Source organism: Mycobacterium sp. NAZ190054, assembly GCF_001545925.1.
Taxonomy (GTDB): Bacteria; Actinomycetota; Actinomycetes; order Mycobacteriales; family Mycobacteriaceae; genus Mycobacterium.
Window position 1 is genome coordinate 1 of the sequence record NZ_LMVQ01000002.1, and the last position, 46,197, is coordinate 46,197.

Consider the following 46,197-nt stretch of genomic DNA (forward strand, 5'->3'; position numbering starts at 1 on the left):
AACCCGCGGCGCCGGCTGCCGACGTCGATCCGCAGGCCGGCGACAGCGAGGACCTCACCGACGGGCCCGATCCCACCGAGGACCCCCAGGCGGCTGGTGCGGCGGCTCGTGCTGGGCGCTGCGGCCCGCGACGACGAGTGGATCACCGATGACGTGTGGCGGTTGCGCACCGCCGGCAACTGGTCGTTCCTGGGCCGTCCGCACCCGCGGCGCCGCGAACGCCTGTTCGCCCAGCTGTACCGGTACGCCGAGGACCCCGATCCCGACAGCCTGCTGGGTGCGCTGGCCGAGGTGCCGGCAGCGGGCGCGGTGGATCCGGTCGGCCAGGTGCCGCACTGGCTCTTCGCGTTCGACGCCGCAGGCATGGCCGCGCTGCGCGCCGCGGCGTTGCTGAGCACGCATCCCGACACGCTCGCCCAGTGCGAGACCGAGGACAGCGACCGGGTCCGGGTGCGTCCGTACCTGCGGGCCGCCGTGCTGGAGTCGGTACGGCTGTGGCCGACCACACCGGCCATCCTGCGGGAGGTCGCCGCCCGGACCATCTGGCACGAAGGCACCCCCGACGAGGTGACGGTGTCGCCGCCGGCCACGGTGCTCATCCCGGTCCCGGCGTTCCACCGCGACCCCGAACTGGTCCCGTTCGCCGACGCGTTCAGCCCCGACATCTGGCTCGACGGCCGCGCCGCGCAGTACCCGCAGCTGGTGCCGTTCAGCGCCGGCCCCGCCGACTGTCCGGGACGCGACCTCGTGCTGTTCGTGACCAGCGCGCTGCTGGCCTCGCTGCTGTCCCGGATCCACCTCACGTTGACCGCGGGCGGCCCGCTCGACCCCGGCCGTCCGCTGCCCGCTACGCTCAACCAGTTCGGACTGGCGTTCCGCGCCACCGCCGCAACGGTTCCCGCGGAGCCGGCCGCACCGTCCTGATCGGGCGGTAAGCCCGCCCGTCCACCGGTGTCATATCGTGGCGGTCATGGACTTCGCGATGTCTGCCAAGGCGGCCGATTACCACGAGCGGTTGACCGACTTCATGACCGAGTTCGTGTTCCCGGCCGAGGAGTCCTACCACCGCTACCGCGTCGAGGCCGGCCCGGACGATCACACCGTTCCGCCGGTGGTCGAGGAGCTCAAGAAACTCGCCAGGGAGCGCGGGCTGTGGAACCTGTTCCTGCCGTCGGTGTCGGGGCTGTCGAACCTGGAGTACGCGCCGCTGGCGGAGCTGACCGGCTGGAGCATGGAGATCGCGCCGGAGGTCACCAACTGCGCGGCCCCGGACACGGGCAACATGGAGACCCTGCACCTGTTCGCGACCGAGGAGCAGCGCAAGCAGTGGCTCGAACCGCTGCTGGCCGGTGAGATCCGCAGCGCGTTCGCGATGACCGAGCCCGCGGTGGCCTCCAGCGACGCCCGCAACATCGAGACCACGATGCTGCGCGACGGTGACGACTACGTCATCAACGGCCGCAAATGGTGGATCACCGGCGCCGCCGATCCGCGCTGCAAGATCCTGATCGTGATGGGGCGCACCAATCCCGACGGCCCCAGCCACCGGCAGCAGTCGATGATCCTGGTGCCGGTCGACACCCCCGGGGTCTCGATCGAGCGGTCGCTGCCGGTGTTCGGCTGGCAGGACCAGCACGGTCACTGCGAGATCGTCTTCGACAACGTGCGGGTGCCGTCGTCGAATCTGCTCGACGAGGAAGGGTCCGGCTTCGCGATCGCGCAGGCGCGGCTGGGTCCGGGCCGCATCCACCACTGCATGCGCGCGATCGGCGCGGCCGAGCGGGCGCTGGCGCTGATGGTCGACCGGGTGCAGAAGCGCGTCGCGTTCGGCAAGCCGCTGGCCGAGCAGGGCGTGGTCCGCGAGGCGATCGCCAAGTCGCGCAACGAGATCGAGCAGACCCGGCTGCTGTGCCACAAGGCGGCCTGGACCATCGACCAGCACGGCAACAAGAGCAAGGACGCCCAGCTGCTGGTCGCGCAGGTCAAGGCCGTCGCCCCGCAGATGGCCTGCGACGTGATCGACCGCGCCATCCAGGTGCACGGCGGGGCCGGGGTCTCCGACGATGTGCCGCTGGCGCGGCTGTACAGCTGGCACCGCGCGATGCGGCTCTTCGACGGGCCCGACGAGGTGCACATGCGCACCATCGCCCGCGCCGAACTCGGCAAGGAGAAGTCCGCGCTGGCAGCGGCCGCGTGCGGCCAGTCGGTCGAGGCGGTGACGCGCTGATGCCTTCGACCGGCGGAGAACTGTCGGGCGCCTGGAACTTCCGCGACGTCTCCGATCAGACGGGCATCGCACCGGGGCGCTTCTTCCGCGCCAGTGAGCTTTCCAAGCTCGACGACAGGGGCCGCGCCGCACTGGCGGGCTACGGCGTCACCGACGTCGCCGATCTGCGCACGTCGCGCGAACTGGAGCGGCACGGCCCCGGACTGGTGCCCGCCGGTGTCGAGATCCATCACCTGCCGTTCGTCGAGACCATGGCCGCCGACGGCGAATCCCCGCACGAGCACGCGTTCCAGCGGATGATGACCGACAAGCGCGCGGATGAGCCCGTCGTCGACGCCGCGGCCCGCTACATGACCGAGGAGTACGGACGTATCGCGTCGGCGCCACTGGCCCGCCGCGCCGTGCACCGGGTGGTGACCCTGCTCGGTTCGGAACACGCTGTGCTCGCGCACTGCTTCGCCGGCAAGGACCGCACCGGCTTCACCATCGCGGTGGTGCTCGAGGCCGCCGGCGTCGACCGCGACGCGATCATGGCGGACTACCTGCGCAGCAATGTCGCGGTGCCGCAGTTGCGGGAGAGCATCCTGGAGTCGGTGCGGGTGCGGGCGGCCGAGGCTCCCGAGATCATGGAGCTGGCCGAGGCGCGGCTGACCGACGCGGTGCTCGGGGTGCGCGAGCAGTACCTCGATACCGCGCGCCGCACGATCGACGACGAGTACGGTTCCCTGACAAGCTATCTGGCGGCCGCCGGGGTGACCGAGGAGGACGTCCGCCGGCTCCGAAAGGCCCTCCACGGCTGAGCCCGCGGCGGATGCGGGGCGGTTTGCGTAACGTCACGGCGTTTTCGCGACCGAATTTCGCCACCCCGTTACGCAACTCGTTCTGTCGGTGCCCTCGACCACACTGCCGCCATGGACAGTCCCTTCCTCGGCAGCGCAGCACTCGCTGCCGGCACGGTGACCCGCCATCAGTTGCGCACCAGGTTCGTCGCGGTGCACAACGACGTGTACGTACTGAAGGGCACCAAACCGACCGCGCTGCTCCGCGCGAAGGCGTGCTGGCTGCGCTCGCGCGGTCACGGTGTGCTGGCGGGCTATTCGGCTGCCGCCGTACACGGCACCAGATGGATCGACCCCAAACTGCCCGCGACGATCATCGACACCAACCGCAGGCGGACGCCCGGCGTGGTCACGTGGGCGACTGCACTCGCCGTAGACGAGATCTGCACCGTGGACGGCATGCCGCGTGACGATACCCGCGCGCACCGCGATCGATCTTGCTCGGCGGTATCCGCTCGACACGGCGATCGCCGCCGTCGATGCGCTCGCGCGGGCGACGCGGCTGGCTGTGGGCGCCATCGAAGCCGCTGTCGACCGGTATCCCGGGCGCCATGGCAAAAGCCGGGTACGGAACGTCCTCGATTTCGTCGACCCCGGTGCGGAGTCACCGCAGGAGACGTGGTTGCGGCTCATCGTCGTCCGCGCGGGATATCCCCGGCCCCGCGCCCAGTTGCCCGTACTCAACGAATACGGCGTTCACATCGGCACCGTCGACCTCGGGTGGGCCGAGCACAAGATCGCGTTGGAGTACGAGGGCAAGCAGCATCGGCTGAGCGCTGAACAGTTCGACAAAGACATCCGCCGCTATGACGAGATGATCGAGTTGGGGTGGACCGTGATCCGCCTGACCGCCAGGGACACCGAAGGCACCGTGCTCATCAGGCTCGCCGATGCGTGGAACCGCCGGATGCCCGCCGCCGGTTAGAGCGTCAGGACCACCCCGACCACCCACGCCACCGTCGCCAGCAGCGCGCCGGTGAGCTCCACGCCGACCGACAGCGCCACCCCTTTCACCGCGTGCCAGGTCGACGCCCACGCCCGCGTGACGTCCCGCCGGATTCCCATCTCCGCGGCGAAAACCCCGAGCACGAAGCCGATCAGCAGCCCGATCACCGGAATGACGAAGAACCCGACCACCCCCGCGATGCCGCCGAGGACGAGCACCGACGTGCGCACGTCGGCCTGCCGCATCCGTTTGACGGGCCAGGTGTATTTGATGATCTGGGATGCGACGAACACCGCCGCCGCGACACCGAACACCACCCACGACACCGCGGTGTTCACGACGAACGCCCACACCGCGATCGCGCCGATCACCAGGATCCCGCCGGGCAGGATCGGCACCACGATGCCGGCCAGGCCGATTGCGATCGCCAACGCGACGAGGACGAGGCCGCCGGTGCTCATGCCGGCGAGCCTACGGGTTCACGGCTTGCGGCCGCGTACCCACTGCACGGTGCCGACGGTCTTGGTGCGCACGCCGACCAGGCCGAGGCCTTCGAGGCTGTCGCCGAGTTCGTCGTCGCCGAAGACGTGGACGCCCGCGTTCGGCAGGTAGCGCAGCAGCGCCCTTCGCGGCAATCGACCGGCCGCAAGCCGGACAATGGGAGGGAGACCTCGTCGGCAACAACCACCTCTCTGCGATCGGGACCCGGCGGTGATGCGATCGATTACCTGGGATCCGGGTACCGAGATGGCTCGCCAACGCAGAGAAGCTTGGCGCGCTCGTCTAATTCTGCGACTCCAGCCCTCCATGGCAACGCGGCACCAACGGACTGTTGCGCGACTACTTCCCCCAAGGGCGTCACGCTCATCAACCATCCACCGGAGCTTTTGCCAACCGTTGAGGACGGACTCGACGACCGCCCTCGAATGGTCCTCAAGATCGTTGCCCGGCCGATCTATTCGCTGCGCTGCTAACTCATCGGGTCCGTCGGTGTTGCGACGTTGACTGGAACCCACCTCGGAACTGATAGCCAGCGGTACTTCCGACAGGAGATAGGCCGATCGCATGAATTAGTGAACGACAACCGCCAAGGCGGCGTCCGGGTCGAAATCGATCATCCTCGGCGGCCACCACACCGGTTTCGAACTCCCACTCAGCCGCACATTCCTGCTCGTACTCCAGCAGAACCCGTTGTGCGGCGTTGTCGGCGCGCGAACAACCGTGTCCTCCAACTCCGGGCTTCGGGCCAGACCGGGCAAACTCCCGGATCGACCCAGTAGTCCAAGCCGCTGCCCTGGTAGATGGGGCTTGCCGCCAAGGGAAAGGAACTCGGCGGAGCGACTCTCGACGCGGGGCCAACTACTCCCAATGCGTCCGTAGTTCAGCTGTTACGCGTCTGCGCGCCTTCGCCTATCCAGTGGCGAAGACGGGCAACTGCCGCCGAGGCGGTTACTTGTGCAGCAGCGCGGCGATGTCGGCGACGTTATCAACGGACTCCAGGTTGTCGACCATGGTCACCAGGCGGTCGATCTGAGCGTCGTCGATGGCGGCGGACGCCAGGCTGCGGAACTTGGCCACCAGCTCCTCGTGGGTCATCGGGTTCTGCGGTGCACCCTTGCGGTACATCTCCTCGCGAAGGAAGGTACGACCGTCCTTGAGGGTGATCTGCGTACGCGAACCCCAGTAGAGATCCCAGTCGACGATCTCTGTGGCACGGCCGTACTTCAGGTCGCCATGCACGTGAAGTTTGTCCCCCACGGCCAGCACTTTCGGATCCTTGAGAACCTCGGGATCGACGTAGTACTTGAGCTCATTGCCACCCTTGACCATCGCCAATCCGAGGCTGTACGCCAAGCTGAACTGCGCGCCGATGGTGTCCTGCGGCTTGGTGATCGCCGCGCCGTGGTTGAGCGCGTGTGGGTTGATCCAGACGTCGATGCGCTCGAGGTCGTCGAAGGTGACGTCGTTCTCACGGATCAGATGAGTGAACGCTTGGATTGCGGTCGGAATGGTGCCGACGGTCGGGTAGGCCTTGACGATGCGCTTCTCCAGCACGAACCAGTCCGGTGAGTCCTCCTCGAGAATGCCGGACACATCGTCGAGGCGGGCGTGCAGCCGGCCGAGCCCACGCTTGCCCTCGAAGATCTCTGGTGGGCCGGTCAAACCGTTCTGTGCCAGCAATGTCGCAACCATGCCCGCGCGGGCGGCCATTCCCGAGTGGTAGCGCTTGACCTCACCGCCACCCTGGTCGTACTCCATCGTGCCCGACGAGTGGCTGCCCGTGATCGACAGCGCGTTGACGATCGTGTCCACGCCGAGATCGAGCAGCTTCGCCGTGACCGTGGCAGAGCCGAACGGCCCGACCAGCGCCTGCGCGTGAAAGCCCAGTTCTGAGATGGGGCGCGTCAACACCCGGCCGATCTTGTAGAGCACCTGACAGCCGAGCACGACTGCCAGGAGGAAATCGCGACCCGACAGTCGATGAGCCTCGGCGAGCGCGAGAGCGGAGGCGACGGTGATGCTGCTGGCATGGGTGCCGCCGGAGTACCCGGTGTCATCGAACTCGCAAGAATGCGCGAAGTTCGAATTGACCATGGCGGCATCGGGCGAGCAAACCTTGTCACCGTGGCCGGCGATGGTGCTCTGGGGCTTGCTCCCCAACTCCAGTGCCAACTCATAGCTCGGCCGGGTCCATGGCAGCGTCGAGCCCATCAGGATGATCCCGAACTGATCGAGGATGGCTTCCTTGGCGGCGGTGATCGTATTGGGCGGGAGGTCTTCGTACTTCAGTGAGGCGATGTATTCGGCGAGCCCCCGCGCAATCGGGTCGGCTGTCGTCATTGGAGGTCCTTCGGGGTCGGGGGAGAGATCAGGCGAGCAAGGATCGACGTTCGGGTGCCGTGCGGCGGTGCTCGACCCAGTCCACCGTCCGCCATCAGAAAATCGCTCCGCCCCACAGTCGTAGGCTCAGCAAGCCCCACAGGATGTAGTAGAGGAACGCCCACACCACCAGCCCCCAGATCGCCGCCGTCCACCATTTGGTCTTGGCGACCATGTACAGGTATGCCGCGGCGAAGATCGGCGCGAAGATAAGGAAGCCGAAGGCCCAGAGTCCGAATATGAAAGCCAGGAACTGCGCCACCACGAGCACCAACTGACGCGGACCGGCCTCGACGATCTCCGCTTCCTCGGCCTCGGCCGTCTTCTCGCGAAGCGCCACGATCGTGGAACCGCTTGCGCCTATATCGTCGCCCGCCATGGCGGAGGTGCTCGCGCCCGCCGGGTCCGGCACATCCGTCGCCCTCCGTTTACGCACCAGGACGGCCACACCGCTGACCGCGATACCCACCGACAGCGTCGCGAGGATGAACGAGATGGATTGCGGAACCGTCGCCGCGCTGGTGGGCAGATCCGCCGCGCGTACATCCCAGAACGCGACTGCGCCGAGCACCGCGAAGAACGTGGCCAGGAAGATGTCGCCGCGAGAGAACGGCCGTGCCTTCGCCGTCGCATCCACCCGGGCTCGACGCCGATTCCTGTAGTAACGGATCAGCGGGGATGTCAGGCTGATCGCCGCGATGACCGCCAGTATGACCACAATCGGCCGGGTCAGCCACGCCGACGGTTCACCGTAGATGTTGTTGGCCAAGAAGAAGTTCGCCTCGGCCAACTTGCCGAGCACCAGTCCGATCAGCATGGGCGCGACGGGCCAGCCCAGCCGCTCCGCCCAGAACGCCAGCAGCCCGACGAGGACCATCAGCAGAATGTCCTCGAAGCGGAATGATTCGGTGAAGCTGCCCACGGTGATGAAGACCAGCAACAGCGGCACCAGCAGCGTCTGGCGCATGTCGGCGAGACCCGCGATGCGCTTGGCCAGGAGCAGGCACAGTCCGACACAGAGCAGGTTGGCGATCACGATCGTCCAGACCATGCCGAAGGTGACGTCGACATCGGTGGTCAGCAAGTCGGGACCGGGTTGCACGCCGGTGATGATCAGTGCGCTGACCAGGATCGCCATGGCGCCGCTGCCCGGTATGCCGAACGCCACGGTGGGGAGCAGGCTGCCACCCTCCTTGGAGTTGTTGACCGAACCGGCGGCCAGCAGACCCTCGATCGACCCCGTACCGAACTTCTCCGGCGTCTTGGACGATTGCAGCGCGTGACCGTAGGCGATGAACTGTGCCGAAGTGCCCCCCACGCCGGGGATCAGCCCCACATACGCGCCGATGAGACTGGTGCGCAGCACCAGCCCCTTGTGCCGCCAGGTGTCCTTGGCGCCCTCGAGCCACGAATTGATCCGTACCGGCTGATCGCCGATCTCCGACCGTGCCTGCAGCATCGACGCGAGAATGGCCGGGACGGCGAACATTCCGACGACGACGGGGACCACCGGGATTCCGTCGAGCAGGTACAGCGAGTCGAAGGTGAGTCTGGTCTGCGCCGTTGCGATGTCCTCGCCGACCGTGGCGAGCAGGACCCCGAGCGAAGCCATTGCCAGACCCTTGGCCATGTTCTTGCCGGACAGTGCCGCCACCGTCGTCAAAGCCACCACCGCCAACATGAACACCTCGGGCGGGCCGAAACTGAGGACGAGCGGGCGGACCAAGGGTACGGCCAGGGCCAGGCAGAACGCACCGAACCACGCACCGACCAACGAGCTCGTCAGCACGGCACCGATGGCGCGTCCCGCCTGGCCCATCCGAGTCATCGGATAACCGTCGAACACCGTCGCCGCCGACGAGGCCTCCCCCGGTATCCCGAACAGAACCGAGGTGACGTCGCCGGCGGTAGCACAGGTGGCATGCATCGCCAACAGGAAAGCAACGGCCGCAAGAGGTTCCATCGAGAACGTCAGCGGCAGCATCAGTGCCATGGTGGCCGCACCGCCCAGGCCGGGCAGCATGCCCACCGCGAAACCGAGCAACGTGCCGATCAACATGTAACCCACGGTGGGCCACACGAACAGCGCACCCGCGCTGCTCAGGAACGTGCCCAGGCCGTGCAAACCGTCAGCGATCATGAACGATCAAGGCTTCTTACTGTGAGTCGGATTCGATTTGAGTCAGCACCGGGGCGACCACCGACGGGTCCGCCGTGACATACTTCGTGATTCGCTCCGCGACTGTCGCACCGTCGCTGGGCACCACCGCGTACAGGGGTTCGGCTTCCTTGACGTAGTCTTCGTCGGCGTTCATCTCGTCGAAAGCGGTGCGGTAAATCTGAACTGCTTCCTCGGACAGTCCGGGAGGACCACCGAAGGAACGCGCGAAGCCGTACCGGGTGAGGATCACTTCGAGAAGATCCTGCGATTCGGGTGAGGCGTTCTTGAACAGATCGGAGGCCTTGGGCACACCGATGAGTTCAGGAGCCGACAGCGCGGGCGCGTCCGAGAGACCGACCGTGACAACGGGCAGCAGTACACCCTCGTCGATGAGGTCACGTTCCTCGTCTTCCAGGCTTTCCCACGTCGTGACGATCGCGTCGACCTCTCCGCGTTCAATGGCCAGCCGACGCTCACCCTCGTATCCGAACACCGTGTCGAACTTCCATCCCAGGCCGCTGGCCAGAGTGGCCTGAACCAGGTGTGGTCCGTCTCCGGGTGAGCGCTGCGCGATGCGCACCCCGGGACCCTCGGTGAGCGGGGCGAGGTTGTCCTTGGTGATACCTGTCCGTGTGTGTACGAGAAGCACGTTGGTTGTCACGGTGGGGCTTCCGAACCACTTGAACTTCGACGCGTCGTACCGAACCCCTTCGGCTTCGCCTTCGCCGATCAGGTTGTAATGGGGTACGGCGACCGAGAACACACCAACTGAGGTGCCGTCGGCGGGCGCTTGGGTGTACGCGTAGTTGGCCATCACCTTGTCGCCGCCTCCAGGCATGTTCCTGACGATCACCTCCGGCTGTCCCGGGAGGTATTTCCCGATGTGGCGAGCGATCACGCGTGCGGTGGTGTCGTGCCCGCCGCCCGCCTCCTGTCCGACGAGGATCTCGACGGTCTTGCCCTCCAGGGTGAAAGCCCCGTCGGAGGACTCGGTCTCAGAGGGTTTGTTTATGCACCCCGAAAGCGCGGTGGCGACCACTACGGCCAAGCCGCCTACGAACATTCGGCGTGAGGGGTTGCGACTCATCACAAGACTCCATCGACTTGTCGGAGCGAATCCGGCCCCGAATGGGGTATTCAGGCGGATTAGGATACTTTTTGGAGTCTAGGGTCTTGCGGCTGAGAGTCAATAGTTGACGGCAAATTGCCGGAAGTTGACCTCAGAGAAAGGAGCCGGAGATATAGCCGGAAATCAGCGCGACGGCCAACCCGCCCAGATAGCCGCCCCGTGGGCCGCCGTGCACACCGACGACGTCACCGGCCGCCAGTAGCCCGGGCAACGGTTGTCCGCCGCGGCCCAGCACTCGGCACCGAGCGTCCACCCGCACACCGCGCATCGTCGCGGTGATGCCTGGAAGCACCCGCATGGCATACCAACTAGACGAATTCGATGCCCCGCCCGCCCAGGCTTCAACGGACCATTTCAATTGCGCTCGCGGAATCCGTAGCTGCACAGCGATATCGGTGATCGAAGCCGGACCAATGACCTCGGCGCCCCGTTCGATCAACTCCGTCACGTCTCGCAGATGCCCGTCGGTCTGAGTCGCCCGCGGCGAGCCGTCACTGTCCCGCTCGGCGGACGCCTCCGCGTGCGTGCGGCTGTCGAACACCACCGCGAAGCCAGAAGGGTCACCGGTCCTCACCATCGCGTTGACCAGAGCGATGCCATTGTCGGCGTTCGGGGTGAAAGCATGCCCGTCCCGGTCGACCAGCAGACCGCGCCTGGCCACCGCGTCGACAGTCGGCTGGGGCCATAGTCGAGGCTCCCGGGCCGCGGTGGCCGACAGTAGATGACCGTAGACCGCCGAAGACGGTTCGGTCAGGGCGGCACCCGCGCTGATCAGCAGACGCAGACCTTCCCCGGCTGCCGATCGTGTGGACCGCAAGAAGACGTCGTCAGCGTGCGGGCCCACGAGGGAACGCATCATCTTCGAGTTGGCCTGGAAGCCGCCCGTAGCGACGGTGACAGAACGACCGATCAACTCCTCCCGGCCGGCAACGCCCACGTGCCATCCGTCGCGACGCTGCCACAGCGCGTTGGCCGACCCGGCAGTGAGTTGGACTCCGGCGGCGCGCGCCCGGTCTCGCAGGGTGGCCAACGCGATCTCTGCGCCGCGGTCGGGCTGGGCAGTCTCCCCGCGCGCCTCCAGCCAGGGTTGGCAGGTGAATCGGTCATGGGGCCGAGGACCCTTGGGAGCCAGGTCGACGCCATGCCCGGCAAGCCATCGAATCGCCGGCCCACAGGACTTCGCCAGTCCGCGCGCCAGGTCAGGGTCGACCTCGCCGTCGGTCTGGTCGACCATTCGACGCACCAGTTCCTCGGGCGGCTCGTCCATGGCGCCCCACGCCAGATGGAAGACTCCACCCGAGATGCGGCTGTTGGCGCCGGAACCCTGGTCGGGGTCGGGATCGATCACCGCGACCGACCGGCCCGCTTCCCTGGCGCGCAGGGCAGCTGTCAGCCCGGCCAGGCCGCCGCCGAGGACGACCGCATCAAACACGAACGTAGACTTCGCCGGCCATCAGGCGGCGGGCGGTGCGGACCACGGCGACGGATTCGACCGACCCGTCCGCGCAGTGGCGCACTTCGGCCGCCGCCACACCCTTTGGGTGTCCCACTCGAACCCATGAGTCAGAACGCTCCCCGCGCATCCGGTTCGGCACCGTACCCGCTGTCACGCCGGCGACTGCCGTGCATATCAGCCCGGTCAGGGGATGGGCGTGATGCATCCGTTGCAGCGAGAACACCCGAGCGACGAAATCGATCTCGCCGTCCGAGACCGCGGTGCCCTGCGTTGTCCGGTAGTCGGCGGCCCGCGAGATCACCGAGACCAGCGGCAGGATCGGAGACGCCATCGCCGCGACGGCGCCCGGCTCGATCAGGCCGAGGTGCAGCGCTCCCGCCGAACGCACCGCTTCGATCTTGCCCAGCAGCACATCGTCCGAGTTCACCTGCGCGGGAAGAACTGCGCCGTCCATCTCGAGGTAGGCGGCGTCGACGAACATCACCAGGTTGGCGGCATCGACGAAGGTCGCCTCCACGGCCCCGAACGGCGTCTCGACCACATCCACCGGATTCCCGGTGGGCAGCACGCCCTTGTCGCGGAACTTGCCCACCGGATCCAGGTACTCGTTGACGATCCTGGCACCCGGCCGTGGCACTCCGGCCACTTCCACGTCACCCTGTACGGCGGCGCGTCCGCCCACCACCGGCACCGTCGCTCGGATGTTGGTGCGAGTGTTCTCGTTGTAGAGCACGAAGGTCGTCTCCGGCTCCGTGGCAGGCACCAGGCCCTCGTCGACCACATAGGCGCAGACCGCCGACGTCAGGTTGCCGCTGTTGGGCTTCCAGTCCACCAGCGGATCCCGCACGGCCACCTGACCGAAGAGGAAATCCACGTCGACACCCGGTCGCTCGCTGCGCTTGACGGTGATGATCTTGCTCGTCGATGAGCTGCCACCACCCATGCCGTCGATCTGCCCGACGTCGGGGCTGCCCATGATCTCCAGCACGACGGCGTCGCGCTCGTCCCCCGGCGGCGGCAGGTCCTCATCGCGGACCATCAAGCCCTTGCTCGTCCCACCGCGCATCCACACGGCCGGTATACCTCGTTGCGGCATGCTATTTCACCTTGACAATCGCTTCACGTAATTCGTTCTTCTGGACTTTTCCGGTGGCGGTCCGCGGTAGCGCCTTCACCAGCCGCACCGACTCCGGCCAGTACTGACGCGCCATCCCGAGCGTGTCGAGGTGGCGGCGTAACGCCTCGATGCCGAACTCACGACCCGTTGCGGGCACCACCACCGCGCACGCACGCTCACCCAGTCGTTCGTCGGGAATGCCCACCACCGCGACATCGGCCACCGCGGGATGGGCGGATAACGCGTTCTCCACTTCCAGTACCGGGATGTTCTCACCGCCGCGGATGATCATGTCCTTCACCCGCCCGGCGATCCGCAGGTTCCCGTCCGCGCGGAGCTCGGCGAGATCGCCGGTGTCGAACCATCCTTCGGCGTCGAGTGCGGCCTCGTAGAGATCGTGTCGGGGGAAGTAGTCGACGCACTGCGACGCACTGCGTACCCACAACTTGCCGACCGTGCCGGCCGGTTGCGGCCGGCACTGGGTATCGGTGACCTTGAGTTCCACCCAGGGCAGCGCCGAACCATCGGCCTGGTCGTTCCCGCCGCCGGGGCGGGTCATCGTGCAGACGCCGTTCTCGGTCATGCCCCACGCCATGGACACTTCCGCACCGAGTTCGGCCCGGACCCGGGTGCGCACCGTGTCCGGGACCGCTGCTCCCCCACTCTTGAACGCACGCAGCGAACTCACGTCCAGGTGCAACCGCTGCTGTGCATTGCAGAGGTCGATCATGAACGGGGTGGCACCGGAGGCGAAGGTGACACCGTGCTCGCCGATGAGGCGCAACGCAGAATCCGGGTCCCACTTGTCGAGATACACTGCCGTCATCCCCTCGGCCAGCGGCATCACACACCCGCCGAGGAACGCCGTCTGGTGCGCCATCGTCGACGGAGTGAGAACCACGTCGCCAGAGTCGAGTTCGGCCGCGATGGCTGTCGCCCGATATGCGGCGAACAGCGTGTTGAAGGTGTGCACCACCCCCTTGGGCTCGCCGGTCGTTCCCGAGGTGAACTGCACCTGCGCGACGGAGGCCGGAGAGACGTAGTGATCTCCCGCGATAACGTCGGACATCAGCTCGGGCTCGAATTCACACGGATCACCCTCGCGACCGACGCTGATCACCGGAATATTCAGCCCCATAGCGTCGTACATGGCCCGCAGCTCGAACCCGCCGATACGCGACGCCACCACACACAGGCTGCTGTCCACGGCGTGGATGGCGTGGGTGACCTCGCGCTCGCGGTGAATCGGCAGGATCGGATGCACCACGGCGCCCAGCCGGGCACACGCGAAGACCAGCACCGCAAACTGCCAGCAGTTGGGCAGCTGAAACGACACCACCGAACCGGCCGTGACGCCGCGCGCCCGCAATCCGGCAACGCACCGGCTGACCCGCTCGGCGAGCTCACCGTAGCTGACGGCCACTGTCTGACCGGTGTCCACCTCGTGCGCCACCACCGCGATATGACCCGGCCGACGGGCAGCCCAGTCCCTGAAGTCGTCGCCATAGGTCCGATCGGCGCGCCACCACCCACGCTCCAGGTAGGTGGCGCACCGCTCCTGGTCGCCGACGGTGCGGACTTCGATGGCCACCTAGTCGACCATCGTCAGGCCGCCGCTGACGCTGAGCACCTGACCGGTGATGTAGGACGCGGCGTCGGACGCCAGATAGGCGACGGCAGCGGCGATTTCGGACGGGTCGGCCAACCGGCGAAACGGGATGGCCCTGATCAGCGCTTCCTGGATCTTCTCCGGTTGGTCATGGAACAGCGGGGTGTCGGTCGGTCCCGGGGACACGCAGTTGACGTTGATCTTGTGGCGCGCCATCTCGCGGGCGAACGCCTTGGAGAACGCGATCACTCCGCCCTTGGCGCCCGCGTAGACCGCCTCTCCCATGCTGCCGACGCGGCCCGCGTCACTGGCGACGTTGACGACGTGTCCCGGGGTTCCTGCATCGACGAGGTCGGGGACGAAAGTGCGGCACATGGCCAGCACACCGCCGTAGTTGATGTCGATGACCCGCTGCCAGAAGTCGGGCTCTGTGCCCAGGAACGGCTGTCCGATGTTCCAGCCAGCGTTGTTGACGATGACCGTCGGCACACCGTAGGCGGCGTGGATGTCGGTGCGCATGGCCCGCACCGATTCGATGTCCGCGACGTCGGAGCGGAACGCGCCAGCGGTGCCGCCCTCCGCCTCGATCGTCGCGACGGTCTCCTTGGCGCGGCCTTCGTCGAGGTCGGCCACCGCAACGGTGGCGCCACCCGCGGCGAGTCGCCTGGCGATCGCCCGCCCGATGCCGGATCCGGCGCCCGTGACCACCGCGATTGTGCCGTCGAGTTCTGTCATGCCAATTCCTTTCGGGCCGAACTGCTCTTCTTTCTACTGCTGAGGAATTCGGTGAGGATGCCTGCCGTCTCCTGGTCGCCGTACAGCTCACGACTCGCAGCCAGTTCCTTGGCGTAGCCATCCGGGCTGGGCGCGTCGAGTAGACACTCCTTGGCCAGCGCCGTCGCTCGGGCGGGGCGGTGGGCGAGATCTCGGGCGAGATCACCCGCGGCGGCGGGTGCGCCGTCCACGCAGAAGTCCGCCAAACCAATTCGGTCCGCCTCCGTCGCGTCGATCATGCGGCCGGTGAGGATGAGCTGCCGAGCCCTCGCTCGGCCGACCACGGCCGCCAGCCGCTGGGTGCCTCCTGCGCCCGGTACCAAACCCAGCATGGTCTCCGTGAGCCCCATCTTGGCCTCTGGGCCGGCAAGGCGGAAGTCACAGGCCAGGGCCAGTTCGAGGCCACCGCCTAGGGCGAGGCCCTCGATCACGGCGATCGTGCCGAACGGCGCTCGCTCCAACTTGTCGAGGATGCGCTGGAAGCGACCGGCGAAAGCGACCATCTCGTCGACGCCGCCGTCGCGTTCGGTGGCGGCCTGGAGCATCGCGATGTCGGCGCCTGCCGAGAAGAACCTCGGATTGTCGGAACGAATCAGCAGGCAACGGGCACCGGAAGTCTGGCTGCACTCGATCGCCGACTCGAGCAGGTCGAGCATGTGGAGATCGAACGCATTCACGGGTGGACGCCGCAGTCGGACGGTCGCCACCGCTTGCTCGCGGACTAGTTCAATCACAACCGGCTCCATCTCTTTCCTGATAAAAAGTATCCTACATATACCTATTGTTGTAGCGGAAGGGCATGCCATGCCGCAAGGTCACCGATGAGCAGCCGACCCTCCCCGATCGTCGCCATGGTCGCCCTCACCATCGCCGCCTCGGCGGTGGGCGCACTGCCCCTCAATCTCGTCGGTGCCCTCGGCTTCCGTATCGAGGAAGACCTTGCGCTGTCTGCGGCGGGCATCGGGGTTGCGGTCGCGACGTTCCGTCTGGTGCAGGGTGTTTCGGCATATCGGCTGGGCGGTACCGTCGATGTTCTGGGAGCGCGGCGCGCGCTGTGTGTTGCCACCGCGCTCACCGTCGTCTGTTCACTGGTGATCACGTTCGGCGCCCGGTCCCTTGCGGTATTGATGCTCGCCATGGCCGTCGGCGGCATTGGCAAGTCGCTGATGCAGCCGGCGAGCAACCGCATGGTGGTCACCGAGGCTCGCGACGACCAATACGGCATTGTGATCGGCTTCAAACAGGCCGCCGCTCCTCTGTCGACGTTGCTCGCGGGACTGGCCGTGCCACTGATCGCGATGACGTTCGGCTGGCGATGGGCATTCGCCGTCACCGCCGTACTGGCCACGTTGTGCTGCGTGCTGGTCCTGCGCTTCATGACCGAGGAGCGATCGGGGAAGGCGAAAGCGGCCAAGAAGGAGCGGCCACCCCGTGACGAGTTGAAACTGCTGGCGCTCATCGGAATCGCGATGGCGTTCGCCAACGCCACCAACTCGATCATTCCCGCCTTCTGGGTGTTGGGCGAAACCCGGGCGGGCGCCGACCCCGCCCAGGCGGGAGTGGTGCTGGCAGCGGCCAGCGCCCTTGCCATCGTGGTGCGCGTCGTCAGTGGCATCGCCTGCGATCGGCTGCCGGGAGATCCGATGTTCTTATGCGCGGCGATGCTCTTCATCGGTGCGATCGGTATCAGCACGTTGGCATTCGTCGATTTGAACACCGTCCGTAGCGTCGGGTTGGTCGTTGGTTACGCCGGGGTGTGGGGCTATCCGGCAGTGCTGTGGTATGCCCTGCTCCGTCGGTTCCATCGCACGCCTGGATACGTCACCGGACAGGTCACCATCTATTCCTTGGTGGGCGGTTCGTTCGGGCCGGTCGCCTTCGGCGTGGTGGCCGACGCCACCTCCTACGGAGTGGGATGGATTCTCACTGCGTCCCTGGCTGTCGCCGCAGCGACGATCATGGCCCTGTCTGCTTCTCGGATGCGCAGCTCCAGCTGATCAACGAAGACGCCTCCGGGGTGCTCCGGCCTCACCAGGGAGGCTTCGTTGCCCCCTAGTCCACGATCTCGTAGACCGCGGCCAGACCTTGACCGCCACCGATGCACATCGTCTGCAAGCCGTACCGCGAGCGGCGACGCCGCATTTCGCGGGCAAGCGTGGCGAGCATGCGTCCGCCCGTGGCGCCGATCGGGTGACCGAGTGAAATCCCGGATCCGTGGACGTTGGTGCGCTCGCGGTCTGCGGATGTGAACCCCCACTCGCGCATGACCGCCAGGGCCTGCGCGGCGAACGCCTCGTTGAGCTCGATCAGATCCATGTCGGCGAGCGTGAGACCCGCCTTGCCCAGGGCGGCCGCGGAGGCCGGCACCGGACCGATGCCCAGCGTTTCCGGTGGCACACCGGCGACTGCCCAGGACACGAGCCGCACCAGCGGCGCCAACCCGAGCCGCGCCGCCTTCTCCGGAGTCGTCACAATGCACATCGACGCGGCGTCGTTCTGGCCACTCGAGTTTCCCGCGGTCACCGTCGCGTCCGGATCTTCGCTCCACATAATCGGTTTCAGACGGGCGAGTGATTCCATCGTGGTGTCGGGACGCGGATGTTCGTCGGTGTCGATCACGTCATCGCCGCTGCGCGAACGGACGACGACGGGAACGATCTCCTCGGCCAGGACGCCGTTCTTCTGCGCCGCGAGAGCACGCCGATGTGATTCGACGGCCAGCTCGTCCTGTTCGGTGCGGGTGATCCCGTATCGGCGCCGCAGGTTCTCCGCGGTCTCCAGCATTCCGCCGGGTACCGGATGGTGCCGACCACCTGCAGTGACGCGGCCGCGGGTCAGTCCGTCGTGCACGGTGATCCCAATTTGTGCGCCGCCCCACCGCATATCGGTGGAGTAGAAGGCGACGTTGCTCATACTCTCCACCCCACCGGCGATCACCAGATCGTCACCACCGCTGCCCACCTGCAGTGCTGCCTGAATGATGGCCTGCAAACCGGAGCCGCAGCGGCGGTCGACCTGCATACCCGGGACAGTCACCGGAAGACCCGCGTCGAGGGCCACGACTCGACCGATCGCGGGCGCCTCGCCGCTCGGGTAGCTGTGCCCGAGCACGACATCGTCGATGGCATCGGGCGCGACACCGGTGCGCTCCAGCATGCCGCGTAGCACCGTGACGCCTAACTCCACGGCCGATATCGACTTGAACATGCCGCCGTACCGACCGATGGGCGTCCGGACCGGCTCGGCGATCACCACCTCACGCAAGACCTTCGCCTCCTGTGTGAACAAGCATTGCTGCAGCTGTGTGATCTTCGCCATTGTCGCAGCTCACGTGATGGATCTAACGTCCTCGGCAGGTGCTTTTGCGTTGCCGGACTTGTTTAATTGAATGCATAGACAAACAACGTAAAGAGGAGCAGCAGTGACGTTCACCGAACGGTTGGAGCAGGCCCGCACCAACATCGCCGAGATCTTCGAGGTCGCGCGAATCGGCGTCGCGCTGCAGAACCGTGAGATCTCCGCCGAGCAGGCCTCTGACGCCATCGCTCGACTGGGAGCCAAGCCGGTGAGCCGCGACGAACTCGAACTCGCCGCTCGCTGACCACTCATCCGAACACCGGAATCTTCGCCAGGCCTCGCGGCCACTGCAGGTCGGCAAAGGTCCCGAAGAGGTAGAACGCCAGCAGCACCGATGCCACCGAGATGGCCGTGAACCTCGGGGTCGCCTTGGCATCGAAATGCAGCAGGAGTGTCAGCACCACCGCCGACGCGATCACCATGCCGATCACGTAGGTGGCAGCGACATACGCGACCATCACCGCGAGGTAGAGAACGCTGATGCCGAGGACCCGTACGGTCAACGCATCGGACGTCGCCTCCGCGGTGGTGGCGTAACTGCGCGTGTCGCCGCGACCGGTACGGATGAGCCGCACCACCTCCCGGGCCAGTAGCATCGACATCAGCACCGTCGCGACGGCGCCGGCGGACAGTGGTGCATACATCGCGAGCGAATGGAAGCTCAGTGCCTCGTAGGCGTAGAACACGCTGACGGCCAACAGAAGCGCGCAGAGTGCGACCCGGAACGGGCCCTGGATCACTCGATCATTCATCGCCCGGCCTCACTGTCGAGATTCGCCGTCACCGCTTCTGGCCTCCGCATCCGTTGGAACATCGGCACCGCCACCACGACCGCCACGACGATGAGGCCGATGGTGATGACGCCGGGTCGATACATCCAGTCCGCGCCGTAACGACTGATCGACAGGTGCAGGTACCGCTCGATGCTGGGCGCCAGCACGAAGCCCACCACCGCCGGGGCCCGTGGGATGTTTGCGATCTTCATCGCATATCCGAGTACTCCGAGGCCCAGCACGGCCAGCAGGTCACCGAAGTTCAGCGACGCCTGGTACGACGCGGCGAAGAACAGGATCAGAAGGAACGGCGCGAGCAGTTGCCCGGGCACCAGGGTCACCCGAGCGATGTAGCGCGACAGCGAGAAGCAGGTGATGGTGGCCAGTACGTTGGCCAGTACCAGCGCCCACACGACGAGCATCAGGATGTCGAGGTCCTGCTCGAGCATGGCCGGTCCGGGAGTGAGCCCCAACAGCACTATCCCGCCGAGCATCACGGCCGTCGACCCGCTCGACGGGATGCCCAAGGTGAATGTCGGAACCATCGATCCGCCGTCGACGGAGTTGTTCGCCGCCTCTGGGGCGATCACACCGCGAATGTCGCCGCGGCCGAATCTGCTCTTGTCCCTTGCCGTTTGACGGGCCATGGCGTACGCCATCCAGTTCGCCGCGGTTCCGCCGATTCCGGGGATGACCCCGAGAGTCGTCCCCAGTAGCGAACTCCGGATGACCAGACCCTTGTGTTTACGCACCTCACTGAAGCCGTCGAAGATGCTGCCTACGATCTTCTCGGTCTTGGCGATCGCGGCGCGATTGACCAACAGTGAGATCACCTCGGGCACGGCGAACAGCCCCATGGTGACGATGACGATCGATACCCCGGAGTACAGGTACAGGGAATCGAAGGTGTAGCGGTACTCGGGATAGGCCGGCGCCCCTCCGATCAGACCGATCATGACGCCGAGCACCGCGGCGGCGAATCCGAACAGTGGATCGCCTTTGACCAGCGCGCCGACGGTGGCCAGCCCGAGCAGGGCAAACATGAGTAGCTCCGGCGTGCCGATGCCGCCGATCAGCGGCCGCGCCGCGGTAATGACGAACAGGAAGGACACGGCGCCGATCAGCCCACCGATCAGCGACGAGGAGAAGGACGCGCCCAGCACCCGGGCGGCCTGTCCCTGTCTGGCCAGGGCATGACCGTCGAGAATCAATGCCTGCGAGCCGCCCGAACCCGGCACGCCGATGAGCACCGACGAAAAGGTGTCACTCGTACCACCCACGGCCGCCATGCCCACCAGCATCGCGATACCGGCCTCGGGCTCCATGCCGAACAGGAACGGTAGCAGCAGCGCCATTCCGGAGCTGCCGCCGAGGCCGGGCAACACGCCGATGACCAGCCCTACGGCGACGCCCACCAACAGATAGCCGAGGACCTCGATGGTGAACAGGTTCGCCATCGCAGTGGTGGCGGCGTCAAGCATGATGCACCCGGACCAAACGATTCATTGAGAACGTCCCATCAAGTATCCTGATTATCCCACTTGTAAGGAGTGCACCATTAGTTGGTCCAGCCGTCAAGGAATCACGGCCGAGACCTCGCCCGAAGGAGGACAGTGAACACCGAAGCCACGGAGACGCGGAGCGATCAGCGCCTGCTGATCGAGATCCTGGACATCGACGGACCCCTGCGCGCGGAGGTGATCGCATGGGTGCGCGGCGAAGTCGAACGCCGTTCGTCGAATCCCGACCTCGGCGTCGTCGAACACTGGCTCGCCGTCTCGGACGATTCCGGGACACTGGGCGAGGAACGGTCGCGCGTCCTGCTGATGCACCACCCCGTCGCCCCGGTCGGGCGGATCCCTCTGGCCGACACCCCGCCGGATTGGTTGACCATGCGCCACACCTACGACGCCGCAGCGGTCAGCCGGCTGCGCGCCGACGGCCGACCGGAACCCGACACTGCCAACGGCCTGCGCTTCGTCGCGATGAACTGCGCCGAAGGGGCAGAGGACGAGTTTCACGCCTGGTACGAGGAAGACCACCTGCCGAAGTTCAGCCACGTGACCGGCGTCCTCGAAGGCCGTCGGCTGTACTCGCCCGACTCATCGCGCAAACATCTAGCTCTCTACTGGCTGGAAGACATCGACATAGTCGGCATCCCTGAATGGAAGGCCGCCGCAGGTACCGAATGGACCGCCGAGATGCGCAAGAAGACCTTCGACCGCGACCGGATCAACTTCGTACCGTTCCCCAGCGGTCAGGCATGAGCGAGCGAATCCCATCGCGGCCGGCCCCGATCACCGTCGCCGGCGACGGGCGCCTCCACGTTCCGGAGACACCGATCGTGCCGTTCATTCGCGGAGACGGGATCGGCGTGGACATCTGGCCCGCAACACGGGCGGTACTCGACGCGGCGCTGGCCAGAACGGGACGTGCCATCGCGTGGAGAGAAGTACTCGCCGGCCAGCGCGCCTTCGACGAGACCGGTGAGTGGCTGCCCCAGGAGACCCTCGACGCCTTCCGTACGCATTTCATCGGAATCAAGGGCCCGCTGACCACACCTGTCGGCGGCGGCATCCGATCTCTCAACGTCGCCTTGCGCCAGCTGCTCGATCTCTACGCCTGCGTCCGGCCCGTGCGCTACTTCCCCGGCGTGCCGTCTCCGGTCAAGCGTCCCGAGCTGGTCGACATGGTGATCTTCCGCGAGAATTCCGAGGACATCTACGCCGGTCTCGAATTCGAGGCGGGCTCACCGGAGGCCGATCGGATACGACAGATGCTCGCCGAATTCGGCGGCCCCCGGGCCGGACTGCAGCCGGGCACCGGCATCGGGATCAAGCCCATCTCCGAGAACGGATCCAAGCGGCTGGTACGGGCCGCCATGGATTTCGCGGTGAGCCATGGGCGCAAGCGGGTCACCCTGGTGCACAAGGGCAATATCATGAAGTTCACCGAGGGGGCTTTCAAGACTTGGGGCTACGAAGTCGTCGCCGAGGAATACCGCGATGTCGCGGTCACCTGGTCGGAGTGCGACGGCGAAGCCGGCGACAAGATCCTGGTGCTGGATTCGATCGCCGACATCGCGTTCCAGCAGGTGCTCACCCGGCCGTCGGAATGGGACGTCATCGCCACCATGAATCTCAACGGCGACTACCTGTCCGATGCGCTCGCCGCGCAGGTGGGCGGCATCGGCATCGCCCCTGGCGCGAACATTAACTACCGCACCGGCCATGCGATTTTCGAGGCGACCCACGGCACCGCCCCGAAGTACGCCGGACAGGACAAGGTGAATCCCGGTTCGCTCCTGCTGTCGGGAGTGATGATGCTCCAGCACCTCGGTTGGCAGGAGCCCGCCGACGGCGTGGTACACGCGATGGAGGAGACGATCGCCTCCGGCGTCGTCACCTACGATTTCGCCCGGTTACGCCCCGACGCAACGGAAGTCACCACCTCACAGTTCGCAGAGGCGATCATCGCGCGGCTGTGAGCGGGCACCCGAAGCCGCGCGCACCCGCCCGTGCGCGCGGCTTCTGTCATTCCGCCGCGCACGTTCGGCTGAGGTGGTATCAGTAGATTTCTGATACTAATTGTACGAATACAGTACCGAGATCACGAGGAGCGCGATGCCCACGAACCGAACTCTGCTCGCCGCGGCCGCGGTGGCGATGCTGACACTGTCCGCGTGTAGCGACGGGAGCAGTGGCGGCGCTGCCGATGAAGCCTTCTACGCCGGCGAGACCATCGAGCTAATCGCACCGGTGTCCCCCGGCGGATCCGTCGACGGCGTGGCCCGCCTGTTCGCCAAGAAGCTGTCCGAACACCTCGAAGGCAACCCGACGGTCCAGGTGGTCAACATCGACGGCGGCGGTGGAATTCTGGCCGGCAACGAGTTCGCCAACAAGTACCGGCCCGACGGCAAGACGCTGATGCTGATGACGCAGGTCTCCGTCCTGCCGGAAATCCTCGGCATGGACGCGGTCCAGTACGATCTGGCCAACATGACGGCGGTGTGGGCGGCAAACCGCGGTCAAGCGGTCATGATGGCCAACACCAGCACCGGAATCACCGATGTCAAGCAATTGGCCGATGCGCCAGGCAAACTCACCATGGGCACCATCTCCCCGGCCGGCGCGGACCTCCCGTCGGTGGTCAGTCTGGAAGTGCTCGGGCTGCTCAACAACAAGGTCGAGGTCATCAGCGGATACGAGAACGGCGACGCGGTGCGCAATGCATTCATGGCCGGGGAGCTCGATATCCACTTCGACCGATCGTCCGGCTATGTCAAAGAATTTCAAGGCACCTATCCGGCCATCTTCACCTACGGCGAGACCGACGGGCAGGGCAACGTCACTCGCGACCAGGTGGTACCGGACGCTCCCGACGTCGGCGAGGCGTACCGCACCCTCTTCGGAAAGGAACCGTCCGGCGAAGCGTGGGACGCCTACGTCATGCTGCTGAACATCCTGGGCCGCGGCGGCTACTCGCTACAGACCCACAAGGAGGCCCCTCAGGAAGCCGTTCAGGCGCTTGATGCCGGGATCGCCGGCGTCGTCGCCGACGCGGAATTCACCGAGGCACTCAAGGGTTTCATGGGACCGTTCCCGAACGAGATCACCGGCGACGAAGCCAAGCAATGGGGGGAAAGCGCCTCCGACGTCGACCCCGAGTCGTTGCAGTGGGTGCAGAACTTCCTGTCCACCAACTTCGACATGAAGTTCAACTGAGAGGACGTGGTCTCATGACACCCACACCGGTGGCGGTGGTGACCGGGGCCGCGCGCGGAATCGGCGCGGCGATCGCGTTGCGGCTCGCCCAGGACGGCCACGCCGTCGCTCTTCTGGACCGCGACGCCGGGTCGTGTGACGATGTCGCCGACAAGGTGCGTGCCACGGGCGTCGCAGCAGTCGCTGTGGCAGCAGATGTGTCCGACGAGGTTTCGGTCTCGGCGGCGGTGGACGCCATCGCCGAAGAACTCGGTTCGCCGACCGTACTGGTGAACAATGCCGGCATCCTGCGAGACAACCTTCTGTTCCGGATGTCCTCCGACGACTGGGACGCGGTGTCCGGGGTACATCTGCGGGGTTCCTTCCTGATGACCAGGGCCGTCCAGCCATACATGCGCGAAGCGGGCTTCGGCCGGATCGTCTGCCTGTCGTCGACGTCGGCGCTCGGCAACCGCGGCCAGGCCAACTACGCGGCGGCCAAGGCAGGCTTACAAGGCTTCGTGAAGACCCTGGCGCTCGAGTTGGGGCCTTCGGGTGTCACCGCAAACGCGGTGGCGCCCGGGTTCATCGTCACCGACATGACGCGGGCTACAGCCGAGCGCCTCGGCCAGCCGTTCGAAGAGTTCGAACGGGCGAAGACGGCCGCCATACCGGTGCGCCGGGGGGGCACGCCGGAGGACGTCGCACACACGGTCAGTTTCCTGGTCGACCAGCGGTCGGGCTTCGTCAACGGTCAGGTGATCTACGTGGCCGGCGGACCGCGTTGTTGAACCATTGAACACAATCAGCCCCGGGCGTGCGCCCCGGGGCTGATCTGTTGTTGCCTGTTGCCGGTCAGCGGAATGCCCCGATACCGGTCACCGCCTGCCCGATGCTCAGCGCGTGCATCTCCTCGGTGCCTTCATACGTCGCCACGGTTTCGAGATTCGCCATGTGCCGCATGGTCTGGTGGTCAAGGGTGATGCCCGCAGCGCCCAACATTCCACGCGCCGTGCGAGCCACGGTCAGCGCGGCGTTGACGTTCGCGAACTTGCCGTAGCTGATGTGTGCCGGCTCGGCGCGGTGCTCATCCTTGAGTCGAGCGATCCGCAGGGCCGCGAGCGCCGCGTTGTTGACGGCCACGACCATGTCGGCGAGCTTTCGTTGAGTCAGCTGAAACGACGCGAGCGATTTGCCGAACTGTCGACGCACGGTGGTGTAGTCCAGAGCCTCCTCGTAGCACGACCGTGCCGCACCCACGACGCCGCACAGGATGCCGAAGCGTGCCTCGTTGAGGCATGTGAGCGGGCCCTTGAGTCCGCGAACCTCGGGGAACATCGCCGATGCGGGTAGCCGCACGTCGTCGAGTACGAGCTCGGCAGTCACCGAAGCACGCAGCGACAGTTTGCGTTTGATCGGGACAGCGGTGAATCCGGGGGTGCCGGTCGGGACGACGAAGCCGCGGATGCCGTCTTCGGTGCGCGCCCAGACCACGGCGACACCGGCGAAGGTGCCGTTGGTGATCCACATCTTCGACCCGTTGAGCACCCAGTCGTCGCCGTCGCGGCGGGCGGTCGTGCGCAAAGACCCGGGATCGCTTCCGGCCTCGGCCTCGGTCAGGCCGAAGCACCCCAGGACGTCGCCAGTGGCCATCTGCGGCAGCCATTCTGTCCGGTGTTCCTCGGTGCCCCAGTGATGGATCGCGAACATCGCGAGCGAGCCCTGCACCGAGACGAAGCTGCGCAGCCCCGAGTCGATGGCCTCGAGCTCCTGGCACGCCAGGCCGTAGGAGACGGCGTTGGTACCGGCGCAGCCATAGCCCTCGAGATGCATCCCGAACAACCCCAGCTTGCCCAGACCGGAGGCGATGTCGCGGGGTACGTGGCCGGCCTCATACCACTCCGCCACGTAGGGCGCTAGCTCCGATCGCGCGTAATCCCGCACGGCATCGCGGAGTTCACGCTCATCGGACGTCAGCGTGTCATCGATGAGCAGGTAGTCCTTCGGGTTGATCATCGACCCTCCCACTGCGGTGTCTCCTTGGCGTTGAAGGCACGGTGGAACTCGGCGTGATCCTTGGTGGTCATCAGTAGCGCCTGGGTCATCGCGTCGAGCTCCATCGCAGAGGCGATCGGCATGTCGAGCTCACGGGTAATCAACGACTTCGTCTGCGAATAGGCCAGATACGGGCCCGTGGCCAAGCGCTGAGCCAGAGCGGAGACCTCATTGTCGAGATCTTCCGGTTCGACGAGCTTGGACACAAGGCCGTAGCTCTGCGCGGTGGCCGCGTCAATGGTGTCGCCGAGCATCAGCAGTTCGGTCGCGCGGGTGTAACCGATGGCGCGCGGCAGCAGGTAGGCCGCGCCCATGTCACCACCGGACAGTCCCACCTTTGTGAATAGGAACGCGAATTTGGCCTTGGGCGTGCATATCCTGAAGTCCGATGCCAACGCCACGACCGAACCGGCGCCGGCGGCGATTCCCTGCACCGCGGAGATGATGGGCAGCGGACATTCCCGCATGGCACGAATCGCATCGCCGGTCATCTTCGTGAAGCCCATCAGATCCCGCGCGTCCATTTTGATCAGCTCGCCGATGATCTCGTTGACGTCACCGCCACCGCAGAAGCCCTTGCCCTCGCCCTTGATCACGAGCACCCGGGCGCCCTCCATGTGCGGCAGCTGACCCAGAAGGTCCCGCAGGTCGGCGTAGCTCTCGAAGGTGAGCGGATTCATCTTCTCGGGCCGATTCAGGGTCACGGTGGCGACGCCGTCCTCGAGCGCAAACTTGAAGTGTTGCCACTTCTGGGTGATGTCCGCTGATGCACGGTACCGCATCATGCACTTCCCTCTCTTCCGGTGATATTCGTATCTGCTTTGGCACGTTGGGTTTTGACGAGATGACGACCGATGATGGTGCGCTGCACTTCGGAGGCGCCCTCGTAGATCCGGGGTGCCCGGACATCTCGGTACAGCTGCTCCAGGAGGTGGCCGCGTTGCAGGGCCCGGGCACCGTGGAGTTGCACCGCGCGGTCGACCACGTACTGCGCGGACTCCGTGGCCTGCAACTTCGCCATGGCCGCCAGGTAGGAGATCTCCTGCGCGGGACGGCCGCAGTCGTAGGCGGTGGCCGCCGCGTAGACCATCAGGCGGGCACCGGCGGTTCTGGTCGCCATACCCGCGAGCTGGTGCTGCACACTGGGCTGATCGGCCAGGTACGCACCGTAGATCTCACGTTCCGTCGCCCACCCCACCGTCGCATCGAGAGCGGCGGAAGCCATGCCCACCGCGAATGCTCCGACGCTGGGCCGGAATAGGTCTAGCGTGCGCATGGCCACCTTGAACCCTTCTCCCGGTGCTCCGATCATGTCATCGTCGGTCACGCGCACGCCGTGGAAACTCAGTTCACCGAGGGCGTGGTCGGAGATCATGTCGAGAGGCCGCCCGCTCAGTCCATCGACATCGCCGGGTACCGCGAACGCCGACACTCCCTTCGCCCCCTCACCGCCGGTGCGGGCGAAGACGGTGTAGAAGTCGGCATCCGGGGCATTCGAGATCCACGTCTTGGACCCGTGCAGCCGCCATGCACCGGGGCCGTCGACGTCGGCTGACAGGGCCAGGCGAGCGGCGTCCGACCCGGCGCCGGACTCCGACAACGCGAATGCGGCGACGACTTCACCCGAGACCACGCCCGGCATCCACCGCTCGATGGTTCCGGGCTTGCCCGACTGCAGGATCGGATAACTGCCCAGGCCCTGCAGTGCCAGCGCGGTCTCGGCATGCGTGTCGACGCGCGCGAGCGTCTCACGCAACAGGCAAAGCTGCATGGCGGCTGCGCCCTGCAATGGCTCGTCGGGGGTGCCTCCGAAGAGCGCGCGCAGCAGCCCTGTGTCGCCCAGTGACCGGACCAGATTGCGGTCGACACGCCCAGTTGCTGCCTCGACGCCGTGCCGCAGCTTGTGGCGGGCGATGTCGTCGACCCGCGCAACGAAAGCAAGCTGCTCCGGCGTCAGCGCGAACTGTTGCATTGAGTGGTCCTCCAAACGCAGGCATTCCGTTATGCCAACCGTTTTAGCATAATAAGTATGCTAATACTACCGTTAGCGGTACTAGCTGCGGGAATGACAGAAGGGAGCGTCATGAACGACGTGCGGATTGACGTGCGGGACGGAATCGCCACGCTGACCTTGAATGCGCCCCGGCGGCTCAATGCGATCACGCCCGAGATGGCTGACGACATCGCCGAACACTGCCGCGCAGTCGAGGCCGATCCCGACATCGCGGCCCTGGTGGTGTGCGGGGCGGGCGACTCGTTCTGCTCGGGCGCCGACCTGTCCAGCCTCGGCGAGGTGTCGGAAGATCCGTTGCGCGACGACAACTTCGACGCGATCGAACGGATCTACCGCGCGTTCCTCGCCGTGGAGGAACTCGATGTTCTGACCGTGACCGCGGTGAAGGGAGCCGCGGTGGGCGCAGGCCTCAACTTGGTGCTCGCGACCGACATCCGCATCGTCGCCCATGACGCGCGGCTAATGTCCGGCTTCGTGAAAAAGGGCCTGCATCCTGGCGGCGGGCACTTCGACCTGTTGGCGCGGTCGTCGTCACCTCAGGTTGCGTGCGCGCTGGGGCTGGCGGGACAGCGGATCAACGGCGATGACGCGGTGCGCCTCGGCCTGGCCTGGGAAGCCACCGGCGCCGGCAGCGTGGACGCGCGCGCCAGGGAGGTAGCCGTGGGAGTCGCCGCAAATCCCGCCGTGGCACGGGCGGCCAAACGCTCGATCCGGCTGTCGGTCACCGAGCGCGCCACCCGGCGGGCGGCGGTGCAGATCGAGCGGGTGCAGCAACTGCGCACCGTGCGGCGGGTCGGCTCGGCAGTCACCGGGCGCGCCGAGTGACTCCGCTACTCCCCGTAGTGCGTTTGCCGGAGATAGCCCACCCAGCGGTCGCGTGGGAGGATCGGCCCCTCGAGCCGGCCGGCCTGATTCATCACCTTCTCGAACGCCTCGATGTGCTTGAGCATCACCGACGCCGCGGTGTCACCATCGCCGGCCATGATGGCAGCGGCGATCTTGGCGTGGGCCCTGCCCGCGGCCTTCACACCCTCGGTGGGGATGTCGTCGACGCGCGTCTGCCACCCGACGACGCGATTGATCGCCGACATGATGGTGCGCAGAACATCGTTTTCGACGCAGTCGACCAGCAGGTCGTGGAAGGCGGAGTCGCCGGCGGAATCGTCCTCGGCGAACTCGATCAGCTTCTGCTTCTGCTCATCGGTGGCGTCGTGGGCCGCGGCCGCGGCGACCGCGGGCTCGATGAGCTTGCGGAATTCGAAGATGCTGCGCAACGGCGTGCCGCCGACCGTCAGCAGCGTCGCCAGCGACCGGCTCACCACGTCGATCTCGGGGTGGCTGACCATGATCCCGCCGCGCGGGCCACGCCGGATCTCGATGAAGCCGTCGGCTTCCAGAAGCCGCAGCGCCTCACGTACGGTGCCGCGGCTCAAGCCGAACATTTGGATCAGCTCGGGCTCGGACGGCAGCGAGTCGCCCGGCTCGAGGTGCTGTTCGAGGATCTGGGCGCGCAGTTCATTGGCCAGGGCTCCAGATGCTTTGGGCAGCCTGATCTGGCGCGGACCCGAACGGTTGACCGCCATTGCTGAAGTACACCCCTCCCAGCTGGCCAGCACTCATAATAATCAGAATCCTAAGGAGCCTAATTGATGTCCGCTGCATCTACCCGTAAGGCCGTCGTCACCGGGGCGGGCACGGGCATCGGGCACGCCACCGCGTCGAGTCTGGTGGACCAGGGTTACGACGTCGTTCTGGTAGGGCGCCGCGAGCAGCCCCTACGTCGCGCCCGCGCACGGATGACCCGGCCGGCCGCCGCATCGGTCCACCTCTGCGACGTCACCGAGGAGGCGGCGGTCACGGCGCTGTTCGAGGCGATCGGACCGGTCGACGCGCTGGTGTGCAACGCGGGCACGGCCATGTCGGCCCCATTCGGCCGCACCGGCCTGGACCAGGTGAACGAAGCCTTCACCGTCAACGCCGTCGGGACGTTCCTGTGTCTGCGCGCCGCCTTGCCGGGAATGAAGGAGCGCCGGTGGGGCCGCGCCGTGGTGGTGTCGTCGATCTCCGGTGTGGTCGGCGCACCGTACATCGCCGCGTACACGGCGTCGAAGCACGCGGCCATCGGTTTCGTCCGTGCCGCGGCTGCCGAGATGGCCGGCACCGGCGTCACGGTGAACGCCGTGTGCCCCACCTACGTGCGCACGCCGATGACCGAGCGAACCATCGAGCAGATCTCGGCCAAGACGGGTCGCGATGAGAGTGAAGCGGCCGCGGCACTGGGCGCCGGGTCTCCGCTCGGGAGGCTGCTGGAACCACAGGAGGTGGCGCACGCCGTGAGCTTCCTGTGCTCCGATCTGGCCGGCGGTATCAGCGGACAAGCCCTGGTCATGGACGGCGGCGGCGTTCAGCACTGAACCCCGAAGTGCAATTAGGATAATAATTAACCGAAACTATTGACCATGGCGATGAGGCGTCACTAACATCCTGCCCACGGGTGTGAGACCCGTCACCGAACATCGTCGTTAGGAGACTCCCGTGCACCCCAGATCCTTGTTCCGGAGAGGAATGAAAGCCGCGGCCATTACCGTGGTCGCCGCCCTCGCACTCAGCGCATGTGCCCGCGAAGCCAGCACCGACTCGGCCGAGCCGGCCGACAACACAGAGATGTCCGCCGAGCAACTCGAACAGGTGTGGGCGGGCAAGACCGTCCGCTTCATCTGCAGCGAGTCCGCCGGCGGCAGCCTGGACACCACGTCGCGCGCCATCGGCCGGCACCTCGGCAAGCACTTGCCCGGTAACCCCCGCGTGGTGGTGGAGAACATGGAGGGCGGCGAGAGCCGCATCGCGACCAACTACATCTACACCGCCGAGCCCAACGGCCTGGTGATCGGCATGACCGATATCAACATCCCGTTCTACACGCTGCTCGGCGAGGGGGAAGCCGAAGGTGTTCGCTGGGATCCGAACAACATCAACTGGTTGGGCAGCACCTCGAAGGCCCCGCAGGTGCTGGCGATTCACAGCCGCACAGGTATCGACCCGAAGGATCTCGACGCCATCCGGGCTGCCAACATCAAGCTGCCCTACGGCGCCGTCGGTGACGGTCCGCACACCGCCCACGTCCTGATCAATGAAGTGCTCGACCTCAACCTGCAGCCGGTGTTTGGCTACGGCGGCTCCACCGAGCGCATGCTCGGCCTCGACCGTGGCGAGGTCGACGGCACCGTGAGCACCTGGGACAGCCTCAAGCGCCAGAAGGGCGAAGAACTGGCCAACGGCACGCTGCTCCCGGTGCTTCAAATCGGTGGACCGATCGACGACCCCACCATGGAAGGCGTCCCGACTATCTCCGACCTGATCGCCGGCAACCCGGAAGAAGACAAGAACCTGGTCGGCGTGGTCGCGGATCGCTACGAGTGGGCCCGTCCGATCATGGCGCCGAACGGGACCAATCCCTCAGTACTGCAAGCGCTACGGACCGGTATCACCGACACCCTGTCCGACCCTGACTTCCTCGCCGAGGCGGAGAAACTGGGCATCGACATCGAACCTGCCACCGGCGAAGAAGTCACCGAACGCATCGATGCCTACCTGCAACTTGACACCGCCGCGGTGGAGCGCCTGCAGACCGCGATCGGCGCCGACGGCAGCTAGTCAGTAAAGAGGAGAAGAAACGATGTTGCAGGAACTCGGACTGTTCGTCTCAAGCCTCGGAAGCGTCCTGTCCTGGCCGACGTTCGGGTTCCTGCTCATCGGAATGGGTCTCGGCTTCCTAGTCGGGATCCTTCCCGGTCTCGGTGGCAGCACCGCCCTGGCGTTGATGCTGCCGTTCACCTTCGCCATGGAGCCGGTGTCGGCGTTCGCCTTTCTGTTGGGCATGGGCGCCGTCACCGCCACCACCGGTGACCTGACGTCCATACTGTTCGGCATCCCCGGCGAGCCCAGTTCGGCAGCAACCGTTTTCGACGGCTACCCGATGACCAAGCGCGGTGAACCGGGACGGGCCGTCGGCATCGCCCTGGTCAGCTCGCTGATCGGCGCGCTCATCGGCGCCTTGTTCCTGGCGTTCGCCGTACAGATAGCCAGACCGGTGGTACTGAGTTTCGGTCCACCGGAGTTCTTTATGGTTGCTGTCGTCGCGCTGTCCTTCGTGGCGACGCTGTCGGGTCGCGCGGTCGCCAAAGGCCTCATCATGGCCTGCATCGGATTCCTGGTCGCCTCGATCGGGCAGGACCCGGGCACGGGACGGGTCCGGTTGAGTTTCGACATCCCCTACCTGTTCGACGGCATCTCCGTCGTACCGGTAGTCGTCGGTCTGTTCGCCGTCCCCGCAGTGCTGGCCATGATGTCCATGAAGGGAAACCAGCAGAACTGCAGTAGTGCGCCTTCGATCCAAGGCTGGACCGTGGGCGCCCGTGACGCGATCAGCCGATGGTGGCTCATCGTACGATGCAGCGCCATCGGCATCTTCTGCGGCATGCTGCCCGGCGTGGGCGGCAGCTCGTCACAGTTCATCGCCTACGCGCACGCCAAGCAGACCTCCAAAGCACCGCACGAATTCGGCGCCGGTTCGGTCGACGGCCTCGTCGCGGCCGGCTCGGTGAACAACGCCAAAGAGGGTGGCGACCTGGTGCCGACCGTCGGGTTCGGTGTCCCCGGGAGCGGCCAGATGGCGATCCTGTTGAGCGCCTTCTTGATCACCGGCCTGACCCCCGGCCCGGCCATGCTCACCGACCATCTCGACGTGACGTTCTCCATGGTGTGGACGTTGGTGGTGGCCAACATCATCGGCGTAATCCTGTGCCTGATCTTCCTCAAGCAGATCTGCGGGATCACCCGGCTCCCTGTCCGTCGCCTGGTGCCGTTCCTGCTGGTGTTCATCGCGATCGGTGCGTTCACGGCGACGAATTCGTGGAACGACGTCATGGTGATGTTGACCTTCGGTGTGATTGCCGTGTTCGCCGGCCGCTGGGGTTGGCCGCTGCCGCCGCTGCTTCTGGGACTGGTTCTCGGGCCCATGCTCGAGAGCAGTTACTTTCTGTCCTACGAGCTCGACGACGAAGGGTTCTCCTGGCTCGGCCGCCCTTTGGTGCTGGTGATGATCGGCCTACTGGTGCTGAGCTTCGGTGTGCCGAGGCTCAAGCGCTGGATCGACCGCCGGGCACAGCGATCCGTGTCGGACGACCTCCCGCGCGACGGCCGACCGGCGGAGACTGCGCCGGCGAACGAGTCTGCCGGCCGCTGGCGGGTGATGTTCAGCGCCACGGCGCTGCTGGTGGCGCTCCTGGTGATCTGGCAGATGCAGTTCGCCGGAGACATCCCGTTACGCACCAAGCAATTCCCGCTGCTGGCCGCGGTGCCGATGGCCCTGCTGTCGGCCTACCAGCTGCTGATGGACCTGCGCGGTCTCCGGCGCCGGCGCCCCCCAGCGCAGCCGACGACGGGTCCAACGCCCCCACCGGTGCACCAGCCCGGCGCCACCGCTGAGGGCAACCAGCGGGTCGCGATCCTCGAGCAAGTCACGGTGGACACCGACGTGACGTCGTTCGCCCGGGAGGAGGCTTCTTCGATCACCTGGAAGGCCACCGTCGCCTTCGCCCTGTTCTTCGTCTCCCTCTACGTCAGCGGGTTCACCATCGGTATGCCACTGTTCGCCGGGCTTTACCTGCTTCTTATCGCCCGCGTGAAGTGGTGGGCTGCGGTGCTGGCGGCCGCCGCCACCTACGGCTTCCTGTGGTTGGTGTTCATCCAGGTGGCGCCGATCCCACTAATGCCAAGTCAAGTATTCGGCTGGTAACAGCCGCAATTGAAGGGTGTCCTACGGCCAGCGTCGGCCGCAGGACCGATAGTTCGCGAGATTACGGAGAGGTCGATACCGGTGAGAGAAACCCAGCAGCTCAGCGAGTACATCGCGGGGCTGAAGTACGAGGACCTGCCGCCCGCAGTCGTGGAGCAGGCGAAGATCGCCATCCGCGACGCCATGGGCGTGGCACTGTATTCTGCCAACCTGCCATGGACGACGATCGTCTCGGAGTTTGCCGGCGAATCCGGGGCTGCGGGGCCCGCAACGCTGTGGGGGCGTCCCGGCTCGCTGTCGGCTCCGGCCGCCGCGATGGTGAACGGCACGGCCGCCCACGGAATCGAGATGGACGATCGGAGCGCGGCTCTCGATCTGCACAATGGCGCGCCCACCATTCCGGCCGCGATCGCCACGGCCCAGTACAGCGGTGCCAGCGGACGTGAACTGATCACCGCCGTGGTCGCCGGTTACGAGGTCGCCTATCGGGTCGCGCGGGCCACCCAGGGTGGTATCACCCGCTTCTACTGGGTGAGCATCCGCAGCATCCTCGGCGCCGCGACCGCCGCCGCGATGGCCAACCGGCTCGACGCCAACGGGCTGGTGAACACGTTGGGCATCGTCGGCAGCTTCGCGTCCGGATTGCTCGCTCACATGCAGGAGTCCAAGGGCACCATGGTCAAACGGCTGCAAGGCGGCGGCTGGCCGTCGCAGGCCGGCGTCACTGCGGCCCTGCTTGCCGGCCGCGGCTTCACCGGCCCCTCCACGATTCTGGAGGGAGAGTTCGGCATCTGCTCGGCCTTCTCCACAGAGAAGGCACCCCGGATGGAAGCGCTGGTAGCAGACCTCGGCGCTGGTTTCGAGATCACCGGTTGGGAGACCAAACCCTATGCCGCCGTGGGCCACCTGCACAGCACCATCGATGCGATCGGCGAACTCCGCGGCCGGCCGGGATTCGAACCCGGGAACGTGACCGCGATCGAGGTCGCCTGCTCGACGAAGATCACCCCGAACGTCGACAACATTCCGCCGCAGTCATTGATGGCCGCACAGAGGAGCCTCAACTTCATCGCGGCGACGGCGTTGTTCTACGACCTGCGCGACGCCGGCACCTGGCGCGAGGACATCCTCGACGACAAGCGCTTGACCAGCCTGGTGCCCCATGTGACCACGGTGATCGATCCGGCGATCGAAGAGATCTACCGCGCCACCAATGACCATGGTGGAGTGCGGATCACGGTGACGATGGAGGACGGCAGCACCCACACGGCGGCGGTCCGACACGCTGTCGGCACGCTCGCCAATCCCATGAGCAAGGAGCAACTCGTGGGCAAGTACTCGCTGCTGGCCGAGCGGACCTTACCCGCCGAACAGGTGCACGCGTTGTCTGCGTGGATTGATGACCTGGACCAGCACCAGGACCTCAGCGACCTCGACGCTCTCGTCACCCCGAAGGATGGCAAATGACCAACGACAGTTACGACCTGGTGATCGCCGGCGGGCGTGTGCTCGACCCGGGCGCCGGCATCGATCAGCGCACCGACGTCGGCGTCAAGGACGGGAAGGTGGCCGTACTCGGCGACCTGTCCAATGCGGCGGCCCGCGAGCGGGTCGACGCCGTAGGCAGAATCGTCACCCCCGGCCTGGTGGACCTGCACGCGCACGTCTACTGGGGTGTCGGCCGCGGCGTCGACGTCGACCAAGACTGCCTGCCACGCGGTGTCACCACCGTCGCCGACGCCGGTAGCAGCGGATCGCTCAACTTTCCCGGCTTCAAGCGCTACATCGTCGAGCCGGCCCGGACCAGGGTGATCAACTTCCTCCACCTGTCCTACATCGGCCTGGTCGGCGGCACCCCAATGGGGGAGTTGATCAAGGAGGAATGGGCCGACCCGGAAGGCACCCTCGAGACCATCAAGGCCAATCCCGGCATCGTCAAGGGCGTCAAGGTCCGGCTCGAAGAACGCGCAGTCGGCAGGCGCGGCAAAGAGATCATGTCGGTCGCCCGCGAGGTGTGCGCGGCGGCGGATGTACCGCTGATGGTGCACATCTGCGGGGCCACCGATCCGCTCGCCGAGCTGCTTCCCTACTTCGCAGCGGGAGACATCGTGACGCACATGATGACCGGCCGCGGCAAGGCGCAGCTGCTCGAGGACGACCAGCTGATCCCTGAGGCCATCGACGCTCGGGAGCGGGGTGTGGTATTCGACGTCGCCCACGGCCGCAGCCACTTCCCGTTCCGCGTGGCCGAGCGGCTGATCGGCGACGGCTTCCTGCCGGATGCCATCAGTACCGACGTGACCAGCTTGAGCCTCAAGGGCGCGGTCCGCGATATGCCCTACATCATGAGCAAGCACCTCGCGCTGGGCATGAGCCTGGAGGACGTCGTCGAGGCGTCCACCGCAGGCCCGGCGAAGGCACTTGGCATGGCCGGCGAGATCGGCAGCCTCGCGGTGGGCCGGGAGGCCGACATCGCCGTGCTGGAGCTAGTGGACGCCGATGAACTGATCACCGACACCGAAGGCCAGGAGCGGGCTCTCAAACAGCAGCTCGTGCCGACCGCCACGGTGCGCGCGGGAACGCTGGTCGCCTAACGCACTTCAGCGACAGGCCCGCTGTCCGCAAACGGACAGCGGGCCTTCGTCCACTTGCGACAAGTTCTGCACTTTTTGCACAGGATGCGTGAGTGAGTGTGCGGATCACTCCGGTCAACAGGCGTGGGTGTCGTCACGTGGCTCTCGATGGCGGCTGGATTCGCTCAGTCGGGACGGACGGCAATGAAGTGCCGCAGCCCTCGACGAACGCCTCGATGTCCCGTTCAAAGGCGAGGTCCTGCCCGGTCTGGCGCGTGCCGTGCTGGCCCAGATGCTCGTCCCAAGACCGCACCCACGCATCTCGACGAACGTGTGCGATCGCCCGCGGGCCCGCACCCAAGCGTGCAGGCTGAGCTACATCGAGAAGTTTCAGCATCGACAGCGCCAACAGCCACGACGTACCGCCGAGGACGAGCACGACCAGCACGACGGAAAGCACATACACGGTGGGCGACGGTCACAGCGTCTTCTGACCGACGTTCTCTTCCTGCCGAAACAGCACACCGCACCCGACACCGCGCCGATGCCCAGCGCGCCGAGCATGTACCCCGGAGGCCGACAAGCCCATCTGATCGACGGCGATCACGGCCAGCAACCCCCACAACGCACTGCCGGGCGCGATGAACAGCACCGCGCGGCAGGATCCGGCGCACCACCGGCGACTGCGCACAAAACCGGCCGCTGCCGTCACGGGATACCCGCAACCGCGGAAGCTAGTGGGCGATCGCCACCAAGCGGTAACGGCACGGTCTTCCTGCCCTAGCATCAGGCCTGTGCGACAAATCGATACCGCCCGGGGAGCGATTGACACCGAGGCGCTGGGCGTCACACTCATGCACGAGCACGTGTTCATGATGACGACCGAGATCCACGTAAACTATCCCGACGCCTGGGGTGACGACGCGACGCGCGAGGCGGATGCCCTCAGCCGGCTCAACGAACTCAAGGCGCGCGGCGTCGACACCATCGTCGACCTGACCGTGATCGGCCTGGGCCGCTACATCCCCCGGATTGCGAGGATCGCGGCGTCAACCGACCTGAACATCGTCGTCGCGACTGGGCTCTACACCTACACCGATGTACCGTTCCATTTTCACTTCCGGGGCCCCGGCACTGCGTTGGGCGGTCCGGAGATCATAACCGAGATGTTCGTACGCGACATCGAACACGGTGTCGCTGACACTGGCGTGAAGGCGGCGATCTTGAAGTGCGCCACGGACGAACCCGGACTAACCCCGGGTGTGGAACGCGTGTTGCGGGCGGTCGCGCAGGCCCACCGCCAGACCGGGGTGCCCATCTCTACCCACACCCATGCCGGCACCCGCCGCGGGCTCGATCAGCAGCGTGTGTTCGCGCAAGAGGGCGTCGACCTGTCCCGCGTGGTTATTGGGCACTGCGGAGACACCACTGATCTCGACTACCTCCAGGAACTCATGGGGGCCGGCTCGTACATCGGGATGGATCGCTTCGGCGTCGACGCCTACCTGGCTTTCGAGGACCGTGTATCGACGGTGGCGACACTGTGCGAGCGCGGCTACGCCGATCAGATGGTCCTGTCACACGACGCGTCCTGCTATTTCGACGCGCTCCCGGAGGAGACTTTGCCTGTGGCCATGCCGAATTGGCACTATCTCCACATCCACGACGACGTGCTGCCCGCTCTGCGCGAGCGTGGCGTCAGCGAGGAACAGATCACCACGATGCTCGTCGACAATCCGCGCCGCATCTTCGAGCACACGGGCGGCTACTGACATGGTCGCCGGGTTCCCCAATCAAAACGCAATTCTCCGCACTGGCCACCCGTGAGTCGGACGCCCGGCCGGCCCGAACGTCGGGCCGCTTCCGACGTCGAGCGCGGTGCCGCCGACCGGGATGTTCAACCATTCCGTGGGTTCCTGCCACGCCGTCATCAGGCGCCGCGCCACCGTCTGGGCGTTGTCGTAGAGCAGCGATCCGAGCCGCGACGCCCACAGCGCCTGCACCGCGCCGGCGTTCCGGTCCCGCTGCTCACCGAGCAGGTCGAGATATCCGTTGCTGGTGTCGGGGTTCTCCGGCGGGTCGGCGAGCAACCGCTCGGCCTTTCGCAACGCGGCTTCGGTCATGAGTCCACGGTACGCCGGCGGGTCAGGCGCCCAGTTGATCTGCCAGATGGCGCAGATCGTCTGCCGTGACGTCGAATTCGCGGTCATCGGGCCGGTGCACCGTACGGCCGGGACCGTATTCGAGCGGCCGGTGGACGAACGCGGTCCGCAGCCCGGCGTCCCGCGCCGCGCGCAGATCGGAGGGATGCGCCGCGACCAGCATCAGCTCGTCGGGCGCCACATCCAGGATCTCGGCGCAGCCGACGTAGACCTCCCGATCGGGCTTGTAGTGCCGGAAGATCTCCGCCGACAGCACACAGTCCCACGGCAGCCCCGCGTGCTTGGCCATGTTCGTCAGCAGCGACACGTTGCCGTTCGACAGTGTGGTGATGACGAAGCGCTGTTTGAGTCTGGCCAGGCCGGCGACCGCGTCCGGCCACGGAACCAGCCGGTGCCACGCCCGGTTGAGCTCGTCGATCTCGTTGTCCGCCACCGTGATGCCGGCCGCGTCGAGCAACTCGACGAGGCGGCCCCGGTGCAGATCGTCGAGTCGGGTCCACGGCAGCTCGCCGCGGCGCACCCGGTCCATCGCCGGGACGTAACCGGCCCGCCAGTCGTCGGCGAGGCGCGGCCAGTCTCCTGTCACACCGTTGCGCCGGCCGAATTCAGAGAGTGCGGCGATGACGCTGGAGCGCCAGTCCACGACCGTGCCGAACACGTCGAAGGCCAGCGCGCGAATCATCTACGGCTCCAGGACGAGTTTGCCGTTGACCGCACCGCCGGCGAAGGCCTGCAGCGCGGCCACCCCGTCCGACAGCGGGAACCGCACCGGCGCAGGTGGTCTGAGCCCCTCGTCGACAAGAGTCGCCAGCGCCGCACCGACCTGCGCCTGCGCCCCGGGCGTGCGGTTGACGAACTCACCCCAGCCCACACCGACCACACTGACGTTGCGCAGCAGCAGCCGGTTCACCTTGACGGTGGGAATCCCGCCGGCGGCGAATCCGATGACCAGCAGCCTGCCCTCGGTGGCCAGCGCGCGGATGGCGTCGTCGAAGGCGGCACCGCCGATCGGGTCGACCACCAGATCGACGCCACGGCCGCCCGTCTCCGCCTTGACCGCGTCCAGCCACCCGTCGGTGAGCGGCAACACCACGTCGGCGCCGAGTGACTCCACGAACTCGGCCGCCGACGGGCGGTGCACCATCGCGATCACTTTCGCGCCCAACGCTTTCGCGATCTGTACCGACGCTGTGCCGATGCCTCCGCCGGAGCCGAGCACCAGCACCGTCTCACCCGCCTGCAGCCCACCACGGCGCTGCAGCGCGAAGTGCATCGTGTAGTAGTTGCCCAGCAGGCACACCGCCGACCCGTCGTCGAGCGCGGCGTCGGTCGGGACCACGCTCCGCACCGGCACCGCCACCTGCTCGGCCCACGCGCCCAGCAGGCTGAACGCCGAGACCCGCTGGCCGGCAACCAGACCCGAGCCCTCGAGAGCGGACCGCACGGTTCCGGCGACCTCCAGGCCCGGGACGAACGGCGCCGGCACCTTCATCTGGTATTCACCGCGCAGCATCAGCAGGTCGGGGAAGCAGAGGCCGGCGGCCCCGACGTCGAGGACGACGGCATCGCCGCTGTGCACGTCCTCGACGTCGGTGTACGCCAGCCCGGCCGGCCCTGTCAGCTCTTGTGCGACAAGCGCTTTCATCAACCGAGGCTGAAGGTGGCCCGTTCGGCCGCCGACAGATCGGTGATCTCGCCCCACTTGGCCGCGACGTCGTCGACCGAGGGCACCTCGGTGAACGTCACGCCGCTGTTCTGGAACAGCGCCACGCGCTGCACCTTGCCGCCGCCGACGATGAACACCGAGGCGGTGTCGGGCACCTCCTCGGTGCACAGGTAGGACACGATCGGGGCCACGTACTCCGGGGTGAGCTTCTCGAACACCTCGGGCGGGAGGATGTCCTGGGTCATGCGGGTCGCGGCGATCGGCGCGATCGCGTTGGCCTTGATGTTGTACTTCGCGCCCTCCTGGGACAGCGTGTTGATCAGGCCGACGAGACCGAGCTTGGCGGCACCGTAGTTGGCCTGACCGAAGTTGCCGAACAGACCGCTGGTCGACGTCGCGACGACCACGCGACCGAAACCGTTCTCGCGGAAGTGCGGCCACGCGGCGCGGATCACGTTGTAGCCGCCGTACAGGTGCACCTTGAGCACGGCGTCCCAGTTGGCGAACTCCATCTTGTGGAAGGTGCCGTCCCGCAGGATGCCCGCGTTGCTGACCACACCGTCGACCTTGCCGAACTCGTCGATCGCGGTCTTGATGATGTTGGCCGCACCTTCGGGTTCGGCGACGGAGTCGTAGTTCGCCACGGCGCGGCCGCCGGCGTCCTTGATCTCCTTGACCACCTCGTCGGCCATCGCCGATCCGGATCCGGTACCGTCCCGCGCGCCGCCGAGGTCGTTGACGACCACGCTGGCGCCCTCACGCGCGAGCGTCAGCGCATATTCGCGGCCGAGGCCACCTCCGGCGCCCGTGACGACGATGACACGATCCTGCACTCCTGGCACTGATGTTCCTCTCTTGAAGGTTTGACCGGCTCAGAACAGCTTGCGCGCCAGTTTCCACGCCTTCTCTGTATACGGGGGATAGATCATGGCGGTGAGGTCGGGTCGGGTCGGCTTGGTCAGCACCGACTTGCGGTGGCTGAACTCCTCGAAGCCGAACTTGCCGTGGTACGCGCCCAGCCCGGACGGCCCGACACCGCCGAACGGCAGCTTGTGGGTGGCGAAGTGGAACAGCAGGTGGTTGATCAGCATGCCGCCCGCGGGCACCTCCTTGATCACCCGCTCCCGCACCGCCTTGGCCTTGGTGAACAGGTAGGCCGCCAGCGGCTTGGGCCGGGAGTTCACGAAAGTGATTGCCTCGTCCAGGTTCTGGACGGTCACGACGGGCAGGATCGGGCCGAAGATCTCGTCGGTCATCAACGGTTCGGCCGGATCGGGGTCGACCACGACGGTCGGTGCGATCTTCAGGTTGGCGGCGTCGGAATCACCCCCGACGGCCACCTTGCCCTTGGTCGCGGCCAGCGCGTTGGCGAGCCGGTTGAAGTGCCGTTCGTTGACGATCTTCTTGCCGCCGGTGTTGCCGGCCTCGAACGTGTCGACCGCCTGGCGGAGGGCGTCGACGAGCTTGTCCCGGATCGGGGCCTCGGCCAGCACGTAATCGGGCGCGATGCAGATCTGGCCCGAGTTGATCAGCTTGGTCCACGCGATGCGCTTCGCCGCCACCTCGATGTCGGCGTCGGCCGCGACGATCACCGGGCTCTTGCCGCCCAGTTCCAGGGTGACCGGCGTCAGGTGCGACGCGGCGCTCTCGTACACCTTGCGGCCGATCTCGGTGCCGCCGGTGAAGATCAGATGGTCGAAGCCCTGCCCGATGAGCTCCTGACTGACCGCGCCGTCGCCCTCGATCACGGCGATCGCGTCGTTGTCGAGGTAGCGCGGCACCAGCTCGGCCATCAGCGCCGACGACGCGGCCGCCACCTCGGAAGGCTTGAGCACCATGGTGTTTCCGGCGGCGATGGCGCCCACGGCGGGCCCCAGTGTCAGCGCGAACGGGAAGTTCCACGCGCCGATGATCAGCACGGTGCCGTAGGGCTCGTACTCGACCCAGCCGCGGCCGGGCAGCTGCGACATCTCCAGCAGCCGGTGCCGGCGCTTCATCCACTTGCCGACGTTCTTGGCCGCGTAGGCGGCTTCACCGGTGGTGCTGGCCACGTCGGCCAGCCACGCCTCGAACGGGGAGCGGCCCAGATCCTTTTCCAGCGCTTCGGCGATCGCGCCCTCGTTCTCGGTCATCAGGCGTTCGAGCGCATGCAGCTGCTCCTTGCGCCACTCGACGCTGCGGGTGCGGCCGGTCGCGAACGTCCCCCGCAGCTTGCGGACGACGGCGGGGATGTCGGTGCTGGTCACGCCGCCGTCGGCGTGCACAGGTACGACGGATTCGGTGGTCATGATGGGGTCCCTTCCTGACCTGAGGAGTACCCGCATCGTAGCCAACCACCCGGTTGGTGAACAGGCGTCAAGCCCGCCGACGGATCAGACTTTCACGCCGACGGTGAACGTCGAGAAGGACTGCTCGTCGCTGTCGGCGATCTCGACCATGCGGTCGAGCCGGCGCATCTCGTCCCGCGACGGCACCTCGCGTGCCGTCCAGCCGTGCGCCGACAGCCACTCCGCGACGTTGGCGCGGTCCGGATCCTCGTAGGTGAGCTCGGTGATGTCCATCGGCTCGACGTCGATCTGCGCGGTGATGGCCGCGAACCGTTCCCGCATCCGCTCCCGCCGATCCTGGGCGTGGAGGCCCATCGACTCCGCGGCGACCCGGCTTCCGGCCGCGCTGAGTTCGGTGACCTGTGCGAAGAGCCGGTCCTGCGCGTCGGCGGGCAGGTACATCAGCAGTCCCTCGGCGAGCCACGCGGTCGCCGCCGCGGGGTCGAAGCCGGCGCCCTTCAGCGCGGCGGGCCAGTCCTGGCGCAGGTCGATCGGCACCTCGCGGCGGTCGGCGGCGGGCTGCACGCCGTGCGCGGCCAGGGTCGACGTCTTGTACTCCAGCACCAGCGGCTGGTCGATCTCGTAGACGGTGGTGCCGGCGGGCCAGGCCAGCCGGAACGCGCGCGAGTCCAGGCCCGAGGCGAGGATGACGATCTGGCGGATCCCGGCCTCGACCGCGGCGGTGAAGAACGCGTCGAAGAAATGCGTCCGCACGGCCTGGTAGTTCTTCATGTGCTCGAACAAGGCACCGATCTCGGGATCGGATTCGGTCACCTGGGCGACGAACCCGTCGTCGACGACGTACTGCCAGGAACCGGCGCCGGCCCCGGAGACCAGCAACCGCGCGTACGGGTCGGTGATGAGCGCGTCGGGGCGTTCGGTCTCGGCCGCCCGCGCGGCGGCGACCATGACGGCGGTGGCCCCGACGCTGGAGGCGATGTCCCAGGTGTCGTTGTCGGTGCGGAGGGAACTCATCACGGCCCCTTTCGATCGGAAGCGGCTTTACTTTGCAACCCTAGCTAATCGAAAGGGGGCTATTCGCTGAGATTCCAGAGCTTGTTGGCCAACAGCAGTTCGAGTTTGTGCACCACCGCGCCGAGTTCGCTGCGGTCGCCGACGAAGCCGGCGTAGAAACCCATCCCCCACACCACGGCGACGAGCATCTCCACCAGGTAGTTCACGTCGGTGTCGGTGCTCAGTTCGCCGCGCTGCACCGCGTCGTTGACCGCCCAGGACACGAACGCGCGGGAGTTCTTCAGCGAATCGTGTTCGTCGTTGCTGAGTTCGGGATGGCGCTGCGCTTCCAGCACCGAGGTGACCAGGAAGGCCGCTGCCGAGCGGTCGTCGGATTCCGACTGGGTGGCCACCGACAGGAACGCCGACAACCGGCCGATCAACGTGGTCTGCTCCTGCGCCCGGGCAATGGCCCTGCTGACGATCGTCGCGTTGATCTGCTCGACCACTTCGGCCCACAAGACACGTTTGCTGGCGAAGTAATGGTTGATGGCGGGACGGGTCAGATCGGCGCGGATGGCGATCGCCTGGAACGTCGCCGCGTCGTAGCCGAGTTCGCTGAACACATCGCGCGCGGCATGCAGAATGCGCTCCCGTGTTTCAGCGGCCTTCGCTGCGGGAGGGCGTCCTGGGCCTCGGCTAGCCGTATACGGCACGGTCAAATTGTGCCACACGTCACCCGGTGCTTCGCGACGCCATCTCGAGCCGTTACCCGAGGGTGATCCGGCAGCAAACCCTTGTGCCGTCAGACCGGCCCGCCGGCCCGTGTCGCACCGGCCCGTGTCTGTTCGCCGCCCCGTCGGCGAACTAGGGTCTTCGACCATGGGGGCCGTGGCGTCGCGCGAGGCGTTCTTCGAGGCCGGACTCGATGTGCTGTCCGACCTCGGATACGGCGGGCTGAAGCTCGCGGAGGTGTGTGACCGTCTGGGCGTCACCACCGGGTCGTTCTACCACTACTTCTCGAACTGGCCCGCGTTCACGCAGCAACTGGTCGCGCACTGGCACGAAGGCATGACGCTGCAGATCGTCGAGGCCTCGCAGGCCGAGACCGATCCGCGGCGCCGCATCGACCGGCTGATCGATGCGGCGCTGGCCCTGCCGCACAGCGCGGAAGCCGCCATCCGCGTCTGGAGCGCGGTCGATCCCCAGGTGCGCTCGGTCCAGGAAGCCGTCGACCGGCAGCGCTTCGACGTGATGTACCACGCCGCGCTGGAGATCCTGCAGCAGCCGCGGCAGGCCGAACTGTTCGCCGCATGGGCGCTCTACCTGCTGGTCGGCTACGAGCAGGCGATCCTGCCGGCGGACGCGACGGGCCTGCGCTGGATCGGCGACCAGCTGCTCGGGGCGCTGGACACGGGCCTGTTCACCTCGGTGCCCGGTCGTGAGTGAACCCGCCGCTTCCGAGGTGGACGAAGCTCCCGTCGAGCACGTGGTCGCGATGCTGCGCGAGCGCCTCTACGGCGCGATCTCGTGCCTGGCGACACTGGTGGTGCTGACGCGCTACACCGAGGACGACACCAGCGGCTGGGCCCGCATGCTCGACGTCGGGGTCACCATGGGCGGGTTGTGGGCCGCCAGCCTGCTGGCCGACTGGGTCGCGCACATGAGCGTGCACAGCCGGAAACCGCGCGGCGTCGAGTTGTGGCGGATGCTGCAGTGTTCCGGACAGATTCTGCAGGCCGCGCTGCTGCCGCTGCTCGCGTTGGGCAGCGCGGCCGTGGACCTGCTGGACACGGACACGGCGATGTGGGTGGCCAAATGGATCCTGGTCGTCGAGCTGGGGTTGATCGCGCTGGCGGCCGTGCGGCGGACCCGCCTGCCGCTGTGGCAGCAGATCCTGACGGTCGTCCTGCTCAGCGGCGTCGGGTTGTTGGTGATCGGCATCAAGGTCCTCGCACACTGATGGTCGCCGCGCTGCACGGGCTGCGGGTTCGCCTGGTGCGACGCATCGCTCAGCGGGACCCCGACAGCGACGCACTGCGGCGCGCCTTGCGGGCCGCGGTGGTGGTGCCGCTGGCCGCTGCGCTGAGTTTCACGCTGGCCGGCGACAGCGCCCAGACGCCGCTGTTCACCATCTTCGGGTCGATCGCGCTGCTGGTGTTCTCCGACTTCCCGGGCAATCGGCAGAACCGGGCGGTGGCCTACGCCGGGCTGGGCTTCAACGGGTTCGTGCTGATCACGCTCGGCACCCTGGTGGCACCCCATCCGTGGGTGTCGGTGGCGACGATGTTCGCGCTGGGAGTCGCGGTCACGTTCTCCGGGGTGCTCAGTGAGACGGTCGCAGCCGGCCAGCGGGCCACGCTGCTGACCTTCGTGTTGCCGGCCTGTACGCCGGCCGGCCCGGTCGGTGAGCGACTGCTGGGCTGGGCGATCGCGCTGGCGGTGTGCGTGCCCGCGGCACTGTTTCTGCTCCCGCCGCGCCATCACGGCCAGCTGCGCCGCCGGGCGGCCACCAGCGTGGTCGCCAGCACGGCCACCGAACCGGTCACCAGCGGTGTGCCCGCCGTGGCCGACGGTGCGACATACGGCGTCCAGGGTCCGGTGCCGCGCAGCACGTCGGTCCGCCACATCCACTGCGTGATCCCCCCTGCGGGACGTGGTAGGAGAGGGGGCTGGCG

The 46,197-nt window shown here is 66.7% G+C and carries 44 protein-coding genes and 3 pseudogenes; 20 read left to right on the plus strand and 27 right to left on the minus strand.

Features of this window, described 5'->3' with window-relative positions; genetic code table 11:
* From ASJ79_RS00345 to ASJ79_RS00360, 4 genes and pseudogenes are all read left to right on the plus strand, one after another.
* Positions 1-924 (plus strand): cytochrome P450 (locus ASJ79_RS00345; RefSeq protein WP_156448222.1); only part of this gene is annotated, 924 nt, incomplete at its 5' end.
* Between the two features lie 58 nt (positions 925-982).
* On the plus strand, positions 983-2,227 hold the full coding sequence (locus ASJ79_RS00350) for an acyl-CoA dehydrogenase family protein (RefSeq protein ID WP_197420030.1): 1,245 nt from the start codon (positions 983-985) through the stop codon (positions 2,225-2,227).
* Positions 2,227-3,027 (plus strand): tyrosine-protein phosphatase, encoded by an 801-nt coding sequence (locus tag ASJ79_RS00355; RefSeq protein WP_067952273.1) that lies wholly within the window; start codon positions 2,227-2,229, stop codon positions 3,025-3,027. The genes ASJ79_RS00350 and ASJ79_RS00355 overlap by 1 nt, the downstream gene beginning before the upstream one ends.
* A gap of 111 nt (positions 3,028-3,138) precedes the next feature.
* Positions 3,139-3,991 (plus strand): annotated as a pseudogene (locus ASJ79_RS00360) (hypothetical protein).
* Here the strand turns inward: ASJ79_RS00360 and ASJ79_RS00365 are convergent.
* From ASJ79_RS00365 to ASJ79_RS00405, 10 genes are all read right to left on the minus strand, one after another.
* Positions 3,988-4,473, minus strand: a complete 486-nt coding sequence (locus ASJ79_RS00365; RefSeq protein WP_067952274.1) for a DUF456 domain-containing protein — start codon at positions 4,471-4,473, stop codon at positions 3,988-3,990. The pseudogene ASJ79_RS00360 and the gene ASJ79_RS00365 overlap by 4 nt on opposite strands.
* 18 nt (positions 4,474-4,491) lie before the next feature.
* A complete protein-coding gene (locus ASJ79_RS30600; protein ID WP_369803598.1) occupies positions 4,492-4,647 on the minus strand; it encodes a hypothetical protein in 156 nt (51 codons plus the stop codon).
* 814 nt (positions 4,648-5,461) lie between these two features.
* On the minus strand, positions 5,462-6,853 hold the full coding sequence (locus ASJ79_RS00370; RefSeq protein ID WP_067952275.1) for an MmgE/PrpD family protein: 1,392 nt from the start codon (positions 6,851-6,853) through the stop codon (positions 5,462-5,464).
* Positions 6,854-6,947: 94 nt separating this feature from the next.
* Complete coding sequence (locus ASJ79_RS00375; RefSeq protein WP_067952276.1) at positions 6,948-9,032, minus strand: tripartite tricarboxylate transporter permease; 2,085 nt, start codon at positions 9,030-9,032, stop codon at positions 6,948-6,950.
* Positions 9,033-9,048: 16 nt separating this feature from the next.
* On the minus strand, positions 9,049-10,140 hold the full coding sequence (locus ASJ79_RS00380; RefSeq protein ID WP_156448223.1) for a hypothetical protein: 1,092 nt from the start codon (positions 10,138-10,140) through the stop codon (positions 9,049-9,051).
* 133 nt (positions 10,141-10,273) lie between these two features.
* Positions 10,274-11,614: an FAD-dependent oxidoreductase gene (locus ASJ79_RS00385; RefSeq protein WP_067952278.1), complete on the minus strand. Its 1,341-nt coding sequence runs from the start codon at positions 11,612-11,614 to the stop codon at positions 10,274-10,276.
* Positions 11,607-12,734, minus strand: coding sequence for a PrpF domain-containing protein (locus ASJ79_RS00390; RefSeq protein ID WP_082753576.1), 1,128 nt, complete (start codon positions 12,732-12,734; stop codon positions 11,607-11,609). The genes ASJ79_RS00385 and ASJ79_RS00390 overlap by 8 nt, the downstream gene beginning before the upstream one ends.
* 1 nt (position 12,735) lies before the next feature.
* A complete protein-coding gene (locus ASJ79_RS00395; protein WP_082753578.1) occupies positions 12,736-14,346 on the minus strand; it encodes an AMP-binding protein in 1,611 nt (536 codons plus the stop codon).
* A complete protein-coding gene (locus tag ASJ79_RS00400; protein WP_067952280.1) occupies positions 14,347-15,099 on the minus strand; it encodes an SDR family NAD(P)-dependent oxidoreductase in 753 nt (250 codons plus the stop codon).
* The gene (locus ASJ79_RS00405) at positions 15,096-15,944 is read right to left on the minus strand and encodes an enoyl-CoA hydratase/isomerase family protein (protein WP_082753580.1); all 849 of its coding nucleotides are present in this window, start codon (positions 15,942-15,944) and stop codon (positions 15,096-15,098) included. The genes ASJ79_RS00400 and ASJ79_RS00405 overlap by 4 nt, the downstream gene beginning before the upstream one ends.
* A 15-nt stretch (positions 15,945-15,959) precedes the next feature.
* Between ASJ79_RS00405 and ASJ79_RS00410 the strand changes: the two genes are divergently transcribed.
* Positions 15,960-17,135, plus strand: coding sequence for an MFS transporter (locus ASJ79_RS00410; RefSeq protein ID WP_082753582.1), 1,176 nt, complete (start codon positions 15,960-15,962; stop codon positions 17,133-17,135).
* 55 nt (positions 17,136-17,190) lie between these two features.
* Here ASJ79_RS00410 and ASJ79_RS00415 read toward each other — a convergent pair whose 3' ends face one another.
* Entirely contained in the window at positions 17,191-18,402 is a 1,212-nt protein-coding gene (locus tag ASJ79_RS00415) for an acetyl-CoA C-acetyltransferase (RefSeq protein ID WP_067952311.1), read from the minus strand.
* Positions 18,403-18,559: 157 nt separating this feature from the next.
* On the opposite strand from ASJ79_RS00415, the gene ASJ79_RS00420 reads away from it, so the two are divergent.
* A complete protein-coding gene (locus tag ASJ79_RS00420) occupies positions 18,560-18,739 on the plus strand; it encodes a hypothetical protein (protein ID WP_067952283.1) in 180 nt (59 codons plus the stop codon).
* A 4-nt stretch (positions 18,740-18,743) separates the two neighbouring features.
* Here ASJ79_RS00420 and ASJ79_RS00425 read toward each other — a convergent pair whose 3' ends face one another.
* Positions 18,744-19,247: a tripartite tricarboxylate transporter TctB family protein gene (locus ASJ79_RS00425; RefSeq protein WP_156448224.1), complete on the minus strand. Its 504-nt coding sequence runs from the start codon at positions 19,245-19,247 to the stop codon at positions 18,744-18,746.
* Positions 19,244-20,749: a tripartite tricarboxylate transporter permease gene (locus tag ASJ79_RS00430; RefSeq protein ID WP_067952285.1), complete on the minus strand. Its 1,506-nt coding sequence runs from the start codon at positions 20,747-20,749 to the stop codon at positions 19,244-19,246. The genes ASJ79_RS00425 and ASJ79_RS00430 overlap by 4 nt, the downstream gene beginning before the upstream one ends.
* A 132-nt stretch (positions 20,750-20,881) precedes the next feature.
* Between ASJ79_RS00430 and ASJ79_RS00435 the strand changes: the two genes are divergently transcribed.
* The 4 genes from ASJ79_RS00435 to ASJ79_RS00450 all read left to right on the plus strand — a co-directional run bounded on the left by ASJ79_RS00435 (position 20,882) and on the right by ASJ79_RS00450 (position 24,762).
* The gene (locus tag ASJ79_RS00435) at positions 20,882-21,535 is read left to right on the plus strand and encodes a hypothetical protein (RefSeq protein WP_067952286.1); all 654 of its coding nucleotides are present in this window, start codon (positions 20,882-20,884) and stop codon (positions 21,533-21,535) included.
* Positions 21,532-22,755, plus strand: a complete 1,224-nt coding sequence (gene icd / locus ASJ79_RS00440; RefSeq protein ID WP_067952287.1) for an NADP-dependent isocitrate dehydrogenase — start codon at positions 21,532-21,534, stop codon at positions 22,753-22,755. The genes ASJ79_RS00435 and icd overlap by 4 nt, the downstream gene beginning before the upstream one ends.
* Positions 22,756-22,891: 136 nt before the next feature.
* Positions 22,892-23,992 carry a tripartite tricarboxylate transporter substrate binding protein gene (locus ASJ79_RS00445; RefSeq protein WP_067952288.1) on the plus strand — a complete coding sequence of 367 codons (1,101 nt, stop codon included), beginning with the start codon at positions 22,892-22,894 and terminating at the stop codon, positions 23,990-23,992.
* Positions 23,993-24,006: 14 nt separating this feature from the next.
* Positions 24,007-24,762, plus strand: coding sequence for an SDR family oxidoreductase (locus tag ASJ79_RS00450; protein ID WP_067952289.1), 756 nt, complete (start codon positions 24,007-24,009; stop codon positions 24,760-24,762).
* Positions 24,763-24,826: 64 nt separating this feature from the next.
* Here the strand turns inward: ASJ79_RS00450 and ASJ79_RS00455 are convergent, their stop codons facing one another.
* The 3 genes from ASJ79_RS00455 to ASJ79_RS00465 are packed head-to-tail and all read right to left on the minus strand — an operon-like array spanning position 24,827 to position 27,998.
* Positions 24,827-25,987, minus strand: a complete 1,161-nt coding sequence (locus tag ASJ79_RS00455; RefSeq protein WP_067952290.1) for an acyl-CoA dehydrogenase family protein — start codon at positions 25,985-25,987, stop codon at positions 24,827-24,829.
* The gene (locus tag ASJ79_RS00460) at positions 25,984-26,811 is read right to left on the minus strand and encodes an enoyl-CoA hydratase family protein (RefSeq protein WP_067952291.1); all 828 of its coding nucleotides are present in this window, start codon (positions 26,809-26,811) and stop codon (positions 25,984-25,986) included. Before ASJ79_RS00460 ends, ASJ79_RS00455 begins: the two co-directional genes overlap by 4 nt.
* Complete coding sequence (locus ASJ79_RS00465) at positions 26,808-27,998, minus strand: acyl-CoA dehydrogenase family protein (RefSeq protein ID WP_067952292.1); 1,191 nt, start codon at positions 27,996-27,998, stop codon at positions 26,808-26,810. Before ASJ79_RS00465 ends, ASJ79_RS00460 begins: the two co-directional genes overlap by 4 nt.
* A gap of 111 nt (positions 27,999-28,109) precedes the next feature.
* On the opposite strand from ASJ79_RS00465, the gene ASJ79_RS00470 reads away from it, so the two are divergent.
* The gene (locus tag ASJ79_RS00470) at positions 28,110-28,865 is read left to right on the plus strand and encodes an enoyl-CoA hydratase-related protein (protein WP_067952293.1); all 756 of its coding nucleotides are present in this window, start codon (positions 28,110-28,112) and stop codon (positions 28,863-28,865) included.
* A 5-nt stretch (positions 28,866-28,870) separates the two neighbouring features.
* Here the strand turns inward: ASJ79_RS00470 and ASJ79_RS00475 are convergent, their stop codons facing one another.
* Entirely contained in the window at positions 28,871-29,623 is a 753-nt protein-coding gene (locus tag ASJ79_RS00475) for a FadR/GntR family transcriptional regulator (RefSeq protein WP_067952294.1), read from the minus strand.
* A gap of 66 nt (positions 29,624-29,689) precedes the next feature.
* Between ASJ79_RS00475 and ASJ79_RS00480 the strand changes: the two genes are divergently transcribed.
* The 5 genes from ASJ79_RS00480 to ASJ79_RS00500 all read left to right on the plus strand — a co-directional run bounded on the left by ASJ79_RS00480 (position 29,690) and on the right by ASJ79_RS00500 (position 36,431).
* Positions 29,690-30,454 carry an SDR family NAD(P)-dependent oxidoreductase gene (locus ASJ79_RS00480; protein ID WP_067952295.1) on the plus strand — a complete coding sequence of 255 codons (765 nt, stop codon included), beginning with the start codon at positions 29,690-29,692 and terminating at the stop codon, positions 30,452-30,454.
* Between the two features lie 151 nt (positions 30,455-30,605).
* Positions 30,606-31,694, plus strand: coding sequence for a tripartite tricarboxylate transporter substrate binding protein (locus ASJ79_RS00485; protein WP_067952296.1), 1,089 nt, complete (start codon positions 30,606-30,608; stop codon positions 31,692-31,694).
* Positions 31,695-31,716: 22 nt separating this feature from the next.
* On the plus strand, positions 31,717-33,837 hold the full coding sequence (locus ASJ79_RS00490) for a tripartite tricarboxylate transporter permease (RefSeq protein ID WP_067952297.1): 2,121 nt from the start codon (positions 31,717-31,719) through the stop codon (positions 33,835-33,837).
* A gap of 81 nt (positions 33,838-33,918) precedes the next feature.
* On the plus strand, positions 33,919-35,304 hold the full coding sequence (locus tag ASJ79_RS00495) for an MmgE/PrpD family protein (RefSeq protein ID WP_067952298.1): 1,386 nt from the start codon (positions 33,919-33,921) through the stop codon (positions 35,302-35,304).
* The gene (locus tag ASJ79_RS00500) at positions 35,301-36,431 is read left to right on the plus strand and encodes an amidohydrolase/deacetylase family metallohydrolase (protein WP_067952299.1); all 1,131 of its coding nucleotides are present in this window, start codon (positions 35,301-35,303) and stop codon (positions 36,429-36,431) included. Before ASJ79_RS00495 ends, ASJ79_RS00500 begins: the two co-directional genes overlap by 4 nt.
* A 133-nt stretch (positions 36,432-36,564) precedes the next feature.
* On the opposite strand, the gene ASJ79_RS00505 is transcribed toward ASJ79_RS00500, so the two are convergent.
* Both ASJ79_RS00505 and ASJ79_RS31835 read right to left on the minus strand, forming a co-directional pair.
* Positions 36,565-36,876 (minus strand): hypothetical protein, encoded by a 312-nt coding sequence (locus ASJ79_RS00505; protein WP_067952300.1) that lies wholly within the window; start codon positions 36,874-36,876, stop codon positions 36,565-36,567.
* A 12-nt stretch (positions 36,877-36,888) separates the two neighbouring features.
* A complete protein-coding gene (locus ASJ79_RS31835) occupies positions 36,889-37,062 on the minus strand; it encodes a hypothetical protein (RefSeq protein WP_156448226.1) in 174 nt (57 codons plus the stop codon).
* 142 nt (positions 37,063-37,204) lie between these two features.
* Between ASJ79_RS31835 and ASJ79_RS00510 the strand changes: the two genes are divergently transcribed.
* Positions 37,205-38,182, plus strand: coding sequence for a phosphotriesterase (locus ASJ79_RS00510; RefSeq protein ID WP_067952301.1), 978 nt, complete (start codon positions 37,205-37,207; stop codon positions 38,180-38,182).
* A gap of 81 nt (positions 38,183-38,263) precedes the next feature.
* Here the strand turns inward: ASJ79_RS00510 and ASJ79_RS00515 are convergent.
* The 7 genes and pseudogenes from ASJ79_RS00515 to ASJ79_RS00545 form a co-directional block, all read right to left on the minus strand.
* A pseudogene (locus tag ASJ79_RS00515) lies at positions 38,264-38,533 on the minus strand (SAM-dependent methyltransferase); the annotation flags it as partial.
* Positions 38,534-38,555: 22 nt separating this feature from the next.
* Entirely contained in the window at positions 38,556-39,254 is a 699-nt protein-coding gene (locus ASJ79_RS00520) for a haloacid dehalogenase type II (protein WP_067952302.1), read from the minus strand.
* Positions 39,255-40,217 carry an NADPH:quinone oxidoreductase family protein gene (locus ASJ79_RS00525; protein ID WP_067952303.1) on the minus strand — a complete coding sequence of 321 codons (963 nt, stop codon included), beginning with the start codon at positions 40,215-40,217 and terminating at the stop codon, positions 39,255-39,257. It lies immediately after the preceding gene.
* Positions 40,217-41,080, minus strand: a complete 864-nt coding sequence (locus tag ASJ79_RS00530; RefSeq protein ID WP_067952304.1) for an SDR family oxidoreductase — start codon at positions 41,078-41,080, stop codon at positions 40,217-40,219. Before ASJ79_RS00530 ends, ASJ79_RS00525 begins: the two co-directional genes overlap by 1 nt.
* A gap of 30 nt (positions 41,081-41,110) precedes the next feature.
* Positions 41,111-42,526, minus strand: coding sequence for an aldehyde dehydrogenase family protein (locus ASJ79_RS00535; RefSeq protein WP_067952305.1), 1,416 nt, complete (start codon positions 42,524-42,526; stop codon positions 41,111-41,113).
* Positions 42,527-42,610: 84 nt separating this feature from the next.
* Positions 42,611-43,540, minus strand: a complete 930-nt coding sequence (locus ASJ79_RS00540; protein WP_067952306.1) for a class I SAM-dependent methyltransferase — start codon at positions 43,538-43,540, stop codon at positions 42,611-42,613.
* Between the two features lie 59 nt (positions 43,541-43,599).
* The gene (locus ASJ79_RS00545; protein WP_197420029.1) at positions 43,600-44,235 is read right to left on the minus strand and encodes a TetR/AcrR family transcriptional regulator; all 636 of its coding nucleotides are present in this window, start codon (positions 44,233-44,235) and stop codon (positions 43,600-43,602) included.
* A 166-nt stretch (positions 44,236-44,401) separates the two neighbouring features.
* Between ASJ79_RS00545 and ASJ79_RS00550 the strand changes: the two genes are divergently transcribed.
* The 3 genes and pseudogenes from ASJ79_RS00550 to ASJ79_RS00560 all read left to right on the plus strand — a co-directional run.
* A complete protein-coding gene (locus ASJ79_RS00550; RefSeq protein WP_067952308.1) occupies positions 44,402-44,968 on the plus strand; it encodes a TetR/AcrR family transcriptional regulator in 567 nt (188 codons plus the stop codon).
* A gap of 49 nt (positions 44,969-45,017) precedes the next feature.
* A complete protein-coding gene (locus tag ASJ79_RS00555) occupies positions 45,018-45,482 on the plus strand; it encodes a hypothetical protein (protein WP_369803599.1) in 465 nt (154 codons plus the stop codon).
* Positions 45,482-46,030 (plus strand): annotated as a pseudogene (locus ASJ79_RS00560) (FUSC family protein); the annotation flags it as partial. The gene ASJ79_RS00555 and the pseudogene ASJ79_RS00560, both read left to right, overlap by 1 nt.
* Here the strand turns inward: ASJ79_RS00560 and ASJ79_RS34905 are convergent.
* Entirely contained in the window at positions 46,003-46,149 is a 147-nt protein-coding gene (locus ASJ79_RS34905) for an alpha-(1->3)-arabinofuranosyltransferase family protein (RefSeq protein ID WP_369803600.1), read from the minus strand. The pseudogene ASJ79_RS00560 and the gene ASJ79_RS34905 sit on opposite strands and share 28 nt — an antisense overlap.
* Positions 46,150-46,197: the final 48 nt, after the last annotated feature.

What these genes read in the sequence shown, in the direction of transcription:
- ASJ79_RS00350 (WP_197420030.1), top strand. Translation starts at nt 983, where the DNA reads ATGTCTGCCAAGGCGGCCGATTACCACGAGCGGTTGACCGACTTCATG.
- ASJ79_RS00355 (WP_067952273.1), top strand. Translation starts at nt 2,227, where the DNA reads ATGCCTTCGACCGGCGGAGAACTGTCGGGCGCCTGGAACTTCCGCGAC.
- ASJ79_RS00365 (WP_067952274.1), bottom strand. Translation starts at nt 4,473, where the DNA reads ATGAGCACCGGCGGCCTCGTCCTCGTCGCGTTGGCGATCGCAATCGGC.
- ASJ79_RS00370 (WP_067952275.1), bottom strand. Translation starts at nt 6,853, where the DNA reads ATGACGACAGCCGACCCGATTGCGCGGGGGCTCGCCGAATACATCGCC.
- ASJ79_RS00375 (WP_067952276.1), bottom strand. Translation starts at nt 9,032, where the DNA reads ATGATCGCTGACGGTTTGCACGGCCTGGGCACGTTCCTGAGCAGCGCG.
- ASJ79_RS00380 (WP_156448223.1), bottom strand. Translation starts at nt 10,140, where the DNA reads ATGAGTCGCAACCCCTCACGCCGAATGTTCGTAGGCGGCTTGGCCGTA.
- ASJ79_RS00390 (WP_082753576.1), bottom strand. Translation starts at nt 12,734, where the DNA reads ATGCCGCAACGAGGTATACCGGCCGTGTGGATGCGCGGTGGGACGAGC.
- ASJ79_RS00400 (WP_067952280.1), bottom strand. Translation starts at nt 15,099, where the DNA reads ATGACAGAACTCGACGGCACAATCGCGGTGGTCACGGGCGCCGGATCC.
- ASJ79_RS00405 (WP_082753580.1), bottom strand. Translation starts at nt 15,944, where the DNA reads ATGGCATGCCCTTCCGCTACAACAATAGGTATATGTAGGATACTTTTT.
- ASJ79_RS00410 (WP_082753582.1), top strand. Translation starts at nt 15,960, where the DNA reads ATGAGCAGCCGACCCTCCCCGATCGTCGCCATGGTCGCCCTCACCATC.
- ASJ79_RS00425 (WP_156448224.1), bottom strand. Translation starts at nt 19,247, where the DNA reads ATGAATGATCGAGTGATCCAGGGCCCGTTCCGGGTCGCACTCTGCGCG.
- ASJ79_RS00430 (WP_067952285.1), bottom strand. Translation starts at nt 20,749, where the DNA reads ATGCTTGACGCCGCCACCACTGCGATGGCGAACCTGTTCACCATCGAG.
- icd (WP_067952287.1), top strand. Translation starts at nt 21,532, where the DNA reads ATGAGCGAGCGAATCCCATCGCGGCCGGCCCCGATCACCGTCGCCGGC.
- ASJ79_RS00445 (WP_067952288.1), top strand. Translation starts at nt 22,892, where the DNA reads ATGCCCACGAACCGAACTCTGCTCGCCGCGGCCGCGGTGGCGATGCTG.
- ASJ79_RS00450 (WP_067952289.1), top strand. Translation starts at nt 24,007, where the DNA reads ATGACACCCACACCGGTGGCGGTGGTGACCGGGGCCGCGCGCGGAATC.
- ASJ79_RS00455 (WP_067952290.1), bottom strand. Translation starts at nt 25,987, where the DNA reads ATGATCAACCCGAAGGACTACCTGCTCATCGATGACACGCTGACGTCC.
- ASJ79_RS00460 (WP_067952291.1), bottom strand. Translation starts at nt 26,811, where the DNA reads ATGATGCGGTACCGTGCATCAGCGGACATCACCCAGAAGTGGCAACAC.
- ASJ79_RS00465 (WP_067952292.1), bottom strand. Translation starts at nt 27,998, where the DNA reads ATGCAACAGTTCGCGCTGACGCCGGAGCAGCTTGCTTTCGTTGCGCGG.
- ASJ79_RS00470 (WP_067952293.1), top strand. Translation starts at nt 28,110, where the DNA reads ATGAACGACGTGCGGATTGACGTGCGGGACGGAATCGCCACGCTGACC.
- ASJ79_RS00475 (WP_067952294.1), bottom strand. Translation starts at nt 29,623, where the DNA reads ATGGCGGTCAACCGTTCGGGTCCGCGCCAGATCAGGCTGCCCAAAGCA.
- ASJ79_RS00480 (WP_067952295.1), top strand. Translation starts at nt 29,690, where the DNA reads ATGTCCGCTGCATCTACCCGTAAGGCCGTCGTCACCGGGGCGGGCACG.
- ASJ79_RS00485 (WP_067952296.1), top strand. Translation starts at nt 30,606, where the DNA reads ATGAAAGCCGCGGCCATTACCGTGGTCGCCGCCCTCGCACTCAGCGCA.
- ASJ79_RS00490 (WP_067952297.1), top strand. Translation starts at nt 31,717, where the DNA reads ATGTTGCAGGAACTCGGACTGTTCGTCTCAAGCCTCGGAAGCGTCCTG.
- ASJ79_RS00500 (WP_067952299.1), top strand. Translation starts at nt 35,301, where the DNA reads ATGACCAACGACAGTTACGACCTGGTGATCGCCGGCGGGCGTGTGCTC.
- ASJ79_RS00520 (WP_067952302.1), bottom strand. Translation starts at nt 39,254, where the DNA reads ATGATTCGCGCGCTGGCCTTCGACGTGTTCGGCACGGTCGTGGACTGG.
- ASJ79_RS00525 (WP_067952303.1), bottom strand. Translation starts at nt 40,217, where the DNA reads ATGAAAGCGCTTGTCGCACAAGAGCTGACAGGGCCGGCCGGGCTGGCG.
- ASJ79_RS00535 (WP_067952305.1), bottom strand. Translation starts at nt 42,526, where the DNA reads ATGACCACCGAATCCGTCGTACCTGTGCACGCCGACGGCGGCGTGACC.
- ASJ79_RS00540 (WP_067952306.1), bottom strand. Translation starts at nt 43,540, where the DNA reads ATGAGTTCCCTCCGCACCGACAACGACACCTGGGACATCGCCTCCAGC.
- ASJ79_RS00550 (WP_067952308.1), top strand. Translation starts at nt 44,402, where the DNA reads ATGGGGGCCGTGGCGTCGCGCGAGGCGTTCTTCGAGGCCGGACTCGAT.
- ASJ79_RS00555 (WP_369803599.1), top strand. Translation starts at nt 45,018, where the DNA reads ATGCTGCGCGAGCGCCTCTACGGCGCGATCTCGTGCCTGGCGACACTG.
- ASJ79_RS34905 (WP_369803600.1), bottom strand. Translation starts at nt 46,149, where the DNA reads ATGTGGCGGACCGACGTGCTGCGCGGCACCGGACCCTGGACGCCGTAT.